Source organism: Methylobacterium sp. AC315, from assembly GCF_979253755.1.
Map to the genome: position 1 here is coordinate 55,077 of NZ_CEEDEA010000014.1, position 55,475 is coordinate 110,551.

The window sequence follows — 55,475 nt, forward strand, 5'->3', positions numbered from 1 at the left end:
CGGTCATGGTGCAGAGGTCGCCGTAGGTGTCCGCAGCCTTGGCACGGATGCCGGCGAAGGCGTCCTCGTCGGCGGTGTAGCGCTCGGGGCGACGGACATGCGCGTAGGCGACGTGGTGGTTGGCGGCGAGCCAGCCCAACCACTCGTCGGCCACGGCCTGCGCGCGCAGGTCGGTCGGCCAAAAGCCCTTCTCGGGCACGGAGCGGGCGACGTGGCGCAGGATCGCGGCGCACTCGGTCAGCACCCAGCCGTCCTCGACCAGAGCTGGCACACGGCCGCGCTCGTTGATCGCGAGGTATTCCGGTGCCCTCTGGTCCCCCGCCGCGAGGTTGAGCTTCACGCCCTCGAACGGCAGCCCTGATTCTTCGAGGATGATGTGGGCGGCCAGTGAGCAGGCGCCGGGGGCGTAGTAGAGGGTGCGGGTTGTCATGCGGGCCCTTTGCGGTCTTGGAATCAATAGCAGGCAACCCGGGATTACCGTCTCGGATCCGCGAACCGGGAGGCCTGCAGGCCGATCAGCGTCGCGACCCGGTGGCGAGCCTCGGCGAGAACCGCAGCGGGTGCCGTGCCAAGGCGTCTCAAGATGCGGGTACGCTGATCGATCGCGCGGACCTGATCCGTCGAAGCCGCGCCCGCACCGACGGAGCCGGGCGGCAGCATGATTTCCGCGGCCAGGGCTCGCTATTGCGCCTGGTGCGCACGGCTCAGCCGCGCGGCGAGATCATCGCCCCAACGGGTGACCTCGGCTTCCATGGCTCCGCATCCCACGAGGACGGCGGAGCATAGCAGATCCGAGCCTTTGGCCCCTACAGCGGCTCCGACCCGCGCCCCATGGCGCTGATGCCGGTGCGGCAGATCTCGACCAGGCCGATCACGCTCATCAGGCGCACGAACCGGTCGATCTCCTCGGTCGCGCCTGTCAGCTCGAACACGAAGGAGTTGAGCGTGGCGTCGAGCGTCTTGGCGCCGAAGGCGGCGGCCAGGCGCAGGGCCTCGCTGCGGTGCTCGCCTTCGCCCTTGACCTTCACGAGGCAGATCTCGCGCTCCAGCGCGTTGCCCTGGAGCGTCAGGTCCACGACCCGGTGGACCGGCACCAGCCGGTCGAGCTGCGCCTTGATCTGCTCGATCACGGCGTTGGTGCCGGCGGTCACGATGGTGATGCGCGAGATGTGGCGCGCCTCCTCGGTCTCGGAAACGGTCAGGCTCTCGATGTTATAGCCGCGGCCGGAGAACATGCCGGAGATGCGGGCGAGCACGCCGGGCTCGTTGTCCACGATCACGGCGAGCGTGTGCCGGTTCACCGGCTCGACGCGGACGGCGTCGGGATAGTGGGTGTTCATCGCGTTCATCGCCGGCTTCGTCCTCGTCCAGTCCTGCTCATGGCGGCGATCCGAGCGCGTCTCGCGCAAGGCAAGCGCGACCGCGCACCGCCGCCCATGCGGCGGGCAGCGGCCCCGAAGGGCCGCCACCCTGAAAACCTCACACCAGCATCTTGCCTTCCTCGGAGATCACGTCGCCGAGTTCGACGCCGGTCTCACCGAGGTAATCGGACAGGAGCATCTCGTTATGCGCCTTGCCCGACGGGATCATCGGGAAGCAGTTCTCGGTCTTGTCGACGATGCAATCGAACAGCACCGGCCCGTCATAGGCCAGCATCTCCGCGATCGCGCCGTCGAGGTCGCCCGGCTTCTCGCAGCGCATGCCCTTGGCGCCGTAGGCCTCCGCCAGCTTGACGAAGTCCGGAAGGCTCTCGGAGTAGCTCTGCGAGTAGCGCGAACCGTGCAGCAGCTCCTGCCACTGCCGGACCATGCCCATGTACTCGTTGTTCAGGATGAACACCTTGACCGGCAGCCGGTACTGAACCGCGGTCGAGAGTTCCTGCATGTTCATCAGGATCGAGGCCTCGCCGGCGATGTCGATCACCAGCCCCTTCGGGTGGGCGAGCTGCGTGCCGATGGCCGCCGGCAGGCCGTACCCCATGGTGCCGAGGCCGCCGCTCGTCATCCAGCGGTTCGGCTCGTCGTACTTGAAGTACTGCGCCGCCCACATCTGATGCTGGCCGACCTCGGTGGTGATGTAGGTCTCGCGATCCTTGCAGGCTTCGTAGAGGCGCTGCACGGCGTATTGCGGCTTGATGATCGTCCCCGACGGCCAGTAGGCGAGGCAGTCCCGCGCCTTCCAAGCGCCGATCTTCTGGAACCACGGGTCGAGGTTGGATTTCTCCGGCCGCGACGGCAGGGCGCGCCAAGCCTCAAGCATGTCGGCCAGCACCGAGGCGCAGTCGCCCACGATCCCGACATCGACCTTGACCACCTTGTTGATCGAGGAGGCGTCGACGTCGATGTGGATCTTCTTGGAGAACGGCGAGAACGCGTCGAGCCGGCCGGTGATCCGGTCATCGAACCGGGCGCCGACGCAGATCATCACGTCGCACTCGTGCATCGCGAGGTTGGCCTCGTAGGTCCCGTGCATGCCGAGCATGCCCAGGAACTTCGGGTCCGTGCCCGGATAGGCGCCGAGCCCCATCAGGGTCGAGGTGACCGGGAAACCGGTCTCGGCAACCAGCTCGCGCAAGAGCCGCGAGGCTTCCGGGCCGGAATTGATCACGCCGCCGCCGGTGTAGAAGACCGGGCGGCGCGCGGTCGCCATCATCTCGACCGCCGCGCGGATCCGGTCGCCGTCGCCCTTGACGGCGGGGCGGTAGGTCTTGTGGCTCGAGATCTCCGGGCGCTCGTAGAGGCCGGAGGCGAACTGGATGTCCTTGGGCAGGTCGACCACGACCGGACCGGGCCGGCCGTTCGCCGCGACGTAGAACGCCTCGTGCAGGATCCGCGGAAGGTCCTCGATCGATTTGACCAGGTAATTGTGCTTCGTGCAGTGGCGCGTGATGCCGACCGTGTCGCACTCCTGGAAGGCGTCGGTGCCGATGAGGTGCGTCGGAACCTGCCCGGTGATGCAGACGAGCGGGATCGAATCGAGCAGCGCGTCGGTGAGGCCGGTGACGATGTTGGTGGCACCGGGCCCCGACGTGACCAGCACGCAGCCGACCTTGCCGGACGAGCGCGCATAGCCCTCGGCCGCGTGCACCGCGCCCTGCTCGTGCCGGACGAGCACGTGCTTCACCGCGTCCTGGTGGAACAGAGCGTCGTAGATCGGAAGTACGGCACCGCCCGGATAGCCGAACAGCGTGTCCACGCCCTGATCCCGGAATGCCCGGATGACCATCTCGGCCCCGGTCATGACCTCGCCGCCCATGCTCTCCTCCTCCGCTCCCCGGATCGTCAACGGCGGTCGTGCGCCGCCGGACGGGCCGGTTCTTCTCGTCCTGCACCTTCGTCACGCGAGGCGGCATCCGCCTCGCTCGAAAGTCCTGTCTCCGTCGGTATCTCGAACGCGTGGATCTCGTTGGTCGTGATGCGTCACCGGGCAGCGGGCAATAAAAAAGGGCCCCTAGGGACCCTGCATGCGCCACCGCTCGGATTGCAGCCCTGGTTTAGGGCCGCCCCGTCGGTGACGCTTCCGCTACAATAAGAACCGCGTTCATCGGATATCCGAGCCTGCCTCGCGGCGATCGATGAATCCAGGATCGGATTCAGGTCAATCGCGCGTGAAGTGTTGGGCCTCATACCGGAGACCTGACAACCGGTCAACGCGTAAGCTGAGGATCGACCGCGCTCAGTGCAGGGGCGGCGGCCGGCGGCGCACCCAGTTGCTCGCCGCGTCGTAGGCCGCGCCGAGCTGGAGGCAGGCGAGCTCGCCGTGGTTCCGGGCGACGATCTGGAGACCGGTCGGCAAACCGGTCTCGCCGAAGCCTGCCGGGACGTCGAGGGCCGGGAGGCCCGAGAGGGTCACCGGGATCACGGTCTGCATCCACCGGTGGTAGGTGTCCATCGTGCGGCCGCCGACCTCCCGGGGCCAGCGCAGGTTCTTGTCGAACGGGAAGACCTGCGCGCTCGGCATGACCAGGTAGTCGTAGCGCTCCATGAAGCGACGCAGGGTCTCGTACCAGCGGGTGCGCGCCTCCAGGGCGGCGACCACCTGGTCGGCGGTGAGCGCCAAGCCGCGTTCGACTTCCCAGACGGCCTCCGGCTTGAGTTGTGCCCGGTGGGCGGGCTCGTCGTAGAACGGCCGGAGCGAGGCCGAGACCGCCAGCGCCCGCAGGGTCAGCCAGTCGCGCCACTGCGCCTCCATGTCGAACCGGGGCGCGACCTCCTCGACCACGCATCCGATCTCCGTGAAGGTGGCAAGAGCGGCGCGGCCGAGTTCGAGCACCCCGGGATCGAACGGGATCTGGCCGTCGAAATCCCCGAGCCAGGCGATCCGCGTTCCGCGGAAATCCCGGGCCAGCGGGCTCGCGAAGGCCGAGGGGTCCTGGCGGATCGTGTTCGGGCAGCGAGGATCGTAGCCGGCCTGGACCGACAGCATCAGGCCGATATCGGCGGGGCTGCGTCCGATCGCACCGAGCACGGACAGGCCCGGGCTGAACACGTCCTTGGTCTCGACCGGGATCCGGCCCCAGCTCGGGCGCAGCCCGAAGCAGTTGTTGAAGGCCGGAGGGTTGCGCAGCGACCCGCCGAAGTCGCTGCCGTCGGCCACCGGTTGCAGCTTGAGCGCAACCGCCACAGCGGCCCCGCCGCTCGACCCGCCGGCGCTCTTCTCCGGGTCGTAGGCATTCCCGGTCACGCCGTAGACCGGGTTGAAGCTGTGCGACCCAAGGCCGAACTCAGGGATGTTGGTCTTGCCGATGAAGATCGCCCCGGCCGCGCGCAGCCGGGCGACCATGATCGTGTCCACCTCGGCAATCCGGCCGGCGAAGATCGGCGAACCTTGAGTGAACGGCAGCCCCCGCACCGCATCGAGATCCTTCACGCCGAGCGGGAAGCCGTGCAGCGGCCCGACGTCCTCGCCGCGCCCGAGGGCGGCATCCCGCGCCTCGGCCTCTCGAACAAGCACCGCGTCGTCCTGAAGCCCGACGATGGCGTTGACCTGCGGATTGAGCCGGTGGATCCGCTCCAGGTACGCGCGCATGACCTCGACGCAGGAGACGACCCGGCCGCGGATGGCAGCCGCGAGATCCACGGCACCGAGCGCCGTGATGCCGTCCTGTCGCTCATCCTGCATGGTCGGGTCTCCGGATCGGTAGGCGGCTTACAGAATGTCGGCGCGAGGGAAAACCGTCTGTCTTCGCCGACATGACCTGTCACCCTCGAGGCGCACGCGCTTCGTGCCGAATCTGTTAGATTCCGCGTCTCTGCGCCTGAAGGGTTGCAAGGACCGTGCGCGCTTCCGTGCTGAGGGGCTGAGACCCATTCAGATCTCGGCTCCCGACGTCCGGACATCGGCGTTCGAAGCCGAGGCGCATCGCCAGTCGCTCTCAGTGGCCGACACCGCAGGCGATGCCGAGGACCAAGCCCGTTCCCGCCGCTACGCCACCACCGCCCAAGGCAGCGTCTCATCCCCGCGGAACACCACCACGGTGGTGGCCTCCACCGCGACCGCCTCGATGGCGCGGCTCTCCCGGCGCTCCAAGGTGACGGTGGCCGCGTTGGGCGCGAGTCCGTGGAAGCGCGCGCCGTTCAGTGACGCGAAGGCCTCGAACCGGTCCAGCGCCCCCTCCTCGTCGAACACCTGCACGTAGGTCTGCAAGGCGGTCGGGCCGCAGAACACGCCGGCGCAGCCACAGGACGCCTCCTTGGCGCCGCGGATATGCGGGGCGGTGTCGGTGCCAAGGAAGAAGCACGCCTCGCCGGAGGTGGCGGCCGCCCGCAGCGCCAGGCGGTGCCGCTCACGCTTGGCCACCGGCAGGCAATAGAGGTGCGGGCGCAGACCGCCCTGGAAGATGTGGGTGCGGTTGATGACGAGGTGGTGCGGCGTGATCGTCGCCGCCACGCGAGTCCGGTTGGCCCGGACCACGTCGAGGATCTCGGCCGTGGTCGCGTGCTCGACGGTGACCTTCAGGCCCTGGTGGCGGGCGAGCAGCGGGATCAGGCTGCCCTCCATGAACGCCGCCTCGCGGTCGAAGATGTCGATCTCCGGATCGGTGGCCTCGCCGTGGATCAGGAGCGGCATGCCGATCCGCTCCATCCGCTCCAGCACGGGCGCGAGCCCGATCAGGTCGGTGACGCCAGCATGGGAGTTCGTCGTCGCGCCGGCCGGGTAGAGCTTGGCGGCGATCCAGACCTTCTCGGCGAAGCCGCGCTCGATCTCGTCCGGGTCGGTGTCGTCCCGCAGGTAGCAGGTCATCAACGGGGTGAAATCGAGGCCGGCGGGCAGCGCGGCCAGGATCCGCTCGCGATAGGCGCGCGCCGCCGCCACCGTGGTCACCGGCGGGACCAAGTTCGGCATGATGATGCCCCGGGCGAACTGGGCCGCCGTGTAGGGCAGCACCGCCTTCAGCATCGCGCCGTCGCGCAGGTGGATGTGCCAGTCGTCCGGCCGGCGGATGGTGATCCGGTCGACCGCCGTGGAAGCGGGCGGCTGCGCGGCGGGGAACAGGTCGGCGACGCTCATCGCGGCGGACTCCTCAGGCCTGCCCGAACGCGGAAATGCCGCCGTGGGCGGCGGACCAGTCGGCCGGCGCGTTCAGGAAGCTCTCGACCTCGGCCAGCGTCTTCGGGTCGAAGGTGCCCATCTCCTTGGCCACCGCCAGCACGTCCCACCACGTGGTGAGGTAGTGCAGCTTGATCCCGATCTCCTGCATCAGCGCGGCGCTGCCGGGGAAGATGTCGTAGTAGAACAGCACGAAGCAGTGATCGACCTGGGCCCCGGCGTCCCGCAGCGCCTGGCAGAAGTTCACCTTGCTGCGCCCGTCGGTGGCGAGATCCTCCACCAGCAGGGTCCGGGCGCCCTCCACAACCTCGCCCTCGATCTGGGCGTTGCGGCCGAAGCCCTTGGGCTTCTTGCGCACGTACTGCATCGGCAGCATCAGCCGGTCGGCGATCCAGGCGGCGAACGGGATGCCGGCGGTCTCGCCACCCGCGATGTGGGTCAGCGTCTCGTAGCCGATCTCGCGCACGATCGTCGAGGCGGCGAAGTCGATCAGTGTCGAGCGCAGGCGCGGGAACGAGATGATCTTGCGGCAATCGATATAGACCGGGCTGGCCCAGCCGGAGGTGAACTTGAACGGCTCGTCCTTGTAGAAATGGACCGCCTGGATCTCGAGGAACATCTTGGCCGCCTCGCGGGCGATCAGCGTCCGGTCGATGGGCAGGAACGACGTGGTCATGCGGCGTGCGCGCTCCGCTGGGGGCACTCTCCGCCGGCGACCGGTCTCGAGTGCGAGGATGGGGAAGGCCTGACCGGTCTCCTCCGCCCTGTCTCCGCCAGCGTCAACCCTGAACCGGCCGCTATCCGCCGCTCAGGCCGTGCCGGCCTGGGCCCGCAGCTGCGCCAGATGCCGGATCGCTAGGGCGTAGCCGTGCGTCCCGAAACCGGCCAGCACGGCTGTCGCGGCGAGCGAGACGTAGGAATGATGGCGAAACGACTCGCGCCGGTGGACGTTCGAGATGTGGCACTCGATCACCGGCACCTCGCAGGTGTTGAGCGCGTCGAGGATCGCCACCGAGGTGTGGGTGTAGGCGCCGGCATTGATCACGATGCCGGCCGAACCGACCCGGAAGGCCTGGATCGCGTCGATCAGCGCGTGCTCTGCGTTGCTCTGACGGAAATCCACCGTGAGCCCGAAGCCGCCGGCGGTCTCGCGGCACAGGGCCTCGACATCGGCCAGCGTCTCGCGCCCGTAGATCTCCGGCTGCCGCTTGCCGAGCAGGTTCAGGTTCGGCCCGTTCAGGACCAGGATGGTGTCGTTCATCGTGTTCCTCGCCGCTCGAATGGCGGCTCGCCTCGACTGCGCCCAGGCCCTGTGACACCCCTTCTCCGATCCACGCCCGCATCCGCGATGTGTGGGCGCAGCGAGCCTCAGGGCGAGGGCGTGGGCCGGCTCGCCCCGTTGTGGCCGCGCGTGGTGCGAGGGTCAAACGAGCCGCCGGGTTCACCCTGTCACCGGCGCCGAGATGTCCCGCCCGGGCGGTTCAGTTTCCCGGTGCGCGACGTTATCCCGGACCGGAACCAGACGGACGATCAGGGAGAAGACGCGATGGCAGGATCCCCGAGCGAGGCGCCCGTGGTGATCGCGGTGGCGATCACCGGCTCGGTGCCGCGCAAGAAGGACAACCCGGCCGTGCCGGTCACCGTGGCCGAGCAGGTGGAATCGACGCAACAGGCCTTCGAGGCCGGCGCGACGCTGGCCCATATCCACGTGCGCAACGACGACGAATCGCCCTCTTCCGACCCCGACAAGTTCGCCGTCGTGCAGGAGGGGCTGCGCAAGCACTGTCCCGGGATGATCGTACAGTTCTCCACCGGCGGGCGCGGGCGCGATCCGGCCGCCCGGGGACTCTCGCTGAAGCACCGTCCCGACATGGCCTCGCTCTCCACCGGCTCGGTGAACTTCCCGACCATCGTGTACGAGAACGGCGCCGGCCTCGTGACCGATCTCGCGAGTCAGATGAAGCAGCACGGGGTGCGGCCGGAGATCGAGATCTTCGACCTGTCGCACCTTCACGGCGCCAGGAGGCTGGTCGAGGCGGGCCTGATCGACGCGCGCCCGCACGTGCAGTTCGTGATGGGCATCCAGAACGCGATGCCGGCCGAGGAGCACCTGCTCGACATCCTGCTCGCCGAGACGCGGCGGATCCTGCCCGAAGCCACCTGGACCGCCGCCGGGATCGGCCGCAACCAGGCGGTCGTGATGGACTGGGCGCTCGCGCGCGGCGCCGACGCGGTCCGCACCGGCCTGGAGGACAACATCCGGGTGACGAAGGACCGGCTGGCGGCGAGCAACGCCGAGTTGGTCGGCCTCGCTGCGGAAGCGGTCCGCCGCCACGGCCGCAACGTCGCCAGCCCCGCCGAGGCGCGGGCCGCGCTCGGCCTGGCCTGAGACCGTCTTCTCACGGGCCGGACGGCGTGCTAACGATCCGCCCGCGCGGGTGTAGCTCAATGGTAGAGCAGCAGCCTTCCAAGCTGAATACCCGGGTTCGATTCCCGGTACCCGCTCCACGCCGTCTCACCGTCGGAAGCCGATGGCAGCGGCAGCATATCGGATTGGTCTGCGCGCCTCCCGGCCGCGAACGCTCTCAAAGATCCATCGCGCGATCACGCCCGCGAACGTGACCGTGGTCGATGGTCCCGCTCGACCGTCGGACCTGTGACGGTGTGAGACCGAAGCGCTTGCGGAACGTGCGGTTGAAGTAGGACAGGTCGCCGAATCCGACATCGAAGGCGATCGCGCTGACCGGACGGGCATCCTCGGCATCCGTCAGGCGCTGCATCGCCCGGTCGAGGCGGCGGGCGAGGACGAAGCCCGAGAAGGTCTCGCCCTCCGCCTGGAACATCGCCTGGACCTGCCGGCTGGAGATCTGCTGGGCCTGCGCCACCGCCTCCAGGCTCAGGTCCGGCCGGCCGAGGCGCTGCTCCACTTCGGCCTTAAGCGCCTGGATCCGCAGGTCTCGCCGGCTCGGGCCGGGCGCGGAGATTGCGACGCCGGGCTCGCGCACGATGTAGGCCAGCAACTGGGCGAGGTGCTCGCGGACGAGGTCCGCGATGCCCGCGGCCCCCACGGGGATCAGGCCCCGCAGAAGGCTCGCGCCGTAGACGGTCAGCGTCTGCAGCCCCGGATGGTCCCGCCCGATCCGCCGGATGTGACCGGTCTCCAGCGCGGCGAGCGGACCGGTCAGACGCTGCCGGTCGATCGCCAGGAGGTCGATCCGGTCGACCCCCAGTGCGTCGAAGACGGCGTCCCGGCTCGTGGCGACCAGCAGCGCGTCCCTGGAGCAGCAGGCGACCGTGCTCCCGCCCTGGGTCACCTGGAGGCGCCCGATCGCAGGCCGCACCAGCAGCAGGCGCTCGCCCGGGCCCTCGTCGCGCCAGGAACGGGACGGCTCGAACACCGAGGCGATGCCGAGGTCCGGAACGATGCGAATCGCCGTCCGGCCCCGGAACGGAAGGGAATCGGGGTCCGCGCGCGACTCCGGGACGACGCCAGCCGCCGCCCCGCGGGTCACGGCCTGCACCGTGGCGCTCATCGCGGTGGCCAAACCGGGTTTCCCGGCGACGTGGCGGCCAAGCAAAGTCGTTTCGTCATCGGGCCCTCCCTCACCCTGCAGCTGCGCAGCAGTCCATACTCTTGCGCGCCCGAGTCCAAGCGGGTTCGAAATCACCATGCTAGAGCCGCCTAGACATGTCGAGACTTTAGGCATCTTCAACCGAACGTGTCGGCGCCCAAAGTCGCGATGATCCTAAATTAGACAAGTTTTAAACTGGCCGGCCGTCGATTTCTGGCGTTCTTTACACGTCGGACCCGGCCCGACGGTCGTGGAAGGCGTTCCGACGCGGAATCGCAGGGGTGGGTCTGACAATCATGCGTACCATTCGTCTCGTCGCGATCCTCGGTGCGGGGACCGCCCTGGCCGGGCCGGCCCGGGCCGAGACCGCCGCACCCGTGGTCGCCCTCGACGAAATCTCCGTGACGGCCACCCGCGCGCCGCGCCGGATCGAGGACGTGCCGCAGAGCGTCCAGGTCGTCGATCGCGACCAGATCCGCCAGCAGCTCGCCCTGACCTCGAGCCCCTCGGCGGTGCTTTCGAAGCTGGTGCCGGGCTTCTCCGTGCCGAACGGCACGATCTCCAGCGCCTCCGAGAGCTTCCGGGGCCGCAACCTCCTGGTGCTGATCGACGGCGTGCCCGTGAACACGCCGCTGCGCGACGTCTCGCGCATCCTCAACCTGATCGACCTTAATTCGGTGGACCGGATCGAGGTGGTGGCCGGCGCCTCCAGCCTCTACAGCGCGGGCGCGACCGGCGGCACCGTCAACTTCATCACCCGGCGCCCGACGGACGGGGCTCCGGTCGTCACCATGAACACGGCGATCCGGACCTTCACGGCCGACCCGGTTCACGGCGTCGCGCCCGAGACCTCGATCAGCGTGACCGGCAAGGTGCCGGACGGCGTCGATTACGCGTTCACCGGCTCCGGTCGGTTCGCCACCCGCACCTTCGACGGAAAGGGCCGGGAATTGCCCTCCGACGGTCAGCTCGGCCAGGGCGGTGCCGACCGCTTCCAGCTCGGTAACATCAACCTGCGGCTCGGATACGACCTCGATCTCACCAAGCGCGTCGAGTTCGGCCTCACTCAGATCCTGCTCAACCAGGATCCGCGCTACCTGACGGATTACAGCGGTTCCTTCGCCCGGCCCGACTACGCGCGAAGCTATATCGGCCTGCCGGTCGCCGAGGATACGCGCTCACTCTATTTGCGCTATACGGATCGGGATACGCCTCTTGGCAGTTTCTCGATCCTCGGTTTCTATAACGACATTAACAAGCGCTTCAATTATTCGCAATTCGCCTATCCAGCAAACCCGTTCGTCACCTACTCGTTCATCCCCACCGCGCCCACCAGCCTGGCCAACCAGACTGCGCTCGCGACCGAGCGCGGCGGCATCAACCTCACCCTCGATACAGACCTGAGCGCCCTCTTGCCCGGGCTGAAGCTGACCTGGGGCTCCGACATAATCTCGGAATCGACCCGACAGCGGGCGCGGGACGGCAGCGACGTGTTCACGCCCCTGCAGCAGAACAGCTACGCCGGCTTCGCCCTGCTCCAGCTGCCCATCGGCGAGCGGCTGACCGTGCGTGCCGGCATGCGCTACGAGCACTTCGACCTCGACGTCGCAGGCTTCACCCGGCCGACGACCTTCGCGGCCAGCGCGGCGCGCAACGCGCTGGGCTACTCGACCTTCGTGCTGCCGGCCCTCAACGTCACCGGCGGCACGTTCTCCTACTCGGCCCCGACCTTCAACGCCGGCGCGACCTTCAACCTGCTGCCGGGCATCGACCTCTACGGCGGCTTCAGCCAGGGCTACGCGCTCGCCGATATCGGTGCGTTCACGCGCCGGGCCGGGCTGTCCCTCGCCTATGCCTGCCCGATCACCCGTCCGTTCTGCCTGCCGGCGGGCACCACCATCGCGTATTCCAGCATCGCCCCGCAGGCGCAGATCGTGAACTCCTACGATTTCGGCGTCCGCGGCCGGAGCGGGATCTTCTCCGGAAGCCTGGGCGGGTTCGTGTCGACCTCCGACGACGGCACGACGTTCGACCCGCTCACCAACAAGCTGAGCCAGCAGAAGGAGATGATCTACGGGGTCGAGTTCACCGGGAACGCGCAGGTCACGGAGCAACTGAATCTTGGCACCGTGCTCGGCTACCGCGAGGGCCGCTACGACACCAACAAGGACGGGCGCCTCGACAGCTACCTGCCGAACAACCGCATCGGCGCCCCCTTCCACGGCACGCTCTCGGGGACCTACCTGTTCGCGAACGGCGTCTCGCTCCGGGTCGAGGGTGAGGGCTTCAGCGGCCGCGACGCCCGCATCGACCTCATCGGCACCCGCTTCCGCTTGAAGGACGCCTTCACGGTGAACGCCGCGGTCGGCGCGCCCCTGGCCGGAGGCGAGCTCTACGCCTCCGTCGACAACCTGTTCGACCGCGCCTACTGGAATCCGACCGCGACCTCGGTGCGCAACCTGACCGTCTTCGGGCTCGGGCGCACCGTCACCGTCGGCTACCGCAGGACCTTCTGAGGGATGGTCGCCCTCGAAGAGACCGACGACCTCCTGGTCCTGCGCTATCTCGGCCCGACCGAGCCGGGCGACGAGACCGCCTACCTCGAGGCCCTGGAGCAGGTGGGCGCACGGACCGAACCGTTCGCCCTGATCCTGCTGCTCGGCGGCGTCGGCAAGCTTTCGGCGGCCTCCGAGAAGGCGCAGGCCCTCTGGTTCAAGCGGACGCGCGCCGACCTCGAGCGGCACTGCCGCGGCCTCGTGATCGTGCGGCCGGGCTTCGAGGAGGCGGGCGCCGATGTGTTCCGCCGGCTCTGGAACTTCCCGATCGCGATCGCCCCGGACGAGCCCGCCGCCCGAGCCTCCGCGCGGGCCTACCTGACATGAGCGCAGCCTCCTCGGCCCCCGCCGCCGTGACCGTTCCGCCCGACGGGCGGCGCGAGCGGTTCTCGCTCTTCGCGGTGCTCGCCGCCCTCTACATGGCGCAGGCGATCCCCTCCTACCTGATCGCCGCCGCACTCCCGCCGATCATGCGCGAGGCCGGCGTGTCCCGGGCGGCGATCGGCTATCTGAGCCTCCTGTTCCTGCCCCTCGTGCTGAAGTTCCTCTGGGCGCCGCTGATCGACCGGGTACGGCCCTTCGCGCGGGCGCACCGGGCGGGGTGGGTGGTGATGACCCAGGTCGGCGTGATCGGCTGCATCCTCGCGATGCTGCCGCTCGGGCCCACCAACGTGCCCGGGATCATCGGCGTCGGCTTCCTCGCCGCGCTGCTGATCGCGACGCAGGACATCGCCACGGACGGCTACGCCGTGAAGCGGCTGCGGCCGGAGGATCGCGCCATCGGCAACGCCATACAGGGCGGCTCGGTCGCCCTCGGGGTTGTGGTCGGCGGGACGCTGAGCCTCGTCCTCTACCATCATGTCGGCTGGACCGGGATGCTGCTGAGCGCGGCGGCCTTCTCCGTGCCGCCGCTGCTGGCCGCCTTCGCCATGCGCGAGGGTGCGCCCGAGACCGGCGCCACCGCGCCACGGCCCTCGATCCGGGCCTTCCTGCGGCGGCCGGAGGTGCACACCATCCTGTGGGTCGCGCTCACCTACCGGGTGAGCGAGGGGCTCGTGAAGGCCATGGAGGGCGCCTACCTGGTCGATGCGGGCGTTCCCCTCGACAAGATCGGCTACCTGTCCGGCGTCTCGGCGATGACCGCGGGGCTCGCCGGCTCCGGCGTCGCGGCGCTGCTGGTCCGCCGCTACGGCACGGCCGCGACCCTCGGGCTGCTGGGCGGGCTGCGGACCGTCTGCTTCGCCCTGTTCACGGCGCACGCCTTCGGGGCCGTGGTCGGCCTGTGGCCGCTGTTCGGCGCGGCGGGGTTCCAGACCCTGATCCGCTACATGGAGATCGTGGCGCTCTACAGCCTGTTCATGGCGGTGTCCTCGGCGGAACAGCCGGGCACGGACTTCACGATCCTCGCCTGCGCTCAGCTCGTGGTCTACCTCGTCGGCTCGCTGATCTCGGGCAAGCTCGCCGACCTCCTCGGCTACGGCGCCCTGTTCGGGCTCGCGATGCTCCTGTCCGGCCTCGCCACGGTGGCGACCGTCCGGCTGCTCGGGACGGGCCGCGCCAGTCAGGCCACCGGATGACGGGGATCGTCCGGGCGCAGCCGCGCGGCGGCAACGATCAGGGCAAGGCCCAAGGCCGCGCAGGTCCAGAACGGCAGCGCGGGCGCGATCCGGAACGCCGCGCCGCCGCACAGGGCTCCAATCCCCTGGCCGAGCACATGGACGCTCGCGAGCCAGCCGGCAGCCGCGGCCTGGGCGTACCCGGGCACCCGGGCGACCAGGGCGGCGGTGTAATGCGGGGTCGCCAGGGCAATGCCGGCGCCCACCACGACCGTCCCGAGCACGGCGACCCAGGCGGCGGGAGCACAGGCGATCACGCCTGCACCCGCGGCGAAGCCCGCAAGCCCGACGCCGAGATTGCTCCGCAGGTTCGGGCCGAGGCGCGGCACCAGGACGAGTTGCGTCAGGATCATCGTCACCGCGACGAGCGCGAAGGTCGCGCCCGCAAGACCCGCAGCGCCCGCCGCGTCGAGGCCGTAGCGCTGCTGCAGGAACAAGCCGAGCACGATCTGGATCTGGCCGAGGCCAAGGGTCAGGGCGAAGCCGATCCCCATGAGCGGCGCGGCCGCGCGCAGAACGCGGCCGCGATGCGCTCCCGCCGGCCTGGCGCCAGGGCTGACGCCCGGGAGGTCGGGCGCCGCCAGCAGGAGCAGCGGGCTCGCCGCCAGAGCCACCAGGGGCACGGCCGTCCCGAACACCCCGACGCCCATCGCCAGCGAGCCGAGGATGCGCCCTGCCGACAGACCGGCACCGAGCCGACCGAGCGCCGCCGGGCGCGCCGTTTCCGCCACCGACCCCAGCACGGCGGCCTGGGCATGCGGCATCACCCCGGCGGCCCCCGCCCCATAGGCGATCCGCGAGGCGACGAGCAGCACCAGGGCTCCAGCGACGGGCAGAGCCGGCACCGTCAGGGCCAGCGCGAACAGGCCGTGGCCGAGCGCCATCAGGGCGGCGAGGGCCGCGAACAGCCGGCGCAGACGCCAACCGATCCCCGCATTCCCCCAGGCCGGCGCGCAGACCAGGAATGCGACCGCCCCGGCGAAGGCGACGCCCCCCATCGCGACCGCGTCGAGCCCGGTGCGCTCGGCCGCCACGGGGACAAGGGCGAGCACGGCCGATTGTCCGAACCCCACCGAGGCTGCGGCGAGGGATAGCCGCCCGGTTGCTCCAGCCCCGGGAGGGCGCGCATCGATCCGAACCATGACACCTCCGTCCGCGCACGGATCTTATTGACTCGATAACCGGCGTGGCAATCGCCAAATCGTATTTTTAAAACAATTCCATAGTATTGATTGCCCATTGCATCTCGTTTTGCTTTTGCATATTGCCAATTTCGCGAGATGAAGAGGGTCGTATGGTCGAAGCCGACATCTCATGTGCCGACGTTGCTTCTCAGGTATCGGCGCGCAGCTTCCTGAACTGCCTGATGCGGGAATGGGCCGGCTGGACTCTGGCGATCGCCGAGCCGCGCGAGGACGATCCGACGCGTCGCACGGTGCGCATTCCGCTGCCGAGCCGGGCTTCAGTGATCGAGATCGCGGTCACCCATGTCTCGTCCGTCGGCCAGCACATGTTCAGGCTGCCGTTTCGCGAGCTGCGCACGGGCGAGCCGCACCGCATCATGGCCTTCGCAGCGTTCGCGGCAGCGGTCGCGAACGAACCGGCCATCGTCGGAACGGCCGCCCCGCAGGCCGCGCCGACCTTCCTGCGACGCCTTTTTCAGAGCCTCGCCACCATCGAGGACATCCTCGTCCGCGCCCCGGCACCGGGCATCTTCCTGAGCCGCGACCCGAGCTTCCGCGAAGCCGAGCGCGCGCTCCGGTTCGGCCATTCCGTGCACCCGACCCCGCGCAGCCGGGACGAGTTCACGCTGGCCGATTCCCGCGCCTTCGCGCCGGAATACGGTCGGGGCTTTCCCTTGCGCTGGTGGTCGGCCGCGCCGGAGGCGGTCGTCCAGGGTTCCTCGCGGGCTATGAGCGCGGCGGACCTCTGCGCGGGCCTCGCCGCGGAGGATCCCGGCTTCGATCCGACGATCCTTGCCGCGTGCGAGGGCCGCGTGCTCCTGCCGGTCCATCCCTGGCAGGCCGCCCGGCTCGCGCTCGATCCCGAGATCGACGCCCTGTTCCGCGCAGGCCGCCTGCGCGACCACGGCCATGCCGGCGGGCCCTGGTACGCGACCACATCGCTGCGCAGCCTCTACGCACCCGGTGCGCGCTTCATGCTCAAGCATTCGCTGAGCCTCAGGCTCACCAACTCGCTGCGCCTCATCAAGAGCGTCGAGTGCGCGCGCGGCCTCGTCGTGGATGGGGTGCTGAACGGCCCGGTCGGCGCCGAGATCGCCGCGCGCTGGCCGTGCTTCCACGTCCTCGGCGAGCCGGCCTATCTCGCGCTGCGTGGCGCCGATGGAGGCGTGCTGCCGCAAACGCTCGTGGCGCTGCGCGATAACCCGTTCCGCGGGGCGGACGAGCGGCCGGCCGCAGTGCTGGCCGCTCTCTGCGAGATCTATCCCGACGGGCGGGGCAGCGGGCTAGCCGACACGATCCTGCGCATCGCCGGCCGCGAGAGCGCAGAGGGAGCCGGCGCGGTCGAGACCGCCGCCCTACGCTGGTTCGAGCGCTTCCTCGCCGTCACGGTTGGGCCGATCCTCGAGATCCAGTGCGCGCTCGGCCTGCTGTTCGGCGCGCACCAGCAGAACCTGGTCCTCGAACTCGCGGATGGCTGGCCGGTCAGAACCTACTTCCGCGACTGCCAAGGTACGGGTTTCGTGCGTGAATTCCTTCCGGCCCTCCGCGAGGCCGCCCCTGGGCTCGACCTCGAGGCCGGGCACCTCCTGACCTCCGCGGAGGCTGCGCGGATCATGGCCTACTACCTCGTGGTCAACAGCGTCTTCGCCGTCATCGGAGCCATCGGCATTGCCGGACTAGCGCCGGAGGACGCCCTCACCGGGGCCATGCGCCGCTTCATCGAAGCGCTCGCCGGGAAGGACCTCCGGGACAAGACCTGCCTGCGCCTGCTGCTCGATGCCCCGGCCCTGGGCAGCAAGGGCAACTTCCAGATCTGCTTCCGCAACCTCAATGAGAACACCGACGTGACCGACCCTCTGGCGAGCTACGTGGACCTTCCGAACCCGCTCGCGGCTCCGTCCGCCCGGGCAGGCGCCAAGCCATGACGGTGCGTGCCCGCATCGAAGCCGCAACCGGGACGGCGCTGAACGGCTGGACCGGGACGAGCCGCCACTGGGCCGCCACCGTCGACGATCTCGTGATCGAAAGCCTGCCGTCCGATGCCGGCACGGCACGGCTGCTCGTATCGCGCGGCGACAACCGGATCGCGGAGGCTGAACTGCGCGACCATGCGGACGAAGCCTTCCTGGCGCTCAACGGCTCGGTCGGCCGTCATCCCGCCGACGCTGCGGTGGTGGCGGCCCTGGTCGAGGCCGCGTTCCAGCGGTGCCCGGAGGCCGGGCGGCTGCGCGTTCCCGGCCTCGGCAACGCGGCGTCCCTGCGCGCCCTGGCGGCGAAGACTGAGGGTGATCCGGCCGCGCCCGACGCGGTCGTGGAGCGAGCGTCCTTCTACCAGCTCCCCCTGCTCTGGCTGACGGCCGGAACGCGGGCGGCCTACCCGCTGATCCGCTCTCAGATCGGGCCGCAGGATCGGCTACCACCGTTGCGACCGCCGCAGCCGAACGGCTCGTTCTACCGGCGCTGGCTGCCGCATCTCGGCACGACCCTGTCGTTTCGCGCCATCGACCGGCGGCACGATCTCGGCCTGTTCCATGGCTGGATGAACCAGAAGCGCGTCGCCTATTACTGGGAGCTCGCGCAGAGCGAGGCGGAGCTGGACCGCTACCTCGCCGACCAGGAGGACGACCCGCACCTGTTCGGGGTGATCGGCAGCTTCGACGACGTGCCGGTCGGCTATTTCGAGTTCTATTGGGCCAAGGAGGATCGGCTCGGGCCCTATTACGACGCCGAGGATTTCGACCGCGGCTGGCACGGGCTGATCGGCAATGTCGCGCACCTGGGAAGGCCGAAGACCCTCGCCTGGTTCAGGGCCATCACGCACTACCTCTTCCTCGACGAGCCCCGTACCGGGCGGATCATGGGCGAGCCGCGGGCCACGCATCGCAAGATGCTGAGCTATTGCGGGGATGCGGCCTACGAGACGCTGAAGGAGTTCGACTTCCCCCACAAGCGCGCGGCCCTGGTCTGCTGCGAGCGCGAGCGCTTCTTCCGCGAGGTTCCCCTGTGAGCGTCGGACCGTTGCCGAGCGGCGCGGCCGTGACGGCGCCGTTCTGGCTCGATCTCAATCGTGCGCTCATCGCGAAGACGATCTCCGAACTGGCGTTCGAGGAGGCGTTCACACCCGAGCCGACGGACCGGGCCGGAACGCAGTGGCTGCTGCGCCTCGACGGCGGGATCGCCTACCGCTTCGCGGCCGAACGCCGGATCTGGGGCAACCTCGCGATCGATCCGGCCAGCCTGTTCCGCATCGCGGGCACCCGGGTGAACCCGGCCGACGACGCGGCCGGGTTCCTGGTGGATGCGAGCCGGACGCTGGAGATCGAGCCCGCCACCCTCTGCGCCTATGCGGCGGAAGTGCTGAGCACCCTCACGGCCGATGCCCGCATCGCGGCGATCGGCCGGGACATGACCGGGCCGGATCTCCTCGCTCTGAGCGACCGGGTCCTGCAGGCCTATCTCGACGGCCACCCGAAGGCCCCCGCCAGCAAGGGGCGGATCGGCTGGGGTCTGGCCGACTACGAGGCCTACGCGCCGGAATTCCAACCCGAGATCCAGTTGTTCTGGGTCGCGGCGGACCGGACCGCCTGCCGCCTCAGCCTGGAACCCGGCCTCGCCGAGGCGGACCTCGTGGCCGACGCCCTCGACGGGCCGGAACGGGCGCGCCTGGCGGCGGCCTGCACCGCACGCGGGGTCGATCCCGCGACCCATCTGCTCGTGCCGGTCCATCCCTGGCAGTGGGACAACAAGATCGCCCTGCATTTCGCAGGCGAGATCGCGGCCGGGCGCCTCGTCCCCCTGGGGACCTTCGGCCGCGGCTACCGGCCCCAGCAATCGCTGCGGACGCTCGCCTGCGCGGATGCAGACGGCCGCCTGGACGTGAAACTGGCGCTCACGATCCTCAACACCTCCGCCTGGCGGGGCGTGCCGGGCAAGTACATGGATATCGGGCCGGCCTTCTCGGGCTGGCTGGCGGACAAGGCCGCGCGCGATCCGGCGCTCGCCGGCACCGTGATCCTGCGGGAACGCGCAGGCGCCTTCTATCCGCACCCCGTCTACGAGCGGATCGCGGATGCGCCCTACCAGTACCGTGAGATGCTGGGCGTGATCTGGCGGGAGGGCATTGCCGGCCGCCTCGGACCCGGCCGATCCGCCCTCATGATGGGCGCGCTGCTGAAGGCGGATGCCGCGGGCCGCCCGCTCGTGTCCAGCCTGATCGCCCGCTCCGGCCTCGCCCCGGAGGCGTGGCTGGAGCGGCTGTTCGATCACGTGGCCGTCCCGCTCCACCACTTCCTCTGCCGCTACGGCGTCGGCTTCATCGCCCACGGCCAGAACGTGACGCTGATCCTGGAGGGCGGCGTGCCCTGTGGCGTCGCCCTGAAGGACTTCCAGGGCGACGCCGATCTCGTGGACCAGGACTTCCCCGAGGCCGCAGACCTGCCGGAAGGCGTGCGCGAGACCCTTCTGCGGCGGCCGGCCGCGCACCTGCTGCAGCACCTGCAGACCGGCCATTTCGCCAGTCTGCTGCGCTTCGTCTCGGATGCGCTTCTGCGCAGCGACGGCCTTCCCGAGGCCGCCTTCTACGGGGCGCTCGCGCGGGTTTTGCGCCGCTACCACGCACGGCACCCCGACCTCGCCGACCGGTTCCGCCAGTTCGAGCTGTTCGCGCCGACCGTGCCGCGGATCTGCATCAACCGCGTCCGGCTCAGCCTCGGCTACGGCGATTCCAATCTGCGACCGGTGCCGCGGCTCGGCAGTCCGCTGATCAACCCGCTCCATCGCGCGGAGGCCTCCATCCCCCGGGAGGCCGGTACCGGGCACGACGACAGGGCAGGCATACAGGCAGGAGCCCGCGCATCATGAGCGACCACCCCCTCGACCTCGCCGGCATCGGAATCGGCCCGTTCAATCTGAGCCTCGCGGCGCAGCTCGACGCGGTCGGCGACCTCGACGCGCAGTTCTTCGACCGCGCGCCGGCCTTCGACTGGCACCCGGGCATGATGCTTCCGGACGTCGCGCTGCAGACGTCCTTCCTCAAGGACCTCGTCACGGCGGTGAACCCGACGAGTCCCTGGAGCTTCCTGGCCTACCTCGTGGCGCAGAAACGCTTCTACGAGTTCCTCAACGCCGAGTTCGAGGCGGTGCCGCGCCGGGAATTCGCGCAGTACCTCGCCTGGGTCGCGGCCCGGCTGCCGAGCCTGAGCTTCGGCACCGCGATCCGTGAGGTCCGCTTCGAAGGACGCGACTTTCGCCTCGACGGCGACCGGGGGACCGTGCGGGCGCGTAACCTGGCCCTCGGCGTCGGGCTTCAGCCGAGCCTTCCCGGCTTCGCGGAGAAGTTCGACCCGTGCGACCACGTCCATAGCTCTCAGGTCGCCTTCGCCCTCGATCGGTTCGCAGGCCGGCGGGTGGCGGTGATCGGCGGCGGGCAGAGCGGCGCCGAGATCGTGCTGAACCTGTTGAACCGGGGATCGGACGCGCCGGCTGCCGTTACCTGGATCAGCCGCCGCCCGAATTTCCAGCCGATCGACGCAACCCCGTTCACGAACGAGCTGTTCACGCCCGGCTACGTCGAGAGCTTCCACACCCTGCCGGATGCCCGCCGCCGCTCCACGGTGGCACGCCAGAAGCTCGCCGGCGACGGCATCTCGGGCGCGACCCTGCAGGCGATCTATCGGCGCCTCTACAACCTGCGGCACCTCGCCGAGGCCCCCCTCGCCACGAGACTGCTGCCGCACCGCACCGTGCTCGATGTCGACCGGGTCGGCGGCTACCGCCTCATCATGCGCAACGGCTTCGACGGAGGCATCGAGGTTGCGCATGCCGATTTCGTCATCCTGGCCACCGGCTACCGATACGCGCTGCCAGCCTGCCTCGATCCGCTGCGGGACCGTCTCGTCCTCGACGCGGACGGCCGGCCCGAGATCGGTTCCGACTTCGCCGCGACTTGGGACGGTCCGGCGGGCCACCGGCTCTTCGTCCTCAACGGCGGCCTCGTGAGCCACGGCATCGCGGAGCCGCAGCTCAGCCTCATGGCCTGGCGCAGCGGTGTCATCGTCAACGCCTTGGCAGGACGCACGATCTTCGAGACCAACCCGCCGTCGCCGCCCCTGGCTTGGTCGACGCCCCACCCCAAGCAGATGTCTCACGAACGCGACGGCCGCCCTTAGAGCTGCTCCCGATCGCGGTGCAATCGGGGACGGCTCTCAGTCCTTCATGCAACGCGCTCGCTTACGCCGCCCCGGGATACGGCGTGGCGGCCTGGCCGCATCGTCCGCCCGAGCGAGCGCCGTCTTCGTGATATCGTACGCGCCCGCCACCCGGCCGCGTCCCGCGATCCGGAGCGCTCCGACCTTTGGAAAGCATCGCCATGAAGGTATCCGCCGACCTGTGCATCGTGCCGATGGGCGTCGGTCCGTCGGTCTCGCCTTACGTGCGTGAGATCAAGGCGATCATCGAGGCGAGCGGCCTGACCGCCACGATGCACCCCAACGGCACCAATATCGAAGCCGAGCTATCGGAGGTCTGCGCGCTGGCGGAACGCTGCGAGGCCAGGCTCGCCGAACTCGGCGTCGAGCGGACCTTCTTCACGCTGATCTTCTCGACCCGCCGGGACAAGGAGCAGTCCATGGCCGACAAGCTCGCGGCCGTTTCCTGACGGGGTGGATCTCTGTCCGCCGGAGCGGATACCGGTTCGGCGGACAGCGGGCGCATCGGATTAGGGACCGCGCCCCGAAGCGTTGCGCGGCGGTGGTCCCGTCCGCGCGGAGGCGAGCGGCTCAGCCGTGGCAGGCGCAGCCGGCATGCTCGCAGCCGGCGTGATCCTTGTGGCCGTCGGCGCACTCGTCACAGCAATAGGCCTTGCCGTCCCGCGACACCGCCTTGGTCAATTGGACCACGCACACGCAGTCCTGACAGGCGCATTTCACCATCTCAACGTCGACGCTGGCCATCAAATTCTCCTGGGACGAGTCTTTCGCCGGCCCAGGGTAGCGCCGCGGGACCCGGGACGGAAGCCAATCGACGCCGCGGTGACGCGCCCGTGATCCGACCCGCATCCTCGCGCGTTCCCCTCGGTCCGGACGCTGTCGTGCCGGGAGGAGGACGGCATGACCGACCAGAACACCGGCGACGTACGGATCGAACCCTACGACGGCCCGGCAGGCGGCTGGGGCTCCGCCCGCTCCCTCGTGGAGATCCTGACCCGCGAGGGCGTACCGGTCACCGGCTCGGCGATGCTGCTCAAGCACAACAAGCCGGACGGCTACATGTGCACGTCCTGCGCCTGGGCGAAGCCGGCCAAGCCCCTGGCCTTCGAGTATTGCGAGAACGGCGCCAAGGCGACGGCTTGGGAACAGACCCGTCGCCGGGCGACCCCGGACTTTTTCGCCGCCCACACCGTCACCGAGCTGCTCGGCTGGAGCGACTATGCCCTGGAGGAGCAGGGCCGCCTCACCCATCCGATGCGCTACGATCCCGAGACCGACCGGTACCGGCCCGTCCCGTGGACGGAGGCCTTCGCGGAGATCGGACGGGAGCTGAAGGCGCTGCGCGACGAGGATCCGACATCGGCGGTGTTCTACGCCTCCGGGCGGGCCTCGCTCGAAACGAGCTACATGTGGGCGCTGTTCGCCCGGCTCTACGGCAACAACAACCTGCCCGACTCGTCCAACATGTGCCACGAGCCGACCTCGGTGGCGCTACCGCAATCGATCGGCGCGCCAGTCGGCACGGTGCTGCTGGAGGATTTCGAGACCACCGACCTGATCTTCTTCTTCGGCCAGAATGTCGGCTCGAACGCGCCCCGGATGCTCCACCCGCTCCAGGAAGCCCGGCGTCGGGGCGCGCAGATCATCACCTTCAACCCGCTGCGCGAGCGCGGGCTCGAGCGCTTCACCAACCCGCAATCGCCGGTGGAGATGCTGACGCGCTCGGCGACCAAGATCTCGACGCAGTATCACCAGGTGAAGGCCGGGGGCGACCTCGCGGCGCTGACCGGCCTGTGCAAGTCCCTGCTCGCGATGGACCGGGAGGCCACCGCATCGGGCCGACCCGCCATTCTCGACCACGCCTTCATCGCCGAGCACACCCACGGCTTCGCGGAGTTCGTGGCGTTCTGCGATCGGGAGGATTGGACCGCGATCGAGCGTCGCTCCGGCCTCACGCGCCCGGCCCTCGAAGCCGCGGCCGGAGCCTACGCTCGCGCCAAGGCGGTGATCGGCATCTACGGGATGGGGCTGACTCAGCACCGCAAGGGCACCGAGACGGTGCGGATGCTGGTGAACCTTCTGCTCCTGCGCGGCAATATCGGCAAGCCCGGGGCCGGGATCTGCCCGGTGCGCGGCCACTCGAACGTGCAGGGCCAGCGCACGGTCGGCATCACCGAGAAGCCGGAGCTGGCGCCGCTCGACAAGCTCAAGGAGCTGTACGACTTCGAGCCGCCGCGGGAGAAGGGCCTGAACACGGTCGAGACCTGCGAGGGCATCCTGGACGGCAGCGTCCGAGCCTTCGTCAGCCTCGGCGGCAACTTCCTGCGGGCGATCCCCGATACCGGGCGGATGGAGCCTGCTTGGCGCCGACAGCGCCTCACCGTTCAGATCTCGACCAAGCTGAACCGCTCGCACCTGGTGAACGGGGACGTGGCCTACATCCTCCCGTGCCTAGGCCGCATCGAGATCGACCAGCAGGCGACCGGCCCACAGGCGGTCTCGATGGAGGATTCGACCGCGCGCTTCCACGGCTCCCGGGGCGTGTCTGACCCGGTCGGCCCGGAGGTGCGCTCCGAGCCCTGGATCGTCGCCGAGATCGCCAAGGCGACGGTGCCGCCGAACCCGCGGATCGACTGGGATGCGTGGGTCGCCGATTACGGCCGGGTGCGCGACGCCATCGAGGCGACCTACCCCAAGGTGTTCCACGACTTGAACGGGCAGATGTTCCGGCCCGGCGGGATCACCAAGCCGCTGGGCGCCCGCGACCGGAAGTGGGAGACCGAGACCGGCAAGGCGAATTTCGCCGTCCCCGCGGGGCTGGAGGCCGATCCCGACCTGCCGAAGCATGGGCCCGACGTGCTCGACCTGATCACGTTGCGCTCGAACGACCAGTTCAACACCACGGTCTACGGGTACGACGACCGCTTCCGCGGCGTGAAGGGCACCCGCGACATCCTGTTCATGAACCGGGCCGACATCGCCCGGCTCGGGCTGAAGGATGGCGGCTCCGTCGATGTCGAAGCGGTGGCCGGCGACCAGGTCGAGCGCCGCGTCGGCGGCCTGCGGGTTATCGCCTACGATATCCCCCAGGGGAATTGCGGCGGCTATTATCCGGAACTGAACGTGCTGTTGCCCCTATGGCATCACGACGAGCAGTCCAAGACGCCGGCCGCCAAGGCCATCACGGTGCGGGTCAGCGCCGCGATGCTGACGACCTGAGCCCGCGGGGATCTGGCGCGCCGCCGTTCTCTCCGGCAAAGAGCCGGGATGGATCAGGTCACGCCCCGAAACGTGGAGCCGCGCCTGCGCGGTCTCCTGGACCTGATCGCCTCCGGCACGCCCGTGCGCGAGCCGGGCCTCGATCTCGCGCATGTCGACGCCGGCGCGCGGGCGCTGACCGAACTGGATGCGGCAAGGGCCGACCCTGAATCCGGCGGCCTGTCCTTGGCGGGATCGGATTTGTCCCGCGCCCGGATGGAGGAGGCCGACCTGTCCGGCGCGAACCTGCGCCGGGCGAGCCTCACCGGGGCGGTCGGGCGGTCGACCCGCTTCGTTGGGGCGATCCTGGAGGAGGCCGACCTGTCCGAGGCCGACCTCTCGGGCGCGGATTTCGCCGGCATCGTGGCGGGCCAGGTCAAGCTGTCCGCCGCCATGCTGGAGGATGCCCGCTTCGGACAGGCGGCGATGCGCTTCGCGGACCTGTCGGGGGCACTCCTCGACGGGGCCAACTTCACGGATGCCGACCTCTGGGGCGCCGACTTTTCCGGCGCCGACGCGGACGACACGGTGTTCCGCAACGCGCGGCTCGACGAGGCCAAGCTCGCCGACGCCAACCTCACCCACGCGGATTTCGAGGGCGCCAGCCTGGCCAAGGCGACGCTGGCGGGATCGCGCCTGCGCGGCGCCAAGTTCACCGGGGCGAAGCTGGACGGCGCAGACCTATCCGGCGCCGACCTTTCGGACACCGATCTCGTCCGGCTCAACCTCGCCACCTGCCGGCTGCGGCACGCACGCTTCGCGGGCGCTTGGCTCAACGGCACCCGGATGAGCGTCGAGCAGCTCGGCGGTGCCGTCGGCGAGGAGGTGGCGGGCGCCTACGAGCTGGCGCAGGCGAGCTACCTCGCCCTGGAGCAGAACTGGAAGAGCATCGGCAGCCACGATGCGGCCAGCTGGGCCTACAAGCGCGGTCGCCGCATGGGCCGTGTCCATGCCGGGCAACAGGCACGCGCCGCCTGGGCCGAGCGGGACGGGGCTGGCATCCTGCGCCACGGCTACCGCTGGACCGCCGACCGCTTCGTCGAGTGGCTGTGCGATTACGGCGAGAGCCTGTCGCGCATCGCCCGGGCCTTCGCGCTCCTGATCGTCGTATTTGCGGGCCTCTATGGCCTGACCGGCGGCCTGATCGTGCTGGAGGGTCCCGAGGCGGGACCGACCTACAACCCGATCGATCTGATGAGCTACAGCGCGCTCAACATGATGACGGCCAACCCGCCGGAGATCGGCCTGAAGCCGACCGGACGGGTGACCAACCTGCTCGTCGGCCTCGAAGGCGCGGCCGGGATCATCCTGATGGGTCTCTACGGCTTCGTGCTGGGCAACCGCCTCCGCCGGTGAGCGCGTCAGTCGTTGACGCTCAGACGCTCGATCAGGGCGCCGAGATCCCTGCGCAAGGCGCGGATCTCGGGCTCGCTGAGGTCCAGCTGACACATCACGCTCTCGCGCACCGTGACCGCCTCCGAACGGAGCGCAGCGCCCCGGGGCGTCAGGGCGATCTCGACCTCGCGCTCGTCGGATTGGCGCCGCGTCCGGGCCAGGAAGCCCGCGCTCTCCAGGCGTTTCAGAACCGGCGTCAGCGTGCCGGAATCGAGCCGCAGCCGCCGGCCGATCTCCGAGACCGTCACGCCGTCCTGCTCCCACAGAACCAGCAGCACGAGATATTGCGGATAGGTCAGGCCGAGCCGCTCCAGAAGCGGCCGGTAAGACTTCGTCATCCGGTGCGCGGCCGCGTAGAGCGCGTAGCAAAGCTGGTTATCGAGCAGGAGCGGATCTGTTGCCTGCTCCGCCTCGATCGTGTCCACAGAATACGACATGTTGCTCGCCCATCGCGGTCCGGGTGCCGCTTGTCTCGCACCGCGACCGCGGGTTGGCCCTTCTAGCATAACACGCTCAGCGTGCGTGCAAGCTCCCGCTCCACGCCCGGTTTCTCAACAACTCCGGACGCCCAACGCTCCGTCACCTGACGATGACATGTTCGATAGGCTGTTCAGCAGCCCGGCCTCGTCCTCGAGGGTCCGCAGGTCGAGCACGACGGCATCGCCGCTGATGCGGCCGATCACCGGCACCGGCAAGGCGCGCAGGCGCTCGGCGAGGCGCTTGCAGCGCCCTCCGGCGCCGCGGCGCCCGCCCGCACCATCCGGCACCAGCACCAGGGCGGCGCTGGGCAAGGTCTCCACCGGCAGCGCTCCGGACCCGATCTGGCTGATGCACGCATCGACCGAGACCGTGGCCCAGCCGGACAGCCGCTCAGCAACCGCCGGCGCGAGGGCCCGGGCCTGCGCGTCGATCGCCGCGCGCGGTCGGGTGAGCAGCCGCAGGGTCGGCAGTTCCTCGGCCAGCCGCTCGGGATGCAGGTAGAGCCGCAGGACCGCCTCCAGGGCGGCATAGGTCATCTTGTCCACCCGCAGCGCCCGCTTCAGCGGGCTCTTGCGCACCCGGGCGATCAGGTCCTTCCGTCCGGCCACGATCCCGCATTGGACGGCGCCGAGCAGCTTGTCGCCGCTGAAGGTCACGACGTCGGCGCGCGCCAACGCGGCCCGGACGGTGGGCTCGGGGGGCAGGCCGTAGGCCGCGAGGTCGACGAGGCTGCCGCTGCCGAGATCCTCCGCCAGCGGCACGCCCTGTTCCCGGCAGAGGGCGTGGAGCGCGACCGGATCCGCCTCGGCGGTGAAGCCGGTGATCGCGTAGTTGCTCGGATGCACCTTCATGACCAAGCCGGTGCGCGGGCCCAGGGCTTCGGCGAAGTCGCTCAGATGGGTCCGGTTGGTGGTGCCGACCTCGCGCAGGCGGCACCCGGCACGGACCATCACGTCGGGCACCCGGAACGAGCCGCCGATCTCCACCAGCTCGCCACGCGAGACCACCACCTCCTTGCGCATCGCCAAGGCGTTCAGCACCAGCAGGACCGCGGCGGCGTTGTTGTTGACGACCACAGCGGCCTCGGCCCCGGTCAAGCGGCAGATCAGATCCTCGACGTGGTCGTCGCGCTCGCCCCGGACCCCGGTGGCGAGATCGAATTCGAGGTTGCTCGCCTGTACCATCACGGCGGCCACGGCCTCGGCGGCGGAGCGCGGCAGGAGCGCCCGGCCGAGATTGGTGTGCAGAACCGTGCCGGTGAGGTTGAAGACCGGCCGCAGGGAAGCGCGCCGCTCGGCCGCAAGATTTCGCGCGACCGCCTCACGGATCGCCGCCTCGTCCGGCACGGCGCCTCCCTCCGCGCGGATCCCGGCGAGGACGACCCGCACGCCCGCCGTGACGGCCGTGCGCCCGTAGGCGGCGAGCAGCTCCTCCGAGGCGCCGCCGACCAGACGTTCCACCGAGGGGATCCGGCGCGGAGTCGGCTGCGCGTCGTCGGGGGTCGGGCAGGCTGTCGCTGAGGATGTCATGGTCCGGAGAGAGATAAGGATGCCCGCGCCGAGGACTACCCCGGAGCGCCGCACGCGATCCCTGCAGGATCGGCACCAAATCGACCGGGCGACGGCGAGGCCTGCGACGCGATCACCTCCGGCCAAGCCGGAACCGTACGCACCGCCGGGCGACTAACCTCATGCGCGTGACCGCGCCGGCGCTACATGGCCGGTCGCGCGGATCGCAGATGTGGGGAAGAGCGATGAAGCACAAGCCGCTCAGCGAGCAGGTCGTGGTGATCACCGGCGCATCGTCCGGCATCGGCCTCGCGACCGCCCGGATGGCGGCCGAGCGCGGTGCCCGGGTCGTGCTGGCCGCCCGCAGCGGCGAGGCCTTGGCCCGGATCCAGGCGGAGATCGAGGGGGTCGGCGGCAAGGCGCTCCACGTCGTCGCCGATGTCGGCAACCGGGCCGAAGTCCAGGCGATCGCCGATCAGGCGATCGCGACGTTCGGCGGCTTCGACACCTGGGTGAACGTCGCGGGCGGGTCGATCTACGGCCGCCTTCGCGAGATCAGCGACGAAGACCATCAACGCCTGATCCAGACCAATCTCTGGGGCACCGTCTACGGGTCCCTGGTCGCCGTGGAGCACCTGAACAAGCAGGGCGGCGCACTGATCAACGTCGGCAGCATCGCGTCGGATCTCGCCTTCCCGTTCCAGGGCATGTACGCGGCCTCCAAGCATGCCGTGAAGGGCTTCACCGACGCCCTGCGCATGGAGCTCATGGTCGAGGACGCGCCGATCTCGGTGACGCTGATCAAGCCGGCCTCGATCGACACCCCCCTGCCCCAGCGCGCGCGCAACTACATGGACCGGGAGCCGAGCCTGCCGCCGCCAATCTACCCGCCCAAGGAGGTCGCGAACGCGATCCTGCACGCGGCCGTGCACCCGCAGCGCGACATCTTCGTCGGCGGTGCCGGCAAGGCGTTCGTGGCCGGCAAGGAATTCGCCCCGGGCGCCTACGATTACATGGCCCCGACGATCGTCGCGATGCAGAAGCGCAGCATCCCGCCCCGTGACCCGTCCGGCGCCCTGCACGCGCCGGTCTCGGCCGGCCTCACGCGCGGCGACCCACCGGTCTACGTGATGCGCACGAGCGCCTACACGCGAGCGAGCCTGCACCCGCTGGCCACGGCGGCCGGTCTGCTCGGGGTCGGCACGGTAGCGGCGCTGGCCCTGCTCGGATCGGCCCCCAGCCGCAGGAAGCGCCTGTAATTGGCTCCGGCTGCGGTCCCCCTCCCCGGCCCGGCCCTACCGTCGCCGGACGAGCGGGCTGATCCCCGGATCGTTCCACGCCGGTTCGTGCGCCTCCCGGACGACCGAACCATCGCGTATGCCGAAATCGGCAGCGGCCCCGACCTCGTGGCGATCCACGGCACGCTGATGTGCCTGGAAGACCAGTGGCTCGGCCCGGTGCCGGCACTCGCCCAGCATTTCCGTGTGGTCGCCGTCGACCGCCCCGGCCATGGGTTCAGCCTGCGCCCGCGCGGATCCGGCGCCGACATCTGGGATCAGGCCAGGCAGATCCGGGACGCGATGCAGCGGCTGGGCCTGAAGCGGCCGGTGATCCTGGGCCACTCGTTCGGTGGCGCAATCGCCCTCGCCTACGGGATGCTCTACCCGGACGAGATCGCCGGCATCGTCTCCCTGGCCCCAATCTGCTTCCCGGAGGTGCGCCTCGAACAGATTCTGTTCGGACCGCGGGCGCTGCCGTTCGGCGGGGATTTCGTCACCCGGGCCCTGAGCGCCTCGAGCGATCCGGCCCTGCTGCCGCTGCTGTGGCACGCGATGTTCCTGCCCCAGGCGATGCCACAGCGGTTCCGCACCGACTTCCCGTTCGCGCTGGCCAGTCGGGCCGCTCAGATCACCGCCGAGGGCGAGGATGCCGGCTGGCTCTGGCCGGCCCTGACACGCAGCGTGATGCGCTACCCAAGTCTGCGGGTTCCCACCCGCATCCTCTGCGGCGGCGCCGACATCGTGGTGAACCCATACCTGCACGGGGCCACCGCCGCCCGGATGATCCCGGGGGCGACCTTCGAGTTGCTGCCCGGTCTGGGTCATATGTTCCCGCACATCGACGCTGCCGCGGTCGTCCGAGCGGCTCGGTCGATCGGGGGTGGGGGCCTCAGCCGGGGCCGCGATCACTCAGGAGCCCGGTGACGCTGGTGGGCGGTGAGGGACTCGAACCCCCGACCCTCTCCGTGTAAAGGAGACGCTCTACCAACTGAGCTAACCGCCCGGCGGCCGACCGTTACGGCATGGGGTCGGTACGGCGCAAGGGGCTGGCGTCACGGTGCCGCCAGCCGGCGTGCCAGGGCGGTCGTCAGGCCTGTGCTGTCCATCGGCACGGGGCGCATCGCCGGAACGGCGGGCGCCGTCGCGGCGGCCAGGACTGCCCGGGTGCCGGCTTCGACGGAGCAGATCAGCGGGCACGGGACCTGCCACGCGAGGCGCCGCGCCAGCCCCGCGAGGCCGGCGCCCCCGAGGATCACCGTGTTCGCTCCCGCCGCTTGGCATTTGGCGCAGGCCTGCGACAGGATGCCGAGGGCGCGGTTTGGATCCTGGGCGATGTCGCCTCCGGTCGGCGCCACCGTGGTGATGGCCGCGAGCCGGTCCGACAGGCCGAGGGTGCCGACGAACTCCCGAAGCATCGGGTCCCAAGCCGTCCCGCCGGTGACGATACCGAACGCCCCCGTGGCGGCGGCCTCGCGACAGGCCGCCTCCGCCATGCCGACGACCGGCACGGGTGATAATTCGCGCAGGGCGGACAAGCCCGGATCGCCGAAGCAGGCGAGATAGACCGCGTCACAGGAATCCCCGTGCTCGGCCAGGGCATCGAGGGCGGCGTGGCCCGCGATGGCCGCGGCTGCACGGCTCGCGATGTAACGGGCCCCGAACCGACCCGTGACGGCCCGCAGGTCCGCGCGGTCGCCGATCTGGCGGCGCACGTGATCCGCCACGAGGTCGGTGACGGCCTGACTGGTATTGGGGTTGATCAGCAGAATGCGCATGCCGGGCCGGTCCCACGAAAAAGCCCCCGGAGCAGGCTCCGGGGGCTATCGCATCGGTTGAGTGATCGATCCTCAGTGGGCGATGAACGCCGCACCGTCCTCTTCCGTCCGGGCGGGCTTGGCCACGGGCAGCGGCTCCTCCCACTCGATGGCGACGGGGACCCGGACCAGCGCCCGCTCCAGCACCTGATCCATCCGGGAGACCGGGATGATCTCCAACCCGTTCTTCACGCTGTCGGGCACCTCGGCGATGTCCTTGGCGTTCTCCTCGGGGATCAGCACGGTCTTGATGCCGCCGCGCAGCGCCGCGAGCAGCTTCTCCTTCAAGCCGCCGATCGGCAGGACCCGACCGCGGAGCGTCACCTCGCCGGTCATCGCGATATCGCGACGAACCGCGATGCCGGTCAGCGTCGAGACGATGGCAGTGGCCATCGCGATGCCGGCGGACGGGCCGTCCTTCGGGGTCGCCCCCTCCGGCACGTGGACGTGGATGTCGCGACGCTCGAACAGCGGCGGCTCGATCCCGAAGTCAATCGCCCGCGAGCGCACGTAAGATGCGGCTGCCGAGATCGACTCCTTCATCACGTCCTTCAGGTTGCCCGTGACGGTCATCTTGCCCTTACCGGGCATCATGACGCCCTCGATCGTCAGCAACTCGCCGCCAACTTCGGTCCAGGCCAGACCCGTCACCACGCCGACCTGATCGTCCGCATCGATCTCGCCGTAGCGGAACTTCGGCGGACCGAGGAAGACCGGAAGGGTATCCGCGTTGACCACGACCGACTTGGTCTTGGTGATCAGGATCTCCTTCACCGCCTTGCGGATCAGGTTGGACAGCTCGCGCTCCAGGTTACGGACGCCGGCTTCCCGCGTATAGCGGCGAACCAGCATCATCAGGCTGTCGTCGTCGATCGACCACTCGTGCGTCCCGAGGCCGTGCTTCTTCAAGGCATTCGGGATCAGATGCTTGCGCGCGATCTCGACCTTCTCCTCCTCGGTGTACCCGGCGATGCGGATCACCTCCATGCGGTCCATGAGCGGACCGGGGATGTTGAGGGTGTTGGCCGTGGTCACGAACATCACGTTCGAGAGATCGTAGTCCACCTCCAGATAGTGGTCGTTGAAGGTGCTGTTCTGCTCTGGGTCCAGAACCTCGAGGAGCGCCGCCGACGGATCGCCGCGGAAATCCATGCCCATCTTGTCGATCTCATCGAGCAGAATGAGCGGATTCGAGGTCTTGGCCTTGCGCATCGACTGCACGATCTTGCCGGGCATCGAACCGATATAGGTCCGGCGGTGACCCCGGATCTCGGCCTCGTCCCGCACGCCGCCGAGCGACATGCGCACGAACTCGCGACCCGTCGCCTTCGCGATGGACTTGCCCAGCGAGGTCTTGCCGACGCCGGGGGGACCGACGAGGCACAGGATCGGGCCGGTGAGCTTGTTCGCCCGCTGCTGCACAGCGAGGTACTCGACGATCCGCTCCTTGACCTTGTCGAGGCCGAAATGATCCTCATCCAGCAGGGTTTGGGCGCCAAGCAGATCCTTCTTGATCTTCGAACGCTTGCCCCACGGGATGCCCAGCATCCAGTCGAGATAGTTGCGCACCACGGTGGCCTCGGCCGACATCGGCGACATCTGCCGGAGCTTCTTCAGCTCGGCCGTCGCCTTGTCGCGCGCCTCCTTGGTGAACTTGGTCTTCTCGATCTTCTCTTCCAGCTCGGCCAGCTCGTCACGGCCGTCCTCGGAGTCGCCCAACTCCTTCTGGATCGCCTTCATCTGCTCGTTCAGGTAGTACTCGCGCTGGGTCTTCTCCATCTGCCGCTTGACGCGGGTCCGGATGCGCTTCTCCACCTGGAGCACGGAGATCTCGCTCTCCATCAGCGACAGCACGCGCTCGAGGCGCTGCGCCACAGTCGGCGTCTCGAGGATGCCCTGCTTATCGGAGATCTTAACGAGCAGATGCGAGCCGATCGTATCGGCGAGCTTGGAGGGCTCGTCGATCTGGGTCACGGCCGAGACGACCTCCGGAGAGATCTTCTTGTTGAGCTTGACGTAGTTCTCGAACTCCGAGAGCACCGAGCGCGCGAGCGCCTCGGCTTCGACGCGGTCGCCGAGCTCGTCGTGCAGCGCCTCGGCGGTGGCCTCGTAATACTCGTCCGAGCGGGTGAAGCCCGTGACCTTGGCACGACCGATGCCCTCGACCAGCACCTTCACGGTACCGTCGGGGAGCTTCAGGAGCTGCAGTACGGAGGCGAGCGTGCCGATCTTGTAGATCGCGTCGGTTGCCGGATCGTCGTCACCCGCGTTGATCTGGGTGGCGAGCAAGATATGGCGATCGGTGCGCACGGCCTCTTCGAGGGCGCGGATCGATTTTTCGCGGCCGACGAACAGAGGCACGATCATGTGCGGGAAGACGACGATGTCGCGCAAGGGGAGGACGGCGTAGGAACCCGTCGAGCCCGGGACAACCGGCTGGCGCGATTTCGACTGTGTCATGGGGACTTCCTCTCAGGGACGCCCGGCTTCGATCCCCTCGTCGATGAGGCGAACCATTGCCAGGGGCCGACCGGGCCGCGAGGGTCGGGATTGTCGTGGACTTTGCGGCTGGCGACGCGGACCGTTCCTCGAAGGAGCGAGCGGCCACCGCGATGAGCCTGAGGTGGCTGCGGGGGCCACCGTTTTCAAGATGTTCCCCGCGCCGCACCCGGCCGAAGCCGGGTGCTTAACGCAACCCCGCCAAGCGCTTACGCGCTGACGCTGGCGGGCGCTTCCTTGTTGCGGTCGCCGTGGATGTAGAGCGGGCGCGACTTGCCTTCCACGACCTCCGGACCGATCACCACCTGCTCCACCGATTCGAGACCGGGCAGGTCGTACATCGTGTCCAGCAGGATGGTCTCCAGGATCGACCGCAGGCCGCGAGCGCCTGTCTTGCGCTCGATCGCCTTGCGCGCGACCAGGGACAGTGCGTCGTCCTGGAACGTCAGGTCGACGTTCTCCATCTCAAACAGCCGCTGGTACTGCTTCACCAGAGCGTTCTTCGGCTCCTGAAGGATCTTCTTCAGCGCCGCCTCGTCGAGATCCTCGAGGGTCGCCAGAACCGGCAGACGGCCGACGAACTCGGGGATGAGGCCGAACTTCAACAGATCCTCAGGCTCCACCGAACGGAAGATCTCGCCGGTGCGACGGTCGTCGGGGGCCTGCACGCTCGCGCCGAAGCCGATCGAGGTGCCCTTGCCGCGTTGGGAGATGATCCGCTCCAGCCCCGCGAAGGCGCCGCCGCAGATGAACAGGATGTTGGTGGTGTCGACCTGCAGGAACTCCTGCTGCGGGTGCTTGCGGCCGCCCTGCGGCGGCACGGACGCAACCGTGCCTTCCATGATCTTCAGCAGCGCCTGCTGCACGCCCTCGCCCGACACGTCCCGGGTGATCGACGGGTTGTCCGACTTGCGCGAGATCTTGTCGATCTCGTCGATGTAGACGATGCCGCGCTGGGCCCGCTCGACGTTGTAGTCCGAGGCCTGGAGCAGCTTGAGGATGATGTTTTCCACATCCTCGCCGACATAGCCCGCCTCTGTCAGCGTCGTGGCGTCCGCCATGGTGAACGGCACGTCCAGGATGCGGGCGAGCGTCTGCGCGAGCAGCGTCTTGCCCGAGCCGGTCGGCCCGATCAGCATGATGTTGGACTTGGCCAACTCGACGTCGTTGTGCTTCGTCGCGTGCGCGAGCCGCTTGTAGTGGTTGTGCACCGCGACCGAGAGGACCTTCTTGGCAAAGTCCTGGCCGATGACGTAATCGTCGAGGACGCGCCGGATCTCCTTCGGGGTGGGCACCCCGTCGCGGCTCTTCACCAACGAGGATTTCGACTCCTCGCGGATGATGTCCATGCACAGCTCGACGCATTCGTCGCAGATGAACACGGTCGGGCCGGCGATCAGCTTGCGGACCTCGTGCTGGCTCTTGCCGCAGAACGAGCAATACAGCGTGCTCTTGGAGTCGTTGCCGCCAGTCTTGCTCATATCGGTCTCCGATTCGTCGCGTACGCAGCCGGCTAAGGGCGCACGCGCATCGCTTCAACGTAAGGGGGCCCGCTTAAAGAAACAGTATGCTGCGCGTCTTTGACCGATGGGCCCTGTCATCGGATGCAAACACGCTGCCGCGGCGGGATCAAGGCCACGCCGCGGCGGTCAGGCGACGCAACCGTCAGGCGGCGGCGGGCTCGGGACGCTTCTGGATGACCTCGTCGATGAGGCCGAACTCCTTGGCCGCATCCGCGGTCATGAAATTGTCGCGCTCCAGCGCGTTCTCAATGGCCGCATAGTCACGGCCGGTATGCTTCACGTAGATTTCGTTCAAGCGCCGCTTCAGCGCCTCGATCTCGCGGGCATGGATCAGGATGTCGGTGGCCTGCCCCTGGAAGCCGCCGGAGGGCTGGTGGACCATGATCCGGGCGTTCGGCAGGGCGAAGCGGTGACCCGGCTCGCCGGCGGTGAGCAGGAGGGAGCCCATCGAGGCGGCCTGGCCGACGCAGAGCGTCGTCACCGGGCAGCGGATGAACTGCATCGTGTCGTAGATCGACAATCCCGAGGTCACGACGCCGCCTGGGGAATTGATATAGAAGGAAATTTCCTTCTTGGGGTTCTCAGCCTCGAGAAACAGAAGCTGCGCCACGATGAGTGACGCACCGTAATCCTCCACGGGACCGGTGAGGAAGATGATGCGCTCGCGCAGGAGACGGGAGTAGATGTCGAAGGCGCGCTCGCCGCGGCTCGACTGCTCGACGACCATCGGCACGAGTGCGTTGTTGTAGACGTCGATCGGATCTCTCATCTCGTCCTGCCCAGAATGAGGCCCGGGGCTGCCGCGAATCAGGGCAGCCCGGGCATGTCAGCGAACACTGGCGATGCTTAACCATCGCCTAACCCTATGCCCGCCGTCCTGGGACAGTGCGGGGCTCAGTCGGCCTTTGCCTCGGCGTTGGACTCGTCCTTGGCCTCGGCGTTATCTGCCGGCTTCTCGCCGGTCGTGTCGTCGTCATCCTCATCGGCGAAAAGCGTCTCTTTCGAGACCGGCTCCTCGACGAGTTTGACCTGACCGAGGACGTGGTCAACCACCTTCTCCTCGAACAGCGGCGCCCGAAGCTCGGCGAGCGCCTGCGGGTTCTTGCGGTAGAAGTCCCACACCTGCTGCTCCTGGCCCGGGAACTGCCGGACCCGAGCGATGAGGGCCTGGTTCACCTCTTCGTCGGAAACCTTGATATCGGCGCTCTCGCCGACCTGCGCAAGCACGAGTCCGAGCCGGACGCGACGCTCGGCGATCTTCCGGTAGTCGGCCTGGGCCTTCTCCTCGGTGGTGTCCTCGTCCTCGAAGCTCTTGCCGCGAGCTTTCAGGTCCTGCTCGACCTGGGCCCAGACGCTGGCGAATTCCTGCGCGACCAGGGAGGGCGGCAGCTCGAAGGCGTACTTGCCGTCCAGGGCGTCCAGGAGTTCCTTCTTCAGCTTGCGCCGCGAGGCCGCCTCGAAGTCGCCGCCGATCGCCTTGGCGATCGCCTCACGCAGCTTCTCGAGCGATTCCATGCCGAGCGACTTGGCGAACTCGTCGTCGATCTTGGCTTCGCCGGCCGCCTGGATCTTCGTGACGGTCACGTCGAACTCGGCATCCTTGCCGGCGAGCTGCTCGGCCCCGTAGGCCTCCGGGAAGGTCGCCTTCACGACCCGCTTGTCGCCGACCTTGGCGCCGACCAGCTGCTCCTCGAAGCCGGGGATGAACGAACCGGAGCCGAGCTCCAAGTCGATGCCCTCGCCCTTGCCGCCCTGGAACTCCTCGCCGTCGATGCGGCCGACGAAATCGATCGTCACGCGGTCGCCGTCCTGAGCCTCGGCGCCCTCTTCCCGCTCGCTGAACGGGCGGCTCTGGCCGGCCATGCGCTGCAGGGCCTCATCGACCTCGGACTCTTCCGGCTTGGCGACGAGCTTCTTAAGGCTGACATCGGACAGGTCGGCCAGCTCGAAGTTCGGCATCACCTCGAGGGCGACCTTGAAGGCCAGGTCGGCCTTGGCGTCGAGCGCCTTCTCGATCTCGGCCTGGTCGGTCGGGAACTCGACCTGCGGCTCCAGAGCGAGCTTGAGATCGTTGTCGGCCACGATCTTGCGGTTCGCCTCGTTGACCGCGTTCTGCACCACCTCGGCCATGACGGACCGGCCATAGACCTTGCGCAAATGCGCCACCGGGACCTTGCCGGGGCGGAAGCCCTTCAGCTGGACCTTGTCCTTCATGCCGGAGAGCTCGGTATTCAGGCGCTCCTCGAGTTCCTGGGCGGCCAGCAGCACCTGAAACTCGCGCTTCAGACCCTGGGCGTTGATCTCGGTCACCTGCATCGTCGTCGTCGCTCTTCAAAAGACCTTGTGGCCGCCGGCCGGGCCGGCGTCGTGTGGCTTGGTCGCGCGGTCCGGGATACGACGGTGTCGGATACGGGGATGAGGCGGCCCCGAACGGGACCGCGCCATCTGGAAGCGTCCTGGTGCGGGCGGAGGGGCTCGAACCCCCACGTCTTGCGACACTGGAACCTAAATCCAGCGCGTCTACCAGTTCCGCCACGCCCGCGCGCGCCGACACCCGGCGCGTCGCCGGCCGCCGGAAGCGCGCCCTATAGCATGGGCCGCACGGCTCGCAGCAAAAAACTTGACCTCCCGTGGCGGCGGTGGCGCGCGGGCGGGCACGCCGCTATCTAGCCGGGGCCATCGCGAGCCGCCGTCGAGATCCCATGACCTCATCCCGCCCCGTGCCGCCGACCGATCCGCGCACCGGTCAGCCGTCGCGCCGGACCCTGCTCGCCACGGCGGCCGCGTTCGGGCTGATGCCGGAGACGGGGCGGGCCCAGGCTCCCGGGACAGGCTCGGCGACACCCGTTCCGCCCCCGGCGGATGCCGCGGCCCAGCCCCCCGCCCTGCCGGCCGCCCCGGGCAAGACCCGTCTGCGGCCCGAGCCCGCGGCCGAGACACCGGTCTGGTGTTTCGACGGCAAGGCCCTGCCCCCGCTGGTCCGGGTCAAGATCGGTCAGCCGGTCCGGCTCAAGATCGAGAACCGCACCGACAAGCCGCTCTCGCTCCATTGGCACGGGGTGCGCAACGTCAACGCGATGGACGGCGTCGGCGGCGTCACCCAGGCGCCGATCCCGCCCGGCGGCAGCTTTCTTTACCAGTTCACGCCTCCCGACGCCGGCACCTTCCTGATCCGCCCCCTCGTGGTCGGCGGAGCGAGCGAGCCGTCCGGCCGGGGTCTCGCCGGCATGCTGGTGGTCGAGGAGGCGACCCCGCCGCTGGTCGATGCAGACGTCGGCCTGGTGATGCAAGATTGGCGGCTGGAAGACGACGCCAGCGTGATGCCGTTCGGTCAGGTTCAGTTCGCAGCGGCGAACGGACGGCTCGGCAATCTCGTGACCGTCAACGGCAAGCCCGTTCCGGACACGTTCGAAGCGCGTCCGGGCGCGCGCGTCCGCCTGCGGCTCGGCAATGCCTGCAACGCTCGCGGAACCCGGCTCCGGTTCGAAGGCGTGAAGGTCTACGTGGCGGCGGTGGACGGGCAGCCGACCGACACGTTCGAGCCCCTGCGGGCGACCCTGCCGTTCCCTCCGGGCACCCGCTACGACCTGATGGTCGACCTGCCCGAGACCGAAGGCGCCGTGTGCTCGATCATCGCGCTGGTCGGACAGGGCCTGACCCTGGCCACCGTCACCACGAAGGGGACCCCGATCGCCGACAAGCGGCCGCCGATCGGCCCGATCGGCGAGAACAAGCGCCTGCCCGCGGAGATCAAGCTCCAGAACGCCCTGCGGCGGGACGTGGTGATCACCGGCGGCGCGATCGTCCCGAAGGCCGCCAAGGATGCCGGAAAGGACAAGCCGGCGCCAGAGCCGGTCTATACCGGCGATCCCCAGAAGATCTGGGCGGTGAACGGGGCCAGCGCCACAACGGGCCTCCAGCCGATCTTCACGGTGAAGCGCGGGCAGGTCGTGGTTCTGGCCCTGCGCAACGAGACCGGCTTCCCGCAGGCCCTGCACCTGCACGGCCATTGCTTCCGGCTTCTACATCCCCTCGACGACGGCTGGGAGCCCTACTGGCTCGACACGTTCCAGCTTCTGGAAGGCCGGACCGCCCGCATCGGCTTCCTGGCCGACAATCCGGGGCGCTGGCTGATCAGCGCCACGGTGCTGGAGCGGTTCGACACCGGCCTGTGGACCCTGTTCGAGGTCACCTGAACGGCAGCCCGTTCCCTACGGGGCAGCGTCGAGGAGACCACTGAGGACAGCGGGCATCAGTTCGGGAATGTCCTCGGCGATCAGGCCCGGGCCGTGGCGCAGGCCGGCATCGCCGTGGAGCCAGACGGCGGCTGCGGCGGCTTCGAAGGGCGGCATGCCCTGCGCCAACAACCCGGCGATCAGGCCGCCGAGCACATCACCCGATCCGGCCGTGCCGAGATACGGGGTGCCGTGATCGTTGATCGTCACCCGGCCGTCCGGGCTCGCGATCACGGTGTCGGATCCTTTCAGCACGACGACGGCACCGGTGAGTGCGGCGGCGGCGCGGGTGCGGGCGACCTTGTCGGCGCCCTCGGTGGTGGCGTCCGTGCCGCCGAACAGCCGCGCGAACTCGCCCTCGTGGGGGGTGAGCACGGTGTGCGATTCCCCGTCCGCGATATGGGCGGCCAGCAAAGGGGCCTGCCCCGAGAAGCTGGTCAACGCGTCGGCATCCAGGATCAGGCTGCGCCCGGCGGCCGCCGCCACCGCAACCCGCTCGCGGGTCGGCTCGCCGATCCCAAGGCCCGGACCGGCCAGCACGACGTTGAGGCGCTCATCGGTGAGCAGGTCGTCGAGGTCGTCGGCGGTCTCGCAGGGACGCAGCATGATGGCGGTGAGCTGGGCGGCGTTCTCCGCCAGCGCAGCCGTGGGGGACGCGAGCGTGACCAGGCCGGCCCCGACCCGCAGGGCGCCCCTGGCGGCGAGCCGGGCCGCACCGGTCTTGGTGGCGGGCCCGGACAGAACCAACGCGTGCCCGCGGGTGTATTTATGGCTCTCGCCGGTTAGGCGTGGGAACACCCGTACCCACAGATCCGGCCCGTTCCGGTAGAGCGCCGGCTCGGCCGCTGCGAGGCCGATCCCCAAGGCTGCTTCACCCGCCCCGATATCGGCCAGGTGCCGGTGCCCGCACAGGCCCCGCCCGGGCTGAAGCAGATGCCCCGGCTTGAACGCGACGAAGGTCACGGTCTCCACGGCGCGGATCGCGACGCCGCGTACGGCGCCGGTGTCGCCGTCCACGCCGCTCGGGACGTCCACGGCCAGCACCGGGCAGCCACCGGCATTCACGGCATCGACCAGGGCACGGGCGGCACCGTCGAGGTCGCGCGACAGGCCGGCTCCGAACAGCGCGTCGATCACGAGGTCGCCGGAGGGCAGTGCGTCGGCCGTGGCTGGATGCACGGGGCCGGTCCAGGCCTCGGCCGCGAGGGCTGCATCACCTGTTAGGGCGGAGCGATCGCCGAGGACGCACAGTTCGATCCGGTAGCCGCGTTCCGCCAGCAGCCGCGCGGCGACGAACCCGTCGCCGCCATTGTTGCCGGGCCCGCACAGCACGACGGCCCGTCCGCCATCGGGCAACCGGGCCGCGGCGCGGGCGGCCACCACGGCACCAGCGGCCTCCATCAGTCGAAAGCCAGGAATACCGCAGTCGATGGCCGCCGCATCGACCCGGCGCATCGCCGCCACCGTCAGCACTCGCATGCTCATCCCCACGTCTGCCCGTGCACCGAACACCTCTGATTAAAAATGCGCCAGAAAATCGTCGAAAGCCCGAAGGATGTGCGTAGCTTGCGCTCCGAATGGGCATTAACGTGATGCCCGTCGCGAAATCGGCGTGGCGGAGGCTTCCCGACGATGTTAGAAATATCCGGCAGCGCAGCGCAGGCCCGAGCGGCATGAAGAAGATCGAAGCGATCATCAAGCCTTTCAAGCTCGACGAGGTGAAGGAGGCGCTCCAGGAGGTCGGCCTCCAGGGCATCACCGTCATCGAGGCAAAGGGTTTTGGCCGTCAGAAGGGCCATACGGAGCTGTACCGCGGCGCCGAATACGTGGTCGACTTCCTGCCCAAGGTGAAGCTGGAGATCGTGCTGTCGGACGCCCTCGTCGAGGGCGCCGTGGAAGCGATCCGCAAGTCGGCCCAGACCGGGCGCATAGGCGACGGCAAGATCTTCGTCTCGACGATCGAAGAAGCGATCCGCATCCGCACCGGCGAGACTGGCACCGACGCGATCTGAAGGCTGATCCGCGCGGCGTCCAGCGCGCGGATCTTACGCCTTGATCACGGGAACGATCAGCATTCCCGCGCCGCGAACTTGTGCTTCCTGTCCCGCCACCATCCTGCCTAAGAATTCACGCTGCACGAATGTCCGGCATCGACGTGCCGGGGCATGGAGTGTTGGGCCGGCAACCCCACATCCTCGGGATCGCACGGCCGGATCGGCCGCTTCGATCCCACTCAGGAGGACCATGTGATGGCCGGAACCGACGGGCGCGAGACCGCCAAGATCTACGAATTGTCGGCGTTCCGGCGCGCCCGACCGGCGCCGCGGGCGGCCGAGAAGGCCAAGCCTGCGCCGATGCCGAGCTTCGGCGGCGCCTGGTACCACGAGGCCGCGATCCGCGACGACGAGCGCCCGCGCCGGACCTGAAAACGGCGAAGCCGGGCGCAAGGGCCCGGCTCCGGAGATTGCTCGACGTCGAAAGCTCTTGGCTTTCGGTCCGCCTCAGGCTGCGACGGCGGCCTCGGTCGGCACCGAAGAGATCGTCTTCAGCACCTGCGAGGCGATCTGGTAGGGGTCGCCCTGCGAGTTCGGGCGGCGATCCTCCAAGTAGCCCTTGTAGCTGCTGTTCACGAAGGAGTGGGGCACGCGGATCGAGGCGCCGCGGTCGGCCACGCCGTACGAGAACTCGTGGATCGAGGCGGTCTCGTGCTTGCCGGTCAGCCGCATGTGGTTGTCCGGGCCATAGACGGCGATGTGATCCTCGCGGTTGGTCTTGAACGCCTCCATGAGCGCTTCGAAATAGGCCTTGCCGCCGTGCTCGCGCATGAACGCGGTCGAGAAGTTGCAGTGCATGCCCGACCCGTTCCAGTCGGTGTCGCCGAGCGGCTTGCAATGGTACTCGACGTCGATGCCGTAGGACTCGCAGAGCCGCTGCAGCAGGTAGCGGGCCATCCACATCTCATCGGCGGCCTTCTTGGAGCCCTTGCCGAAGATCTGGAATTCCCACTGGCCCTTGGCCACCTCGGCGTTGATGCCCTCGTGGTTGATGCCGGCGTCGAGGCAGAGGTCGAGGTGCTCCTCGACGATCTTGCGGGCGACGTCGCCGACGTTTGAATAGCCGACACCGGTGTAGTAGGGGCCCTGCGGGGCCGGGAAGCCGCTGGCCGGGAAGCCGAGCGGGCGGCCGTCCTTGTACAGGAAGTACTCCTGCTCGAAGCCGAACCAGGCGCCGGCATCGTCCAGGATGGTCGCGCGCTTGTTCGACTCGTGCGGGGTCTTGCCGTCCGGCATCATCACTTCGCACAGGACCAGGACGCCGTTCTTACGGGCCGGGTCGGGGAAGTGGCGCACGGGCTTGAGCATGCAGTCGGAGCTGCCGCCCTCGGCCTGCTTCGTGGACGAGCCGTCGAAGCCCCAAATCGGAAGTTGATCGAGGGTCGGGAAGCTGTCGAATTCCTTGATCTGCGTCTTACCGCGCAGGTTCGGGACCGGCGTATACCCGTCGAGCCATATATACTCGAGCTTATATTTCGTCATTCCGGTTCTCTCGTCCGTTGTCGATGCGCGACCCGGTCAACCCCCAGGCGACGCGAACGGCATGCCGCCATCTCGACGGCCGCTGCCGCCTTTGCATGGAGCATGCCAGGACTGTCTTCGACCGCCTTCGATGGGTGGTGATTGCGCGGATAGGCAATCACAGAATCGAGAGGCTCGCTCCGAGAAAGAGCCAAACGTCTCGTTCCATGGGCGATTTCGCCCGTCCGCGGGTGGCAACGCGCGCGCGCGACGGATATCAAGCGGCTCGGCCGGTGCGGCCCGACCCGACGACGGCCGCCCCGAGCGAGAATCCCCGACGCCTTTCCTGGAGGATGCCCACGATGACGACTGCGGCCGAGGTTCTGAAGACCATCCGGGACAACGACGTACGCTACGTGGACTTCCGGTTCACCGACCCGCGCGGCAAGTGGCAGCACGTCACGTTCGACGTCTCCTTGATCGACGATGAGATCTTCGCCGAAGGCACGATGTTCGACGGCTCGTCGATCGCGGGCTGGAAGGCGATCAACGAGTCCGACATGCTGCTGATGCCGGACCCGTCCACCGCCTGCCTCGACCCGTTCTTCTCGGCCTCGACCCTGTCGATCATCTGCGACGTGCTCGAGCCCGCCACCGGCGAGCCCTATTCCCGCGATCCCCGCGGCACCGCCAAGCGCGCCGAGGCCTACCTGCAGCAGACCGGGATCGGCGACACGATCAATGTCGGCCCCGAGGCCGAGTTCTTCGTGTTCGACGACGTGAAGTTCGCCGCCGACCCCTACCGCACCGGCTTCGAGCTCGACTCGACCGAGCTGCCGACCAACGGCTTCACCGATTACGAGGGCGGCAACCTCGGACACCGGGTCCAGACCAAGGGCGGCTACTTCCCGGTCCCGCCGCAGGATTCGGCCCAGGACATGCGCGGCGAGATGCTGGCCGCGATGCAGTCCATGGGCGTGAAGGTCGAGAAGCACCACCACGAGGTGGCCAGCGCCCAGCACGAGCTCGGCATGAAGTTCGACGTGCTGACCAAGCTCGCCGACCACATGCAGATCTACAAGTACTGCATCCACAACGTCGCCCAGAGCTACGGCAAGTCGGCGACGTTCATGCCCAAGCCCGTCTTCGGCGACAACGGCTCGGGGATGCACGTCCACCAGTCGATCTGGAAGGACGGCAAGCCGGTCTTCGCCGGCGACAAGTATGCCGGGCTTTCCCAGGAATGCCTGTGGTACATCGGCGGCATCATCCGGCACGCCAAGGCGCTCAACGCCTTCACCAACCCGTCGACCAACTCCTACAAGCGGCTGGTGCCGGGCTACGAGGCGCCGGTGCTGCTCGCCTACTCGGCGCGCAACCGCTCGGCCTCCTGCCGGATTCCGTGGACCAAGAGCCCGAACGCCAAGCGCGTCGAGGTCCGCTTCCCCGACCCGATGGCCAACCCCTACTTGGCCTTCTCGGCCCTGCTGATGGCCGGCCTCGACGGCATCCGCAACAAGATCGACCCGGGCCCGGCGATGGACAAGGACCTGTACGAGCTGCCGCCGAAGGAGCTGAAGAAGATCCCGACCGTGTGCGGTTCGCTCCGCGAGGCGCTCACCAGCCTCGACAAGGACCGCACCTTCCTCAAGGAGGGCGGCGTGTTCACGGACGACCAGATCGACTCGTTCATCGAGCTGAAGATGACCGAGGTGCTGCGCTACGAGATGACCCCGCACCCGATCGAGTTCGTGCAGTACTACTCGCTGTGATGTGAAGGGGCGGGCCGGGCGCGAAGCCCGGCCCCGGCTGTGAGAGGTGAGTTGGAAGCGCCCGTCGCCTACTCCAAAGCGGACTATCGAACAAAACAAGAACACGCTTGCCACATAAGATTATTAGCCTATGAATGACCCGCTGGCAGGCGGGGTGATTCATGGTCACGAAAGAGATCGTCGTCACCCGGTTCCGGTGGCAACTGGCAGCTCTCAGTGTTGAGGTGAAGCTGCTTCGACTTGGCCTCATCCTTCGGGCCTACAATCCCGGCCAGCCGCGGGTCCCCGCTGGGCATCCGGACGGGGGACAGTGGACGAGTGACGACGGTTCAGTTCGGTTTGAGAACGACAACACAGCGCGCATATATAATGTCAGCGACAAAGATAAATACCAATATAATGTATTTTTAGAAGAAGAATAGGAAAAATTTGGGGAGCATACAATTGATTCACACGTCGGAAAGACCGACGAAGAGATGATGGAACGCGTGCGGAAGAGCCAATGGGGAAACCTGTTGGCCCATGGTGGACTGCAACGCGACGGCTCGTTTGACTCCCGAGAGTCAGCTAACGATCTCGTCAGCCGAACGTTAGCAATCAACGCGCAGCGCGTTGATGAAGTGGCGTCTGGGGAGAAAGATCGCGCCTACTTTACAACGCGGTTCGGATATCGAACCGGCCGCGAGGCATACATTACCAAAGACGGCGTGATGTACATGAGAAATACGCATGGCGTTGCCATATATATAGTCCGCGATCGGCGGTCATCGCGAGGTTATCACGTACAATCGGCATTTCCTTACAATGAAGGAGACTGAAATATCTACACATCCCGAGTTTGACGAATTAACCGGACGCTTTTTTCAAGACGTCGATCGCATTTTCAGCACCGAGGCGGAATTATTGCAATTTGCCATAGAGCCGTTTTCGCAAGAGCGTCGCTTATCTTTGCATGGCTATCTCTCTCTTATCGCCAGCGACGATTTCGACGACAAGGAATTATTAGGTATCTGGAACGACTCGAAAGCGCAGTGGTTGTTCCATTCCGCGCCTCCACTGAGATTGTTCCTGAATAAGATTCGTGACCGATTATGATTACTAAGAGATCTGAAAATTATTATGTCGTTTTCGCAATTATTGTACCTATGTCGCAAAATACTGCTGAAGGCGATGTTTTAAAAGAAGCCCTCCGCCCTGAAATCTTTATCCAATCGGCTTCACGTCCGTTGTCAAAATCGTCAGAATTTGACACATTCACACGCCAATTCCATCAAGATCTTATGGATGATTTTTCGACTGAAGACGCGATCATTCAATGGATTCTTTCCCTTTTCAAAGACGACACCGAACGAGGCCACCTGAAGGCCTATCTTGACACCCTCACGCAGGACGATGTCTCGGACGAGGAACTGCGAAAGCTGTGGTGGTCGTCGGAGGCAGACATCGTATTCTATGATGGCGCCGGACTCCGAGCCTTCCTCAAGAGAGTGCGAGACAGATTGTGACGCGAAAGCAGTCGTGAGCCAGCAGAGCAAGCTGCGGAACCGGGCGCGGCGGGAATCGGGACGGATGCCCGCCACACCGGAATTCATCCACTTCGGTGAGCGGTTCAATTAGAGCATCGACGATCAGGACGCGTCGTCCGAGGAAGCCACCGCCGCGATTCTCGGCTGCTTCAAGGGCGAGGATCGAGCTGCTTGCACGATTTCAAAGGCGCGGTGCTGGAGAGCGACCTGACACCGAAGGAAGGGATAAAACTCTGGGCCACCGCCTGCATCGACTTGCACTTACGTGATCCGGAGGACCTTCGGCGCTTCCTTATCCAGGTTCATCTCGACCAGCGGAAGAGCTTGTGACACGCGGCAGTCTCGATCGTTCAAAGCGGCGGATGCACGCATGCTCACCCTCGACCACCTCGTCGTCGTGGCCCCCGATCTCGCGGAGGGCGTGGCCCATGTCCGCGACTGCCTCGGCCTCGACATGCCGGAAGGCGGGCGCCATCCCGAAATGGGCACCCGCAACCACCTGCTGCGCCTGGGCGCATCGACGTTCCTCGAAGTGATCGCCGTCGATCCCGAGGCAGCGCCTCCGGCGCGCGCCCGCTGGTTCGGCCTCGGCGAGGCCGCGCGGGTGCGGGCGGAGTGGGAGGCCGGCCGGCGGCTGCGCGGCTTCGTCGCCCGCACCGACGACCTCGACACCCTGCTCGCCGCCCATCCCGACCTGCTCGGCGCGGCGGCGACGATGACCCGGGGCGCGCTGTCGTGGCGCTTCGGCCTGCGCCCGGACGGGACCTGGCCGGCGGACGGCGCCGCGCCCTACGCGATGGATTGGGGCCGCCGTCCGCACCCGGCCGGGACGATGCCGGATCTCGGGGCACGTCTCGCGGATTTCACGCTGGAGCACCCGGATCCGGACGCGACGGCGGCCCGGCTGGCGGGGCTCGGCCTCGTCGATCCGCTGCGGATCGTCCCCGGCCCGCTCCCGCGCTACACCGCCCGGATCGCGACGCCGTCCGGCCCGCGCACGCTGACCTGAGGACGGGCCCTCCCGGCCGGCCTGATCGGGTGGATGACCGGCGAGGAGGGCCTGGCCGCGACTCGCGAGCCCCGGCGCAGGAAACCTAGCAGCCCCCCATCGCGCCGCGGTGACGGGAAAGCCCCGTTCTGCACAGGAATCGCCGCGCGGGGACCGGGCGCCACCGCTCAGGTGTGCGCGAAGATGTCGGTCTCCGGCCACCCGTCGAGATCGAGCCGGGCGCGGGTCGGCAGGAAGGCGAAGCAGGCCGCGGCGAGATCGGTGCGGCCCTCGCGGGCCAGCATCGCGTCGAGCCGCTCCCGGGCGGCGTGGAGATGGAGCACGTCCGAGGCCGCGTAATCCTGCTGCGCCTGCGTCAGGGTCTCGGCGCCCCAATCGGAGGATTGCTGCTGCTTGGAGAGATCGACGCCCACCAGCTCGCGGACCACGTCCTTGAGCCCGTGGCGGTCGGTGTAGGTGCGGGCGAGCTTCGAGGCGATCTTGGTGCAGTAGACCGGCGCCGGCATTACGCCGAACGCCTTGAACAGCACCGCCACGTCGAACCGGGCGAAGTGGAAGATTTTTAGGACTTCGGGATCCGCCAGGACGCGCTTGAGCACCGCCGGCTCGGGGCCGTCCTGCGGGATCTGGACCACGTCCGCCGTGCCGTCCCCGGTGGAGATCTGGACCACGCAGAGCCGGTCCCGGTGCGGGTTGAGGCCGAGCGTCTCGGTGTCGATGGCCACCGCCCGGCCCGCATCGTAATCGGTGGGCAGGTCGCCGCGGTGGAGGCGTACGATCGGGCTCGGCATGTTTTTGGGACCTTCGACTGATTTGGCCGGTACCATCGAGGCCCCGTGGCAGCAAGTGAACGACGGAGAGGCGAGACCATGACCGCAGCCGAGGTGATCGCGACCCTGGGCCTCAAACCCCATCCGGAGGGCGGGCATTACCGCGAGACCTTCCGCGATCCGCGCATGGTGGACGGCCGCTCGGTCGGCACCGCGATCTATTTTTTGCTCGACATCGGCGAGGCCTCGGCCTGGCACCGCGTGGACGCCACCGAGATCTGGCACTGGCATGCCGGCGCGCCGCTGGTGATCACCACGAGCCCGAACGGCCACGACGCCACCGCCCAGCATCTCGGACCCGACCTCGCCGCCGGGCAGCGCCCGCAATGCGTGGTGCCGGCCGGCCATTGGCAGACCGCCACCAGCCTCGGCGCCTGGACGCTCGTGGGCTGCACGGTCTCGCCGGGCTTCGACTTCTCCGGCTTCGAGATGGCCCCGCCCGACTGGCGGCCGACGCCAAGGGGCTAGCGTCCGGGCGCGACCGGCACCGGACCGCATTCAGGGCGACGACCGCTTCGGCCGAGACATCGCTGCCGGCGCACGGGTTGGAACGGAGGCCCATCCCGTGCGCCCGCGCCGCCTTGGCCGATCGCGGTGCCGGTGCGATAACGCCCGACCTCTCGCAGCCGCCCGCGCCATGCCCGCCCCCCTGAGACGGCCCCCACGTCGCCGATCCCGATCCCGCCTCGGCGGACGCGGGCGCGCGGTTTCGTGAACGCCCCCGATCCCGTCCTGGCGCGCACCCTGCGGACCGACCCGGTGCGGCCGCGTTCGGCACCGCACCGGCTGTGGAAGCGACTGAGCCGGTCGATCGGCGATGTCCTGCCCAAGGGGCTCTATGCCCGGTCGTTGATCATCATCATCGCGCCCGTGGTCCTGCTCCAGTCGGTGATCGCCTACACGTTCATGGAGCGGCACTGGCAGCTCGTGACCAAGCGCCTGTCGGCCGCGGTGACCGCGGACGTGGCGGCGCTGATCGACATCTACGAGAGCTACCCCCAAGACCGGGATGCCGAGACCCTGTCGCGCATCGCCGCCGAGCGGCTGAACCTCGACCTCGACATCCTGAAGGGCGCCAAGCTTCCGATCCAAGGGCCGCGGCCGTTCTTCTCGATCCTGGACGAAGCGCTCTCGGACGAGATCAGCCGCCAGATCCGACGGCCGTTCTGGATCGACACGGTCGGCCGCTCGAACCTGATCGAGATCCGGGTCGCGATCCCCGACGGGGTGATGCGGATCACCGCCCGGCGCAGCCAGGCCTACGCATCGAACTCGCACATCTTCCTGGTCTGGATGATCGGCTCGTCGCTGGTGCTGCTCGGCGTCGCGATCCTGTTTTTGCGCAACCAGATCAAACCGATCCTGCGGCTCGCCGCCGTAGCGGAGGGCTTCGGCAAGGGTCGGGAGATCGAGTTCAGGCCGCGCGGAGCCCGGGAGGTGCGCCAGGCCGGCCACGCCTTCATCGAGATGAAGCGGCGCATCGAGCGGGCCATGGAGCAGCGCACGACGATGCTCAACGGCGTGAGCCACGACCTACGCACCATCCTCACGCGCTTCCGCCTCTCCCTGGCGTTGTTCGAGCAGACCAGTGAGATCGAGGATCTCAGCCGTGACGTCGACGAGATGAGCCGGATGCTGGAGGGCTATCTCGCCTTCGCGCGCGGTGATTCCGCCGAGCCGGCGACGCCCACGGACATGCGCGTGCTGCTGGAAGACCTGCGCAGCGACGTTGAGCGCCTGGGGGCCCATGTCTCGGAGGTCAATCTGGCGGGAGCCCCGGAGGTCACGGTACGGCCGGGGGCGTTCCGGCGCTGCCTGTTCAACCTCGCCGCCAACGCCGCCCGGTACGGCGACACGGTGGCGATCTCCGGCCGGCTGGAGGCCCGCGCCTTCTACGTCTCGATCGACGACGACGGCCCGGGGATCCCGCCCGAGAGCCGCGAGGAGGTGTTCAAGCCGTTCGTGCGCCTCGATGATTCTCGCCAGGATGCGGGCGGATCCGGGCTCGGGCTGGCGATCGCCCGGGATATCGCCCGGGCGCATGGCGGGGATATCGCCCTGCACGAGAGCCCGCTGGGCGGGCTGCGGGCGACCGTTCGGGTTCCGGCCTGACGGCCGTCAGGCGTCGCTCGGCCCCCGCAGGCGCTGGATCTCGGCCTGGGCGTTGCGGATGAGATGGTCGATGCTCGCCGCGTCGAGGGCGGCACGGCCGAGGCGGTCGCGCAGGGCGGCTTCGCCGTTCCAGGCATAGCCGGCATCTTTCGGCAGGTGGCGCTGCAGCAGCGAACTGACGACACTTTCGCGCCTGTAGGCAGGATGCCGCAGGAGCCGGCCGATCTGCGCCGTCAGGATGTCGAGCGGCGATAGATTTTGGCTACTGCCTCTCGACGTAACTGCTGTTGGGCGCATACTGGCATCTCCTCCCGGAAAGCCAGTATCCGGTTAAATGCTTGCGCTTCGGTGAGCGGCAGCGCGATCCAGCGAAAAACTGCCGCCGCCGGGGTCCCAACCGTTGCAGCAGGGTGGTATGCAGGTTCGACGCCCACGAGCCGCGGCCCACCGCGCGCCGGATCCGAGTGCCCAATATGAACCCGCTCGTCCCCCTGTTCATCCTGCTCTCCCTGCCGTTGGCCGCCATCGGCCTGGTGCTCTACACGGACACGGGCATCGAGCCGGCCCTGTTCTACGCCTCGGTGAAGACCTTCGTGATCCTGGGCGCGATCGCCGTGGCGATGTCGTTCGGGGCCATGAAGCTCGCCGAGCGCACCAAGCACTAGAACGACCGTCCCGCGGAGAGCGCGATGCTGCACGTCGTCCCGGCCTTCTCGCGCATCGGCGAGGAGAACGCGTTCACGGTGCTGGCCCGCGCCCAGGCGCTCTCAGCCCAAGGGCGGGACGTGATCAATCTCGGCATCGGCCAGCCCGACATGCCGACGCCGGCCCACGTGGTCGAGGCGGGCATCAAGGCCCTGCGCGACGGGCACCACGGCTACACGCCGGCCGTGGGCATCCCGGGTCTTCGCGAGGCCGTGGCGCGCGACATCCACCGCCGTCACGCCGTCGAGGTCTCGCCCGAATCCGTGATGATCGTGCCGGGCGGCAAAATCACCATGTTCATGGCGATCCTGATGTTCGGCGAGCCCGGCGCCGAGATCCTGTACCCGGATCCGGGTTTTCCGATCTATCGCTCGATGATCGAGTTCACCGGGGCGACGCCGGTGCCGGTGCCGATCCGCGAGGCGAACGGCTTCGCCTTCTCGGCCGCCGAGACCTTGGCCCTGATCACGCCGAAGACCCGCCTCTTGATCGTGAACTCGCCCGCCAACCCGACCGGTGGCGTGACGCCCAAGGCGGAGATCGACGCTTTGGTGGCGGGCGTTGCCGACCACCCGGATGTCGCAGTGCTGTCGGACGAGATCTACGGCACGATGACGTATGACGGCGAAGCCCATCACTCGCTGCTGACCTATCCCGAGATTCGCGACCGGCTGATCTACCTCGACGGCGCGTCGAAGACCTACGCGATGACCGGCTGGCGACTCGGCTGGTCGGTATGGCCGAAGCCGCTCTACGACGCGGCCCGGAAGCTCGCGGTCAACGCCCATTCCTGCGTGAACGCCTCGACCCAATGGGCCGGCATCGCGGCGCTCGACGGCCCGCAGGATTGCGTGGCCGAGATGGTGGCCGAGTTCGACCGGCGACGGGCGATCGTGATCGCCGGGCTGAACGCGTTGCCGGGCGTCTCGTGCATTGCCCCGAAGGGCGCGTTCTACGCCTTCCCGAATGTCTCCGAGACCGGGTGGAAGGCCAAGTCCCTCGCCGCCACCCTGCTGGAGGAGGCGGGCGTCGCGGTGATCGGCGGCCCGGATTTCGGGATCCACGGCGAAGGCTATATCCGGCTGTCCTACGCAAATTCGGCCGAGAACATCCGCAGGGCGCTCGAGCGGATGGGAAAATTTCTGTCGGAGCGGAATCCGGGCTGACCAAGCTTACGAGACGAGCCCGTTCCGGATTTCCCCCTCATCCTGCGGTGGCGTAGCAAAGCGAAGCCCGCGAAGAAGTCCTCCCGCCCACCGCGCGATTCCTGGACGGCTCCTTCGCGGCTGCTGCGCATCACCTCAGGATGAGGTGATGATTGGGAGGACGGGCCGGTTGCGACGCCGGCTGTCCGATCAGGATTTCCCCGTCACCCGCTTCTCGATCCAGCCGGCCAGCCAGTCGGCGATGTCGAGGCTGTTCTTGTCCTGCATCAGCATGTGCGAATTGCCGTGGATCCCGATTTCCGGGAGCAGGATCAGCTCGGCCCGGCCGCCGGCCGCGTTCGCAGCCGCCACGAAGCTGCGGCACTGCTTGAGCCGGGGTGCCCAGCGGGGCGAGGCGTCGACGTAGTCGCCGAACAGGACCAGGATCGGCAGGTCCTTGTAGGGGGCCAGATCGTCCTTGGCCGGATCCGGGCAGGCGGCGGGCTCGATCGCCACGATGGCCCGGATCCCGGTGCGGTCGAGAGCAGCGGTCTGGAACGGGTAGATGCCCGATTGCGAGTGCGAGACCAGCACCGCGCCCTTCAGCCGTTTGGCGAGTTCCGACAGGGCCGGCACGGTCGGGTTCGGCACCGGCAGGGCGGCGGACCAGTCGGCGACCATCTGCTTCCAGAACTCGCCCTGGGCTTCCAGGGGGAATTGCATGCCCGGAAACACCTTCGGGTATTCCGGCCCGAACCGGAAGATCGCCCAGGCCGGCTCGCGCCCGGCGGAGAAGACCGGCGGCAGCGAATCGGCCTCGGCCTTGCCCATCTTCACCGCGTCGATCTGGGCCGGGCTGATCGCCGAGCGCCCGCGCCACGCTTGGTCGATGACGTAGGTCGGGAAGCCGCGACGGACGAAGAACTCGTCCCAGCCCATTCGCCCGTCCGGGGTCGTCTCCCAGGTCTTGCCGGTGAGGCAGCAGCCGTGGATCAGAACCACCGGCGGCCGCACGGGCTCGACCGGAATCTGATAGCGCACATAGACCTGATCGACCGTGATCGTCCCGGACGGCGCGTAGGCCGGCAGGGTCGAGAGCGTATCGGACTGGATATCGCGACCGCCGACGAAGAAGCTGCCCTGGCCCGCCAGAGTCAGGGGGGCGGGCGGCGGATCGGCGGCGCGGACGGGGGCGACGCTCATGGCGATCAGACTCCCGGCGAGCAGAGCCCCGGTGAGGCCCCGGACGGCCCGTCGCTCATGGGACCGAGCGGGCGATGGCGGCAGCACTGGCATGGAACGTCCCGGCCTTCAGCGGCCGGGACGCGTCGACCCGGATCACCGCACCGCAACGCTAGCACGAAGCTCGGCCGCCGCGGGAGATCCAAAGCCGGGTATGGATATCGGTCAGGCGCCGATGTCTCGCTCGATCGAGGCGGTTGCGTTGCCGGGCACGTCGAGGGCCTCGGCGAGCATCTTCAGGAACTGACGCTCCTGCAGCGTGTCCGGATCGATCGCGAGCCGCGCGGCCGCGTAAATCCGCGCCGCCGCCTCCGGCTCGTTCACCCGTTCGGCGATCTCGTCGATCTCGGCGGGGCTTTCCAGTTCCCGGTCGAGCCAGGCCCGCCCGTCGGGATCGAGGCCGGCCTCGGCCACCGCCGCGTCGAGGCGCTTGCGCTCGGCGGTATCGATCATGCCGTCCGCGATGGTGGCGGCCACCATGGCCCGCAGCATCAGCCGGGCCTCGTCCTCGTCGACCTTCGAGAAGTCCGGGCCGTCCTGGGACGGCGGCGCCGAACCGCGCAGCGCCCGGTAGGCGATCCCCCCGATCAGCGCGAGGCCGCCAAGAGCCGCGCTTGCGGCGATCCCGCCGCGCCGCGCGCGCACCAGCGCGTCAACGATCTGCCTGCTGTCAGCCATGTCCGTCCTCCCGGGGTGTTGCATTCCGAATCGGATCGGAAACCCCCGGGAGGCGGCCAAGTTCAGCGGCAGATGTCAGGCGTCGGCTTCGTCGTCCTCGTCCGCCTCGTCGATGTCGACGAGGAAGACGATGTCCGCCTCGTCCTCGTCTTCCTCCTCGGCGGTGTCGCCGCCGGCATGGTGCTTGTCGTCGGTGAACTCGCCCTCGCCGTCATCCTCGGCGAGCGCATCCTCGAAGATCTCGATCTCGTCCTCGTTGGCGGCCCGGATCGTGAGCGGCGAGGTGCCGTTCCAGAGCGGCTTGCCGTCGCTCGTCATCGTCCGGATGTCTTCCTTGAAACCCTCGCAGGTGAAGAGGTCCTTGGCGGACGCCTCGTCGCTGTTGATCACCGCCACGGCGGTGCCCTCGATCTCGAGCGTGAACATGGCCGGCATCCTTCTCGTAACCGTCCTTGGCGCGCCCGGTCAGCGGGATCGCGCGCGGGTGCGACGCACCGCCCCGGGGAGAAATGCCTAAGCTTACCCCGGCGGTCATGAGCGCCGCGCGCGGATGCTGTAGGGGTGAACCGGACGCCCGCCAAGCCCGTCTCAGTCAGTCCGCCGCGAATGCGTGGCGCGAATCCTGCCCGGCCGATGGCCGTAACGAAACCAAACGGAAAGAAGGATCACCGCGGATGCGGATCAGGCTCGGCTGCGAGATGCGCTACGCCTTCCCCTATCCGGTCCCGATGGTGGTGATGCTGAACGTGCATCCCACCCGGGCGGACGCCCTCGAGGCGCCCGACACGCTCCGCACCGAGCCGCCGGTGCCGGTCGATCTCTATCGCGACGGCTTCGGCAACCTGTGCGGCCGGTTGACCGCCCCGGCGGGGAACTTCACCCTCGGGACCGACGCGGTGATCGGCGACGACGGAAGCCCGGACCCGGCCCATCCCGAGGCCGAGCAGCACGCGATCGAGGCGCTGCCGCCCGAGACGATCGTGTTCCTGCTGCCCAGCCGCTACTGCGAATCCGACTTGCTGGCCGACGAGGCATGGCGGCTGTTCGGACATCTCGAGCCGGGCTGGGGCCGGGTGCAGGCAGTTTGCGACTTCGTGCACGACCACATCGCATTCGGGTACGAGTTCGCCCATGGCGACCGCACGGCGCAGGATGCCTATGCCGGCGGCCGGGGCGTCTGCCGCGACTTCACCCACCTCGCCGTGGCCTTCTGCCGCGCCCTTAACGTGCCGACCCGCTACTGCACGGGCTACATCAGCTTCATCGG

52 protein-coding genes, 3 tRNA genes and 1 pseudogene (2 of these 56 cut by a window edge) are annotated in these 55,475 nt (G+C 68.5%); 30 read left to right on the plus strand and 26 right to left on the minus strand.

The annotated features are described in order from the left end of the window. Positions 1 to 430 carry the 5' portion of a glutathione S-transferase family protein gene (locus AC0IY0_RS20785; RefSeq protein WP_147907181.1) on the minus strand. The gene continues 215 nt to the left of window position 1, outside the view, so the window shows 430 of its 645 coding nt (coding positions 1–430); its start codon is at positions 428 to 430; its stop codon lies beyond the left edge, outside the window. Positions 431 to 531: 101 nt separating this feature from the next. On the opposite strand from AC0IY0_RS20785, the gene AC0IY0_RS20790 reads away from it, so the two are divergent. Then, entirely contained in the window at positions 532 to 786 is a 255-nt protein-coding gene (locus AC0IY0_RS20790; protein WP_471765319.1) for a hypothetical protein, read from the plus strand. A 20-nt stretch (positions 787 to 806) separates the two neighbouring features. Here AC0IY0_RS20790 and ilvN read toward each other — a convergent pair whose 3' ends face one another. The 3 genes from ilvN to AC0IY0_RS20805 form a co-directional block, all read right to left on the minus strand. Next, positions 807 to 1,349, minus strand: coding sequence for an acetolactate synthase small subunit (ilvN, locus tag AC0IY0_RS20795; protein ID WP_007561879.1), 543 nt, complete (start codon positions 1,347 to 1,349; stop codon positions 807 to 809). Between the two features lie 130 nt (positions 1,350 to 1,479). Further along, complete coding sequence (locus tag AC0IY0_RS20800; protein ID WP_419830819.1) at positions 1,480 to 3,255, minus strand: acetolactate synthase 3 large subunit; 1,776 nt, start codon at positions 3,253 to 3,255, stop codon at positions 1,480 to 1,482. 420 nt (positions 3,256 to 3,675) lie between these two features. Then, entirely contained in the window at positions 3,676 to 5,121 is a 1,446-nt protein-coding gene (locus tag AC0IY0_RS20805) for an amidase (RefSeq protein WP_471765322.1), read from the minus strand. Between the two features lie 34 nt (positions 5,122 to 5,155). On the opposite strand from AC0IY0_RS20805, the pseudogene AC0IY0_RS20810 reads away from it, so the two are divergent. Further along, positions 5,156 to 5,401 (plus strand): annotated as a pseudogene (locus AC0IY0_RS20810) (antitoxin MazE-like protein); the annotation flags it as partial. 23 nt (positions 5,402 to 5,424) lie between these two features. Here the strand turns inward: AC0IY0_RS20810 and pyrC are convergent. The 3 genes from pyrC to aroQ form a co-directional block, all read right to left on the minus strand. Next, the gene (gene pyrC / locus AC0IY0_RS20815) at positions 5,425 to 6,510 is read right to left on the minus strand and encodes a dihydroorotase (protein WP_471765324.1); all 1,086 of its coding nucleotides are present in this window, start codon (positions 6,508 to 6,510) and stop codon (positions 5,425 to 5,427) included. A 13-nt stretch (positions 6,511 to 6,523) separates the two neighbouring features. Next, positions 6,524 to 7,225 (minus strand): orotate phosphoribosyltransferase, encoded by a 702-nt coding sequence (locus AC0IY0_RS20820; protein ID WP_147939770.1) that lies wholly within the window; start codon positions 7,223 to 7,225, stop codon positions 6,524 to 6,526. A 132-nt stretch (positions 7,226 to 7,357) separates the two neighbouring features. Continuing rightward, the gene (gene aroQ, locus AC0IY0_RS20825; protein ID WP_471765326.1) at positions 7,358 to 7,810 is read right to left on the minus strand and encodes a type II 3-dehydroquinate dehydratase; all 453 of its coding nucleotides are present in this window, start codon (positions 7,808 to 7,810) and stop codon (positions 7,358 to 7,360) included. Between the two features lie 285 nt (positions 7,811 to 8,095). Between aroQ and AC0IY0_RS20830 the strand changes: the two genes are divergently transcribed. Both AC0IY0_RS20830 and AC0IY0_RS20835 read left to right on the plus strand, forming a co-directional pair. Then, positions 8,096 to 8,938 (plus strand): 3-oxoadipate:acetyl-CoA acetyltransferase, encoded by an 843-nt coding sequence (locus AC0IY0_RS20830; protein WP_471765329.1) that lies wholly within the window; start codon positions 8,096 to 8,098, stop codon positions 8,936 to 8,938. Positions 8,939 to 8,983: 45 nt separating this feature from the next. Then, a tRNA-Gly gene (locus AC0IY0_RS20835) sits at positions 8,984 to 9,057 on the plus strand. Positions 9,058 to 9,134: 77 nt separating this feature from the next. Here AC0IY0_RS20835 and AC0IY0_RS20840 read toward each other — a convergent pair. After that, positions 9,135 to 10,094 (minus strand): helix-turn-helix transcriptional regulator, encoded by a 960-nt coding sequence (locus AC0IY0_RS20840; protein ID WP_471765331.1) that lies wholly within the window; start codon positions 10,092 to 10,094, stop codon positions 9,135 to 9,137. A 323-nt stretch (positions 10,095 to 10,417) separates the two neighbouring features. Here AC0IY0_RS20840 and AC0IY0_RS20845 point away from each other — a divergent pair, with 323 nt between their 5' ends. The 3 genes from AC0IY0_RS20845 to AC0IY0_RS20855 are packed head-to-tail and all read left to right on the plus strand — an operon-like array spanning position 10,418 to position 14,253. Continuing rightward, a complete protein-coding gene (locus tag AC0IY0_RS20845) occupies positions 10,418 to 12,637 on the plus strand; it encodes a TonB-dependent receptor (protein WP_471765332.1) in 2,220 nt (739 codons plus the stop codon). 3 nt (positions 12,638 to 12,640) lie between these two features. Further along, complete coding sequence (locus tag AC0IY0_RS20850; protein WP_147907171.1) at positions 12,641 to 13,003, plus strand: hypothetical protein; 363 nt, start codon at positions 12,641 to 12,643, stop codon at positions 13,001 to 13,003. Next, entirely contained in the window at positions 13,000 to 14,253 is a 1,254-nt protein-coding gene (locus AC0IY0_RS20855) for an MFS transporter (RefSeq protein ID WP_471765334.1), read from the plus strand. Before AC0IY0_RS20850 ends, AC0IY0_RS20855 begins: the two co-directional genes overlap by 4 nt. Here AC0IY0_RS20855 and AC0IY0_RS20860 read toward each other — a convergent pair. Beyond that, positions 14,238 to 15,434, minus strand: coding sequence for an MFS transporter (locus tag AC0IY0_RS20860; protein WP_471765336.1), 1,197 nt, complete (start codon positions 15,432 to 15,434; stop codon positions 14,238 to 14,240). The two genes, AC0IY0_RS20855 and AC0IY0_RS20860, sit on opposite strands and share 16 nt — an antisense overlap. 152 nt (positions 15,435 to 15,586) lie before the next feature. On the opposite strand from AC0IY0_RS20860, the gene AC0IY0_RS20865 reads away from it, so the two are divergent. The 5 genes from AC0IY0_RS20865 (at position 15,587) to AC0IY0_RS20885 (ending at position 22,131) form a co-directional block, all read left to right on the plus strand. After that, positions 15,587 to 17,401, plus strand: a complete 1,815-nt coding sequence (locus AC0IY0_RS20865; RefSeq protein ID WP_471765337.1) for an IucA/IucC family protein — start codon at positions 15,587 to 15,589, stop codon at positions 17,399 to 17,401. Further along, positions 17,398 to 18,483 carry a GNAT family N-acetyltransferase gene (locus AC0IY0_RS20870; protein WP_471765339.1) on the plus strand — a complete coding sequence of 362 codons (1,086 nt, stop codon included), beginning with the start codon at positions 17,398 to 17,400 and terminating at the stop codon, positions 18,481 to 18,483. The genes AC0IY0_RS20865 and AC0IY0_RS20870 overlap by 4 nt, the downstream gene beginning before the upstream one ends. Beyond that, on the plus strand, positions 18,480 to 20,336 hold the full coding sequence (locus AC0IY0_RS20875) for an IucA/IucC family protein (protein ID WP_471765341.1): 1,857 nt from the start codon (positions 18,480 to 18,482) through the stop codon (positions 20,334 to 20,336). The genes AC0IY0_RS20870 and AC0IY0_RS20875 overlap by 4 nt, the downstream gene beginning before the upstream one ends. Further along, positions 20,333 to 21,643: a lysine N(6)-hydroxylase/L-ornithine N(5)-oxygenase family protein gene (locus AC0IY0_RS20880; protein ID WP_471765343.1), complete on the plus strand. Its 1,311-nt coding sequence runs from the start codon at positions 20,333 to 20,335 to the stop codon at positions 21,641 to 21,643. Before AC0IY0_RS20875 ends, AC0IY0_RS20880 begins: the two co-directional genes overlap by 4 nt. 200 nt (positions 21,644 to 21,843) lie before the next feature. After that, entirely contained in the window at positions 21,844 to 22,131 is a 288-nt protein-coding gene (locus AC0IY0_RS20885) for an MTH1187 family thiamine-binding protein (protein WP_092043425.1), read from the plus strand. A gap of 121 nt (positions 22,132 to 22,252) precedes the next feature. On the opposite strand, the gene AC0IY0_RS20890 is transcribed toward AC0IY0_RS20885, so the two are convergent. Next, entirely contained in the window at positions 22,253 to 22,426 is a 174-nt protein-coding gene (locus AC0IY0_RS20890) for a metallothionein (protein WP_147907165.1), read from the minus strand. Positions 22,427 to 22,582: 156 nt separating this feature from the next. On the opposite strand from AC0IY0_RS20890, the gene AC0IY0_RS20895 reads away from it, so the two are divergent. Both AC0IY0_RS20895 and AC0IY0_RS20900 read left to right on the plus strand, forming a co-directional pair. Beyond that, complete coding sequence (locus AC0IY0_RS20895; RefSeq protein ID WP_471765346.1) at positions 22,583 to 24,901, plus strand: FdhF/YdeP family oxidoreductase; 2,319 nt, start codon at positions 22,583 to 22,585, stop codon at positions 24,899 to 24,901. Positions 24,902 to 24,949: 48 nt separating this feature from the next. Further along, positions 24,950 to 26,296: a pentapeptide repeat-containing protein gene (locus AC0IY0_RS20900; protein WP_147907163.1), complete on the plus strand. Its 1,347-nt coding sequence runs from the start codon at positions 24,950 to 24,952 to the stop codon at positions 26,294 to 26,296. Between the two features lie 5 nt (positions 26,297 to 26,301). Here the strand turns inward: AC0IY0_RS20900 and AC0IY0_RS20905 are convergent, their stop codons facing one another. Both AC0IY0_RS20905 and selA read right to left on the minus strand, forming a co-directional pair. Continuing rightward, the gene (locus AC0IY0_RS20905) at positions 26,302 to 26,772 is read right to left on the minus strand and encodes a MarR family winged helix-turn-helix transcriptional regulator (RefSeq protein WP_147907162.1); all 471 of its coding nucleotides are present in this window, start codon (positions 26,770 to 26,772) and stop codon (positions 26,302 to 26,304) included. A 114-nt stretch (positions 26,773 to 26,886) separates the two neighbouring features. Then, positions 26,887 to 28,344, minus strand: coding sequence for an L-seryl-tRNA(Sec) selenium transferase (selA, locus tag AC0IY0_RS20910; protein WP_471765348.1), 1,458 nt, complete (start codon positions 28,342 to 28,344; stop codon positions 26,887 to 26,889). A gap of 224 nt (positions 28,345 to 28,568) precedes the next feature. On the opposite strand from selA, the gene AC0IY0_RS20915 reads away from it, so the two are divergent. Together AC0IY0_RS20915 and AC0IY0_RS20920 are read left to right on the plus strand one after the other, a co-directional pair. Then, a complete protein-coding gene (locus AC0IY0_RS20915; protein ID WP_471765350.1) occupies positions 28,569 to 29,582 on the plus strand; it encodes an SDR family oxidoreductase in 1,014 nt (337 codons plus the stop codon). Then, positions 29,583 to 30,527, plus strand: a complete 945-nt coding sequence (locus tag AC0IY0_RS20920; RefSeq protein WP_147939759.1) for an alpha/beta fold hydrolase — start codon at positions 29,583 to 29,585, stop codon at positions 30,525 to 30,527. 3 nt (positions 30,528 to 30,530) lie between these two features. On the opposite strand, the gene AC0IY0_RS20925 is transcribed toward AC0IY0_RS20920, so the two are convergent. The 7 genes from AC0IY0_RS20925 to AC0IY0_RS20955 form a co-directional block, all read right to left on the minus strand. Then, a tRNA-Val gene (locus AC0IY0_RS20925) sits at positions 30,531 to 30,606 on the minus strand. A gap of 49 nt (positions 30,607 to 30,655) precedes the next feature. Beyond that, positions 30,656 to 31,378, minus strand: coding sequence for an aspartate/glutamate racemase family protein (locus AC0IY0_RS20930; protein WP_471765353.1), 723 nt, complete (start codon positions 31,376 to 31,378; stop codon positions 30,656 to 30,658). 72 nt (positions 31,379 to 31,450) lie between these two features. After that, positions 31,451 to 33,877 (minus strand): endopeptidase La, encoded by a 2,427-nt coding sequence (lon, locus tag AC0IY0_RS20935; protein ID WP_147908828.1) that lies wholly within the window; start codon positions 33,875 to 33,877, stop codon positions 31,451 to 31,453. Positions 33,878 to 34,125: 248 nt separating this feature from the next. Next, complete coding sequence (clpX, locus tag AC0IY0_RS20940) at positions 34,126 to 35,397, minus strand: ATP-dependent Clp protease ATP-binding subunit ClpX (protein ID WP_007567156.1); 1,272 nt, start codon at positions 35,395 to 35,397, stop codon at positions 34,126 to 34,128. 184 nt (positions 35,398 to 35,581) lie between these two features. Further along, on the minus strand, positions 35,582 to 36,208 hold the full coding sequence (locus AC0IY0_RS20945) for an ATP-dependent Clp protease proteolytic subunit (protein ID WP_007567155.1): 627 nt from the start codon (positions 36,206 to 36,208) through the stop codon (positions 35,582 to 35,584). Between the two features lie 125 nt (positions 36,209 to 36,333). Beyond that, positions 36,334 to 37,755, minus strand: a complete 1,422-nt coding sequence (tig, locus tag AC0IY0_RS20950) for a trigger factor (RefSeq protein WP_147908827.1) — start codon at positions 37,753 to 37,755, stop codon at positions 36,334 to 36,336. Positions 37,756 to 37,896: 141 nt separating this feature from the next. Beyond that, positions 37,897 to 37,981 (minus strand) — tRNA-Leu (locus tag AC0IY0_RS20955). A gap of 160 nt (positions 37,982 to 38,141) precedes the next feature. On the opposite strand from AC0IY0_RS20955, the gene AC0IY0_RS20960 reads away from it, so the two are divergent. Next, positions 38,142 to 39,635 carry a multicopper oxidase family protein gene (locus AC0IY0_RS20960; protein WP_461232393.1) on the plus strand — a complete coding sequence of 498 codons (1,494 nt, stop codon included), beginning with the start codon at positions 38,142 to 38,144 and terminating at the stop codon, positions 39,633 to 39,635. Between the two features lie 15 nt (positions 39,636 to 39,650). On the opposite strand, the gene AC0IY0_RS20965 is transcribed toward AC0IY0_RS20960, so the two are convergent. Beyond that, positions 39,651 to 41,153 carry an NAD(P)H-hydrate dehydratase gene (locus tag AC0IY0_RS20965; protein WP_471765369.1) on the minus strand — a complete coding sequence of 501 codons (1,503 nt, stop codon included), beginning with the start codon at positions 41,151 to 41,153 and terminating at the stop codon, positions 39,651 to 39,653. 194 nt (positions 41,154 to 41,347) lie between these two features. On the opposite strand from AC0IY0_RS20965, the gene AC0IY0_RS20970 reads away from it, so the two are divergent. Together AC0IY0_RS20970 and AC0IY0_RS20975 are read left to right on the plus strand one after the other, a co-directional pair. Beyond that, positions 41,348 to 41,686, plus strand: coding sequence for a P-II family nitrogen regulator (locus tag AC0IY0_RS20970; protein WP_003600526.1), 339 nt, complete (start codon positions 41,348 to 41,350; stop codon positions 41,684 to 41,686). A 237-nt stretch (positions 41,687 to 41,923) separates the two neighbouring features. Beyond that, positions 41,924 to 42,100: a DUF2735 domain-containing protein gene (locus AC0IY0_RS20975; protein ID WP_147941474.1), complete on the plus strand. Its 177-nt coding sequence runs from the start codon at positions 41,924 to 41,926 to the stop codon at positions 42,098 to 42,100. A gap of 75 nt (positions 42,101 to 42,175) precedes the next feature. Here AC0IY0_RS20975 and AC0IY0_RS20980 read toward each other — a convergent pair whose 3' ends face one another. Then, positions 42,176 to 43,210: a glutamine synthetase beta-grasp domain-containing protein gene (locus AC0IY0_RS20980; protein ID WP_471765355.1), complete on the minus strand. Its 1,035-nt coding sequence runs from the start codon at positions 43,208 to 43,210 to the stop codon at positions 42,176 to 42,178. Between the two features lie 341 nt (positions 43,211 to 43,551). On the opposite strand from AC0IY0_RS20980, the gene glnA reads away from it, so the two are divergent. From glnA to AC0IY0_RS21010, 6 genes are all read left to right on the plus strand, one after another. Beyond that, entirely contained in the window at positions 43,552 to 44,961 is a 1,410-nt protein-coding gene (gene glnA, locus AC0IY0_RS20985; RefSeq protein WP_147910538.1) for a type I glutamate--ammonia ligase, read from the plus strand. Between the two features lie 443 nt (positions 44,962 to 45,404). Next, positions 45,405 to 45,779 carry an RNase A-like domain-containing protein gene (locus AC0IY0_RS20990; protein WP_471765370.1) on the plus strand — a complete coding sequence of 125 codons (375 nt, stop codon included), beginning with the start codon at positions 45,405 to 45,407 and terminating at the stop codon, positions 45,777 to 45,779. Beyond that, positions 45,766 to 46,056: a hypothetical protein gene (locus AC0IY0_RS20995; RefSeq protein ID WP_471765357.1), complete on the plus strand. Its 291-nt coding sequence runs from the start codon at positions 45,766 to 45,768 to the stop codon at positions 46,054 to 46,056. The genes AC0IY0_RS20990 and AC0IY0_RS20995 overlap by 14 nt, the downstream gene beginning before the upstream one ends. Next, complete coding sequence (locus AC0IY0_RS21000; protein ID WP_471765359.1) at positions 46,053 to 46,466, plus strand: hypothetical protein; 414 nt, start codon at positions 46,053 to 46,055, stop codon at positions 46,464 to 46,466. Before AC0IY0_RS20995 ends, AC0IY0_RS21000 begins: the two co-directional genes overlap by 4 nt. A gap of 192 nt (positions 46,467 to 46,658) precedes the next feature. Continuing rightward, the gene (locus AC0IY0_RS21005) at positions 46,659 to 46,817 is read left to right on the plus strand and encodes a hypothetical protein (protein WP_187193412.1); all 159 of its coding nucleotides are present in this window, start codon (positions 46,659 to 46,661) and stop codon (positions 46,815 to 46,817) included. Positions 46,818 to 46,857: 40 nt separating this feature from the next. After that, entirely contained in the window at positions 46,858 to 47,496 is a 639-nt protein-coding gene (locus AC0IY0_RS21010) for a VOC family protein (protein WP_147910541.1), read from the plus strand. A gap of 167 nt (positions 47,497 to 47,663) precedes the next feature. On the opposite strand, the gene AC0IY0_RS21015 is transcribed toward AC0IY0_RS21010, so the two are convergent. After that, the gene (locus tag AC0IY0_RS21015) at positions 47,664 to 48,287 is read right to left on the minus strand and encodes a ribonuclease D (RefSeq protein ID WP_147910542.1); all 624 of its coding nucleotides are present in this window, start codon (positions 48,285 to 48,287) and stop codon (positions 47,664 to 47,666) included. A gap of 78 nt (positions 48,288 to 48,365) precedes the next feature. Here AC0IY0_RS21015 and AC0IY0_RS21020 point away from each other — a divergent pair, with 78 nt between their 5' ends. Together AC0IY0_RS21020 and AC0IY0_RS21025 are read left to right on the plus strand one after the other, a co-directional pair. After that, positions 48,366 to 48,794: a cupin domain-containing protein gene (locus tag AC0IY0_RS21020; protein ID WP_147910543.1), complete on the plus strand. Its 429-nt coding sequence runs from the start codon at positions 48,366 to 48,368 to the stop codon at positions 48,792 to 48,794. Positions 48,795 to 49,085: 291 nt separating this feature from the next. Continuing rightward, on the plus strand, positions 49,086 to 50,438 hold the full coding sequence (locus AC0IY0_RS21025; RefSeq protein ID WP_471765372.1) for an ATP-binding protein: 1,353 nt from the start codon (positions 49,086 to 49,088) through the stop codon (positions 50,436 to 50,438). Positions 50,439 to 50,444: 6 nt separating this feature from the next. On the opposite strand, the gene AC0IY0_RS21030 is transcribed toward AC0IY0_RS21025, so the two are convergent. Further along, on the minus strand, positions 50,445 to 50,735 hold the full coding sequence (locus AC0IY0_RS21030; protein WP_147910419.1) for a hypothetical protein: 291 nt from the start codon (positions 50,733 to 50,735) through the stop codon (positions 50,445 to 50,447). A gap of 176 nt (positions 50,736 to 50,911) precedes the next feature. Here AC0IY0_RS21030 and AC0IY0_RS21035 point away from each other — a divergent pair, with 176 nt between their 5' ends. After that, on the plus strand, positions 50,912 to 51,103 hold the full coding sequence (locus tag AC0IY0_RS21035; RefSeq protein WP_147910420.1) for a hypothetical protein: 192 nt from the start codon (positions 50,912 to 50,914) through the stop codon (positions 51,101 to 51,103). Positions 51,104 to 51,127: 24 nt separating this feature from the next. Continuing rightward, positions 51,128 to 52,309 (plus strand): pyridoxal phosphate-dependent aminotransferase, encoded by a 1,182-nt coding sequence (locus AC0IY0_RS21040; RefSeq protein ID WP_471765362.1) that lies wholly within the window; start codon positions 51,128 to 51,130, stop codon positions 52,307 to 52,309. A gap of 189 nt (positions 52,310 to 52,498) precedes the next feature. Here AC0IY0_RS21040 and AC0IY0_RS21045 read toward each other — a convergent pair whose 3' ends face one another. The 3 genes from AC0IY0_RS21045 to AC0IY0_RS21055 all read right to left on the minus strand — a co-directional run bounded on the left by AC0IY0_RS21045 (position 52,499) and on the right by AC0IY0_RS21055 (position 54,634). Beyond that, positions 52,499 to 53,491 (minus strand): esterase, encoded by a 993-nt coding sequence (locus AC0IY0_RS21045; RefSeq protein WP_471765365.1) that lies wholly within the window; start codon positions 53,489 to 53,491, stop codon positions 52,499 to 52,501. Between the two features lie 204 nt (positions 53,492 to 53,695). After that, a complete protein-coding gene (locus tag AC0IY0_RS21050; RefSeq protein WP_419830843.1) occupies positions 53,696 to 54,208 on the minus strand; it encodes a DUF533 domain-containing protein in 513 nt (170 codons plus the stop codon). 75 nt (positions 54,209 to 54,283) lie between these two features. Continuing rightward, the gene (locus AC0IY0_RS21055; protein WP_147910424.1) at positions 54,284 to 54,634 is read right to left on the minus strand and encodes a hypothetical protein; all 351 of its coding nucleotides are present in this window, start codon (positions 54,632 to 54,634) and stop codon (positions 54,284 to 54,286) included. A 248-nt stretch (positions 54,635 to 54,882) separates the two neighbouring features. Here AC0IY0_RS21055 and AC0IY0_RS21060 point away from each other — a divergent pair, with 248 nt between their 5' ends. Further along, positions 54,883 to 55,475 carry the 5' portion of a transglutaminase-like domain-containing protein gene (locus AC0IY0_RS21060; RefSeq protein WP_147910425.1) on the plus strand. Its footprint extends 292 nt past the window's final position, so 593 of the gene's 885 nt are visible here — the first part of the coding sequence; it begins with the start codon at positions 54,883 to 54,885; its stop codon lies beyond the right edge, outside the window.

Coding starts and splice junctions, on each gene's coding strand:
- ilvN (WP_007561879.1), bottom strand. CDS start 1,349: ATGAACGCGATGAACACCCACTATCCCGACGCCGTCCGCGTCGAGCCG.
- AC0IY0_RS20800 (WP_419830819.1), bottom strand. CDS start 3,255: ATGGGCGGCGAGGTCATGACCGGGGCCGAGATGGTCATCCGGGCATTC.
- AC0IY0_RS20805 (WP_471765322.1), bottom strand. CDS start 5,121: ATGCAGGATGAGCGACAGGACGGCATCACGGCGCTCGGTGCCGTGGAT.
- pyrC (WP_471765324.1), bottom strand. CDS start 6,510: ATGAGCGTCGCCGACCTGTTCCCCGCCGCGCAGCCGCCCGCTTCCACG.
- AC0IY0_RS20820 (WP_147939770.1), bottom strand. CDS start 7,225: ATGACCACGTCGTTCCTGCCCATCGACCGGACGCTGATCGCCCGCGAG.
- aroQ (WP_471765326.1), bottom strand. CDS start 7,810: ATGAACGACACCATCCTGGTCCTGAACGGGCCGAACCTGAACCTGCTC.
- AC0IY0_RS20830 (WP_471765329.1), top strand. CDS start 8,096: ATGGCAGGATCCCCGAGCGAGGCGCCCGTGGTGATCGCGGTGGCGATC.
- AC0IY0_RS20845 (WP_471765332.1), top strand. CDS start 10,418: ATGCGTACCATTCGTCTCGTCGCGATCCTCGGTGCGGGGACCGCCCTG.
- AC0IY0_RS20850 (WP_147907171.1), top strand. CDS start 12,641: ATGGTCGCCCTCGAAGAGACCGACGACCTCCTGGTCCTGCGCTATCTC.
- AC0IY0_RS20855 (WP_471765334.1), top strand. CDS start 13,000: ATGAGCGCAGCCTCCTCGGCCCCCGCCGCCGTGACCGTTCCGCCCGAC.
- AC0IY0_RS20860 (WP_471765336.1), bottom strand. CDS start 15,434: ATGGTTCGGATCGATGCGCGCCCTCCCGGGGCTGGAGCAACCGGGCGG.
- AC0IY0_RS20865 (WP_471765337.1), top strand. CDS start 15,587: ATGGTCGAAGCCGACATCTCATGTGCCGACGTTGCTTCTCAGGTATCG.
- AC0IY0_RS20870 (WP_471765339.1), top strand. CDS start 17,398: ATGACGGTGCGTGCCCGCATCGAAGCCGCAACCGGGACGGCGCTGAAC.
- AC0IY0_RS20880 (WP_471765343.1), top strand. CDS start 20,333: ATGAGCGACCACCCCCTCGACCTCGCCGGCATCGGAATCGGCCCGTTC.
- AC0IY0_RS20885 (WP_092043425.1), top strand. CDS start 21,844: ATGAAGGTATCCGCCGACCTGTGCATCGTGCCGATGGGCGTCGGTCCG.
- AC0IY0_RS20890 (WP_147907165.1), bottom strand. CDS start 22,426: ATGGCCAGCGTCGACGTTGAGATGGTGAAATGCGCCTGTCAGGACTGC.
- AC0IY0_RS20895 (WP_471765346.1), top strand. CDS start 22,583: ATGACCGACCAGAACACCGGCGACGTACGGATCGAACCCTACGACGGC.
- AC0IY0_RS20900 (WP_147907163.1), top strand. CDS start 24,950: ATGGATCAGGTCACGCCCCGAAACGTGGAGCCGCGCCTGCGCGGTCTC.
- AC0IY0_RS20905 (WP_147907162.1), bottom strand. CDS start 26,772: ATGTCGTATTCTGTGGACACGATCGAGGCGGAGCAGGCAACAGATCCG.
- selA (WP_471765348.1), bottom strand. CDS start 28,344: ATGACATCCTCAGCGACAGCCTGCCCGACCCCCGACGACGCGCAGCCG.
- AC0IY0_RS20915 (WP_471765350.1), top strand. CDS start 28,569: ATGAAGCACAAGCCGCTCAGCGAGCAGGTCGTGGTGATCACCGGCGCA.
- AC0IY0_RS20930 (WP_471765353.1), bottom strand. CDS start 31,378: ATGCGCATTCTGCTGATCAACCCCAATACCAGTCAGGCCGTCACCGAC.
- lon (WP_147908828.1), bottom strand. CDS start 33,877: ATGACACAGTCGAAATCGCGCCAGCCGGTTGTCCCGGGCTCGACGGGT.
- clpX (WP_007567156.1), bottom strand. CDS start 35,397: ATGAGCAAGACTGGCGGCAACGACTCCAAGAGCACGCTGTATTGCTCG.
- AC0IY0_RS20945 (WP_007567155.1), bottom strand. CDS start 36,208: ATGAGAGATCCGATCGACGTCTACAACAACGCACTCGTGCCGATGGTC.
- tig (WP_147908827.1), bottom strand. CDS start 37,755: ATGCAGGTGACCGAGATCAACGCCCAGGGTCTGAAGCGCGAGTTTCAG.
- AC0IY0_RS20960 (WP_461232393.1), top strand. CDS start 38,142: ATGACCTCATCCCGCCCCGTGCCGCCGACCGATCCGCGCACCGGTCAG.
- AC0IY0_RS20965 (WP_471765369.1), bottom strand. CDS start 41,153: ATGCGAGTGCTGACGGTGGCGGCGATGCGCCGGGTCGATGCGGCGGCC.
- AC0IY0_RS20970 (WP_003600526.1), top strand. CDS start 41,348: ATGAAGAAGATCGAAGCGATCATCAAGCCTTTCAAGCTCGACGAGGTG.
- AC0IY0_RS20975 (WP_147941474.1), top strand. CDS start 41,924: ATGGCCGGAACCGACGGGCGCGAGACCGCCAAGATCTACGAATTGTCG.
- AC0IY0_RS20980 (WP_471765355.1), bottom strand. CDS start 43,210: ATGACGAAATATAAGCTCGAGTATATATGGCTCGACGGGTATACGCCG.
- glnA (WP_147910538.1), top strand. CDS start 43,552: ATGACGACTGCGGCCGAGGTTCTGAAGACCATCCGGGACAACGACGTA.
- AC0IY0_RS20995 (WP_471765357.1), top strand. CDS start 45,766: ATGAAGGAGACTGAAATATCTACACATCCCGAGTTTGACGAATTAACC.
- AC0IY0_RS21000 (WP_471765359.1), top strand. CDS start 46,053: ATGATTACTAAGAGATCTGAAAATTATTATGTCGTTTTCGCAATTATT.
- AC0IY0_RS21010 (WP_147910541.1), top strand. CDS start 46,858: ATGCTCACCCTCGACCACCTCGTCGTCGTGGCCCCCGATCTCGCGGAG.
- AC0IY0_RS21015 (WP_147910542.1), bottom strand. CDS start 48,287: ATGCCGAGCCCGATCGTACGCCTCCACCGCGGCGACCTGCCCACCGAT.
- AC0IY0_RS21020 (WP_147910543.1), top strand. CDS start 48,366: ATGACCGCAGCCGAGGTGATCGCGACCCTGGGCCTCAAACCCCATCCG.
- AC0IY0_RS21030 (WP_147910419.1), bottom strand. CDS start 50,735: ATGCGCCCAACAGCAGTTACGTCGAGAGGCAGTAGCCAAAATCTATCG.
- AC0IY0_RS21035 (WP_147910420.1), top strand. CDS start 50,912: ATGAACCCGCTCGTCCCCCTGTTCATCCTGCTCTCCCTGCCGTTGGCC.
- AC0IY0_RS21040 (WP_471765362.1), top strand. CDS start 51,128: ATGCTGCACGTCGTCCCGGCCTTCTCGCGCATCGGCGAGGAGAACGCG.
- AC0IY0_RS21045 (WP_471765365.1), bottom strand. CDS start 53,491: ATGAGCGTCGCCCCCGTCCGCGCCGCCGATCCGCCGCCCGCCCCCCTG.
- AC0IY0_RS21050 (WP_419830843.1), bottom strand. CDS start 54,208: ATGGCTGACAGCAGGCAGATCGTTGACGCGCTGGTGCGCGCGCGGCGC.
- AC0IY0_RS21055 (WP_147910424.1), bottom strand. CDS start 54,634: ATGTTCACGCTCGAGATCGAGGGCACCGCCGTGGCGGTGATCAACAGC.